Annotated in this window: 62 protein-coding genes and 5 pseudogenes (1 of these 67 cut by a window edge); 26 read left to right on the plus strand and 41 right to left on the minus strand. The window is 48.4% G+C overall.

Annotated features, from left to right (window positions below; genetic code table 11):
• Positions 1-324: 324 nt before the first annotated feature.
• The 21 genes and pseudogenes from ACO0U8_RS22900 to ACO0U8_RS23000 form a co-directional block, all read right to left on the minus strand.
• Complete coding sequence (locus ACO0U8_RS22900; protein ID WP_421671669.1) at positions 325-1203, minus strand: hypothetical protein; 879 nt, start codon at positions 1201-1203, stop codon at positions 325-327.
• A gap of 947 nt (positions 1204-2150) precedes the next feature.
• Positions 2151-3215 (minus strand): Replication protein, encoded by a 1065-nt coding sequence (locus ACO0U8_RS22905; RefSeq protein ID WP_421671670.1) that lies wholly within the window; start codon positions 3213-3215, stop codon positions 2151-2153.
• Between the two features lie 272 nt (positions 3216-3487).
• Positions 3488-3754, minus strand: a complete 267-nt coding sequence (repA, locus tag ACO0U8_RS22910) for a replication regulatory protein RepA (protein WP_421671671.1) — start codon at positions 3752-3754, stop codon at positions 3488-3490.
• Positions 3755-3913: 159 nt separating this feature from the next.
• Complete coding sequence (locus tag ACO0U8_RS22915; protein ID WP_421671672.1) at positions 3914-4450, minus strand: phospholipase D family protein; 537 nt, start codon at positions 4448-4450, stop codon at positions 3914-3916.
• On the minus strand, positions 4450-4719 hold the full coding sequence (locus tag ACO0U8_RS22920) for a hypothetical protein (RefSeq protein WP_421671673.1): 270 nt from the start codon (positions 4717-4719) through the stop codon (positions 4450-4452). The genes ACO0U8_RS22915 and ACO0U8_RS22920 overlap by 1 nt, the downstream gene beginning before the upstream one ends.
• Positions 4720-4779: 60 nt before the next feature.
• Positions 4780-5574 (minus strand): DsbA family protein, encoded by a 795-nt coding sequence (locus ACO0U8_RS22925; RefSeq protein WP_421671674.1) that lies wholly within the window; start codon positions 5572-5574, stop codon positions 4780-4782.
• 81 nt (positions 5575-5655) lie between these two features.
• A complete protein-coding gene (locus ACO0U8_RS22930) occupies positions 5656-7650 on the minus strand; it encodes a conjugative transfer relaxase/helicase TraI domain-containing protein (RefSeq protein WP_421671675.1) in 1995 nt (664 codons plus the stop codon).
• Between the two features lie 267 nt (positions 7651-7917).
• Entirely contained in the window at positions 7918-8283 is a 366-nt protein-coding gene (locus ACO0U8_RS22935) for a hypothetical protein (RefSeq protein ID WP_413536336.1), read from the minus strand.
• The gene (locus tag ACO0U8_RS22940; RefSeq protein WP_421671676.1) at positions 8280-8654 is read right to left on the minus strand and encodes a hypothetical protein; all 375 of its coding nucleotides are present in this window, start codon (positions 8652-8654) and stop codon (positions 8280-8282) included. The genes ACO0U8_RS22935 and ACO0U8_RS22940 overlap by 4 nt, the downstream gene beginning before the upstream one ends.
• A gap of 51 nt (positions 8655-8705) precedes the next feature.
• Complete coding sequence (locus ACO0U8_RS22945) at positions 8706-8996, minus strand: hypothetical protein (protein ID WP_421671677.1); 291 nt, start codon at positions 8994-8996, stop codon at positions 8706-8708.
• Between the two features lie 42 nt (positions 8997-9038).
• Positions 9039-9395: a hypothetical protein gene (locus tag ACO0U8_RS22950; RefSeq protein WP_217202805.1), complete on the minus strand. Its 357-nt coding sequence runs from the start codon at positions 9393-9395 to the stop codon at positions 9039-9041.
• Between the two features lie 47 nt (positions 9396-9442).
• A complete protein-coding gene (locus ACO0U8_RS22955) occupies positions 9443-9817 on the minus strand; it encodes a hypothetical protein (RefSeq protein ID WP_421671678.1) in 375 nt (124 codons plus the stop codon).
• Between the two features lie 664 nt (positions 9818-10481).
• Entirely contained in the window at positions 10482-10883 is a 402-nt protein-coding gene (locus ACO0U8_RS22960; RefSeq protein ID WP_421671679.1) for a type II TA system antitoxin MqsA family protein, read from the minus strand.
• A gap of 1 nt (position 10884) precedes the next feature.
• Positions 10885-11181 carry a type II toxin-antitoxin system MqsR family toxin gene (locus ACO0U8_RS22965; RefSeq protein ID WP_112197315.1) on the minus strand — a complete coding sequence of 99 codons (297 nt, stop codon included), beginning with the start codon at positions 11179-11181 and terminating at the stop codon, positions 10885-10887.
• 97 nt (positions 11182-11278) lie between these two features.
• Entirely contained in the window at positions 11279-11725 is a 447-nt protein-coding gene (locus ACO0U8_RS22970) for a hypothetical protein (protein ID WP_421671724.1), read from the minus strand.
• Between the two features lie 5 nt (positions 11726-11730).
• Positions 11731-12036 (minus strand): hypothetical protein, encoded by a 306-nt coding sequence (locus ACO0U8_RS22975; protein WP_421671680.1) that lies wholly within the window; start codon positions 12034-12036, stop codon positions 11731-11733.
• Between the two features lie 2 nt (positions 12037-12038).
• A pseudogene (locus ACO0U8_RS22980) lies at positions 12039-12273 on the minus strand (DUF905 family protein).
• 830 nt (positions 12274-13103) lie between these two features.
• The gene (locus tag ACO0U8_RS22985) at positions 13104-13304 is read right to left on the minus strand and encodes a hypothetical protein (RefSeq protein WP_421671681.1); all 201 of its coding nucleotides are present in this window, start codon (positions 13302-13304) and stop codon (positions 13104-13106) included.
• A gap of 41 nt (positions 13305-13345) precedes the next feature.
• Positions 13346-13846, minus strand: a complete 501-nt coding sequence (locus tag ACO0U8_RS22990) for an antirestriction protein ArdA (protein WP_421671682.1) — start codon at positions 13844-13846, stop codon at positions 13346-13348.
• Positions 13847-14253: 407 nt separating this feature from the next.
• Entirely contained in the window at positions 14254-14724 is a 471-nt protein-coding gene (locus ACO0U8_RS22995; RefSeq protein WP_421671683.1) for a hypothetical protein, read from the minus strand.
• Between the two features lie 231 nt (positions 14725-14955).
• Complete coding sequence (locus ACO0U8_RS23000) at positions 14956-15792, minus strand: MipA/OmpV family protein (protein ID WP_421671684.1); 837 nt, start codon at positions 15790-15792, stop codon at positions 14956-14958.
• Between the two features lie 207 nt (positions 15793-15999).
• Between ACO0U8_RS23000 and ACO0U8_RS23005 the strand changes: the two genes are divergently transcribed.
• Genes ACO0U8_RS23005 through ACO0U8_RS23015 form a run of 3 tightly spaced genes read left to right on the plus strand, consistent with a single transcriptional unit; the run spans position 16000 to position 18553 of the window.
• A complete protein-coding gene (locus tag ACO0U8_RS23005; protein WP_421671685.1) occupies positions 16000-16677 on the plus strand; it encodes a response regulator in 678 nt (225 codons plus the stop codon).
• On the plus strand, positions 16677-18065 hold the full coding sequence (locus tag ACO0U8_RS23010) for a sensor histidine kinase (RefSeq protein ID WP_421671686.1): 1389 nt from the start codon (positions 16677-16679) through the stop codon (positions 18063-18065). Before ACO0U8_RS23005 ends, ACO0U8_RS23010 begins: the two co-directional genes overlap by 1 nt.
• A 50-nt stretch (positions 18066-18115) precedes the next feature.
• Positions 18116-18553 (plus strand): hypothetical protein, encoded by a 438-nt coding sequence (locus tag ACO0U8_RS23015; RefSeq protein ID WP_421671725.1) that lies wholly within the window; start codon positions 18116-18118, stop codon positions 18551-18553.
• 254 nt (positions 18554-18807) lie between these two features.
• On the opposite strand, the gene ACO0U8_RS23020 is transcribed toward ACO0U8_RS23015, so the two are convergent.
• Positions 18808-19725, minus strand: a complete 918-nt coding sequence (locus ACO0U8_RS23020) for an AraC family transcriptional regulator (RefSeq protein ID WP_421671687.1) — start codon at positions 19723-19725, stop codon at positions 18808-18810.
• Between the two features lie 98 nt (positions 19726-19823).
• Here ACO0U8_RS23020 and ACO0U8_RS23025 point away from each other — a divergent pair, with 98 nt between their 5' ends.
• Together ACO0U8_RS23025 and ACO0U8_RS23030 are read left to right on the plus strand one after the other, a co-directional pair.
• On the plus strand, positions 19824-20891 hold the full coding sequence (locus ACO0U8_RS23025) for an aldo/keto reductase (RefSeq protein WP_421671726.1): 1068 nt from the start codon (positions 19824-19826) through the stop codon (positions 20889-20891).
• A gap of 61 nt (positions 20892-20952) precedes the next feature.
• Positions 20953-21075 (plus strand): hypothetical protein, encoded by a 123-nt coding sequence (locus tag ACO0U8_RS23030; protein WP_421671688.1) that lies wholly within the window; start codon positions 20953-20955, stop codon positions 21073-21075.
• A gap of 31 nt (positions 21076-21106) precedes the next feature.
• Here the strand turns inward: ACO0U8_RS23030 and ACO0U8_RS23035 are convergent, their stop codons facing one another.
• Together ACO0U8_RS23035 and ACO0U8_RS23040 are read right to left on the minus strand one after the other, a co-directional pair.
• Positions 21107-21544, minus strand: a complete 438-nt coding sequence (locus tag ACO0U8_RS23035; RefSeq protein ID WP_015697722.1) for a VOC family protein — start codon at positions 21542-21544, stop codon at positions 21107-21109.
• A gap of 196 nt (positions 21545-21740) precedes the next feature.
• Positions 21741-22160, minus strand: coding sequence for a bleomycin resistance protein (locus tag ACO0U8_RS23040; protein ID WP_421671689.1), 420 nt, complete (start codon positions 22158-22160; stop codon positions 21741-21743).
• A 125-nt stretch (positions 22161-22285) separates the two neighbouring features.
• Here ACO0U8_RS23040 and ACO0U8_RS23045 point away from each other — a divergent pair.
• Positions 22286-22408 (plus strand): annotated as a pseudogene (locus tag ACO0U8_RS23045) (recombinase family protein); the annotation flags it as partial.
• Between the two features lie 337 nt (positions 22409-22745).
• On the opposite strand, the gene ACO0U8_RS23050 reads toward ACO0U8_RS23045, so the two are convergent.
• Both ACO0U8_RS23050 and ACO0U8_RS23055 read right to left on the minus strand, forming a co-directional pair.
• Complete coding sequence (locus tag ACO0U8_RS23050; protein WP_421589683.1) at positions 22746-24161, minus strand: surface lipoprotein assembly modifier; 1416 nt, start codon at positions 24159-24161, stop codon at positions 22746-22748.
• A 53-nt stretch (positions 24162-24214) separates the two neighbouring features.
• Positions 24215-24970 (minus strand): Slam-dependent surface lipoprotein, encoded by a 756-nt coding sequence (locus tag ACO0U8_RS23055; RefSeq protein WP_421671690.1) that lies wholly within the window; start codon positions 24968-24970, stop codon positions 24215-24217.
• 293 nt (positions 24971-25263) lie between these two features.
• Here ACO0U8_RS23055 and ACO0U8_RS23060 point away from each other — a divergent pair, with 293 nt between their 5' ends.
• Complete coding sequence (locus ACO0U8_RS23060; protein WP_421589681.1) at positions 25264-25611, plus strand: hypothetical protein; 348 nt, start codon at positions 25264-25266, stop codon at positions 25609-25611.
• A 508-nt stretch (positions 25612-26119) separates the two neighbouring features.
• Here the strand turns inward: ACO0U8_RS23060 and ACO0U8_RS23065 are convergent.
• Positions 26120-27055, minus strand: a complete 936-nt coding sequence (locus ACO0U8_RS23065; RefSeq protein ID WP_200644117.1) for an aromatic alcohol reductase — start codon at positions 27053-27055, stop codon at positions 26120-26122.
• A gap of 85 nt (positions 27056-27140) precedes the next feature.
• Here ACO0U8_RS23065 and ACO0U8_RS23070 point away from each other — a divergent pair, with 85 nt between their 5' ends.
• Positions 27141-27542 (plus strand): winged helix-turn-helix transcriptional regulator, encoded by a 402-nt coding sequence (locus ACO0U8_RS23070; protein WP_200644116.1) that lies wholly within the window; start codon positions 27141-27143, stop codon positions 27540-27542.
• Positions 27543-27839: 297 nt separating this feature from the next.
• Positions 27840-28490, plus strand: coding sequence for a DUF2268 domain-containing putative Zn-dependent protease (locus ACO0U8_RS23075; protein WP_200644115.1), 651 nt, complete (start codon positions 27840-27842; stop codon positions 28488-28490).
• A 341-nt stretch (positions 28491-28831) separates the two neighbouring features.
• On the opposite strand, the gene ACO0U8_RS23080 is transcribed toward ACO0U8_RS23075, so the two are convergent.
• The 6 genes from ACO0U8_RS23080 to ACO0U8_RS23105 all read right to left on the minus strand — a co-directional run bounded on the left by ACO0U8_RS23080 (position 28832) and on the right by ACO0U8_RS23105 (position 31872).
• Positions 28832-29053, minus strand: a complete 222-nt coding sequence (locus tag ACO0U8_RS23080) for a hypothetical protein (RefSeq protein WP_413536325.1) — start codon at positions 29051-29053, stop codon at positions 28832-28834.
• A gap of 28 nt (positions 29054-29081) precedes the next feature.
• Positions 29082-29726, minus strand: coding sequence for a DNA methyltransferase (locus ACO0U8_RS23085; RefSeq protein WP_413536324.1), 645 nt, complete (start codon positions 29724-29726; stop codon positions 29082-29084).
• Between the two features lie 363 nt (positions 29727-30089).
• Positions 30090-30488 (minus strand): hypothetical protein, encoded by a 399-nt coding sequence (locus ACO0U8_RS23090; RefSeq protein WP_421671691.1) that lies wholly within the window; start codon positions 30486-30488, stop codon positions 30090-30092.
• 297 nt (positions 30489-30785) lie between these two features.
• Positions 30786-31019, minus strand: coding sequence for a hypothetical protein (locus ACO0U8_RS23095; protein ID WP_241917304.1), 234 nt, complete (start codon positions 31017-31019; stop codon positions 30786-30788).
• A gap of 37 nt (positions 31020-31056) precedes the next feature.
• A complete protein-coding gene (locus tag ACO0U8_RS23100; RefSeq protein ID WP_413536323.1) occupies positions 31057-31452 on the minus strand; it encodes a plasmid partitioning/stability family protein in 396 nt (131 codons plus the stop codon).
• 93 nt (positions 31453-31545) lie between these two features.
• On the minus strand, positions 31546-31872 hold the full coding sequence (locus tag ACO0U8_RS23105) for a hypothetical protein (protein WP_421671727.1): 327 nt from the start codon (positions 31870-31872) through the stop codon (positions 31546-31548).
• Between the two features lie 35 nt (positions 31873-31907).
• Between ACO0U8_RS23105 and ACO0U8_RS23110 the strand changes: the two genes are divergently transcribed.
• From ACO0U8_RS23110 to ACO0U8_RS23120, 3 genes and pseudogenes are all read left to right on the plus strand, one after another.
• On the plus strand, positions 31908-32240 hold the full coding sequence (locus tag ACO0U8_RS23110) for a transposase (RefSeq protein WP_413536322.1): 333 nt from the start codon (positions 31908-31910) through the stop codon (positions 32238-32240).
• Between the two features lie 109 nt (positions 32241-32349).
• Positions 32350-32484: an IS3 family transposase gene (locus ACO0U8_RS23115; RefSeq protein ID WP_421671728.1), complete on the plus strand. Its 135-nt coding sequence runs from the start codon at positions 32350-32352 to the stop codon at positions 32482-32484.
• A pseudogene (locus ACO0U8_RS23120) lies at positions 32484-33008 on the plus strand (IS3 family transposase). Before ACO0U8_RS23115 ends, ACO0U8_RS23120 begins: the two are co-directional and overlap by 1 nt.
• Positions 33009-33812: 804 nt before the next feature.
• Here the strand turns inward: ACO0U8_RS23120 and ACO0U8_RS23125 are convergent.
• Positions 33813-34091 (minus strand): ribbon-helix-helix domain-containing protein, encoded by a 279-nt coding sequence (locus tag ACO0U8_RS23125; protein ID WP_120509974.1) that lies wholly within the window; start codon positions 34089-34091, stop codon positions 33813-33815.
• Positions 34091-34726 carry an AAA family ATPase gene (locus ACO0U8_RS23130; RefSeq protein WP_421671692.1) on the minus strand — a complete coding sequence of 212 codons (636 nt, stop codon included), beginning with the start codon at positions 34724-34726 and terminating at the stop codon, positions 34091-34093. Before ACO0U8_RS23130 ends, ACO0U8_RS23125 begins: the two co-directional genes overlap by 1 nt.
• Positions 34727-35353: 627 nt before the next feature.
• Here ACO0U8_RS23130 and ACO0U8_RS23135 point away from each other — a divergent pair.
• Positions 35354-35704, plus strand: coding sequence for an SH3 domain-containing protein (locus ACO0U8_RS23135; protein WP_413536320.1), 351 nt, complete (start codon positions 35354-35356; stop codon positions 35702-35704).
• Between the two features lie 18 nt (positions 35705-35722).
• Positions 35723-36822 (plus strand): annotated as a pseudogene (locus tag ACO0U8_RS23140) (ISL3 family transposase).
• A 44-nt stretch (positions 36823-36866) separates the two neighbouring features.
• On the opposite strand, the gene ACO0U8_RS23145 reads toward ACO0U8_RS23140, so the two are convergent.
• Positions 36867-37178 (minus strand): hypothetical protein, encoded by a 312-nt coding sequence (locus ACO0U8_RS23145; protein ID WP_413536319.1) that lies wholly within the window; start codon positions 37176-37178, stop codon positions 36867-36869.
• Positions 37179-37305: 127 nt separating this feature from the next.
• On the opposite strand from ACO0U8_RS23145, the gene ACO0U8_RS23150 reads away from it, so the two are divergent.
• On the plus strand, positions 37306-37710 hold the full coding sequence (locus tag ACO0U8_RS23150; RefSeq protein WP_421671693.1) for a S24 family peptidase: 405 nt from the start codon (positions 37306-37308) through the stop codon (positions 37708-37710).
• A 672-nt stretch (positions 37711-38382) separates the two neighbouring features.
• Here ACO0U8_RS23150 and ACO0U8_RS23155 read toward each other — a convergent pair.
• Positions 38383-39432, minus strand: a complete 1050-nt coding sequence (locus tag ACO0U8_RS23155) for a RepB family plasmid replication initiator protein (RefSeq protein WP_413536317.1) — start codon at positions 39430-39432, stop codon at positions 38383-38385.
• A gap of 791 nt (positions 39433-40223) precedes the next feature.
• Between ACO0U8_RS23155 and ACO0U8_RS23160 the strand changes: the two are divergent.
• Both ACO0U8_RS23160 and ACO0U8_RS23165 read left to right on the plus strand, forming a co-directional pair.
• A pseudogene (locus ACO0U8_RS23160) lies at positions 40224-40712 on the plus strand (transposase); the annotation flags it as partial.
• Between the two features lie 759 nt (positions 40713-41471).
• Complete coding sequence (locus ACO0U8_RS23165; RefSeq protein ID WP_238485013.1) at positions 41472-41963, plus strand: CPBP family intramembrane glutamic endopeptidase; 492 nt, start codon at positions 41472-41474, stop codon at positions 41961-41963.
• A gap of 95 nt (positions 41964-42058) precedes the next feature.
• On the opposite strand, the gene ACO0U8_RS23170 is transcribed toward ACO0U8_RS23165, so the two are convergent.
• A complete protein-coding gene (locus ACO0U8_RS23170; protein ID WP_217202614.1) occupies positions 42059-42397 on the minus strand; it encodes a hypothetical protein in 339 nt (112 codons plus the stop codon).
• Positions 42394-42531: a hypothetical protein gene (locus ACO0U8_RS23175; RefSeq protein ID WP_217202615.1), complete on the minus strand. Its 138-nt coding sequence runs from the start codon at positions 42529-42531 to the stop codon at positions 42394-42396. The genes ACO0U8_RS23170 and ACO0U8_RS23175 overlap by 4 nt, the downstream gene beginning before the upstream one ends.
• Before the next feature lie 595 nt (positions 42532-43126).
• Here ACO0U8_RS23175 and ACO0U8_RS23180 point away from each other — a divergent pair.
• The 6 genes from ACO0U8_RS23180 to ACO0U8_RS23205 all read left to right on the plus strand — a co-directional run bounded on the left by ACO0U8_RS23180 (position 43127) and on the right by ACO0U8_RS23205 (position 50468).
• The gene (locus ACO0U8_RS23180) at positions 43127-44401 is read left to right on the plus strand and encodes an HlyD family secretion protein (protein ID WP_421671694.1); all 1275 of its coding nucleotides are present in this window, start codon (positions 43127-43129) and stop codon (positions 44399-44401) included.
• Complete coding sequence (locus ACO0U8_RS23185; protein ID WP_217202617.1) at positions 44394-46514, plus strand: peptidase domain-containing ABC transporter; 2121 nt, start codon at positions 44394-44396, stop codon at positions 46512-46514. The genes ACO0U8_RS23180 and ACO0U8_RS23185 overlap by 8 nt, the downstream gene beginning before the upstream one ends.
• A 288-nt stretch (positions 46515-46802) precedes the next feature.
• Positions 46803-47117: a hypothetical protein gene (locus tag ACO0U8_RS23190; RefSeq protein ID WP_238485007.1), complete on the plus strand. Its 315-nt coding sequence runs from the start codon at positions 46803-46805 to the stop codon at positions 47115-47117.
• Between the two features lie 609 nt (positions 47118-47726).
• Positions 47727-48053, plus strand: a complete 327-nt coding sequence (locus tag ACO0U8_RS23195; RefSeq protein WP_421671729.1) for a CPBP family intramembrane glutamic endopeptidase — start codon at positions 47727-47729, stop codon at positions 48051-48053.
• 1020 nt (positions 48054-49073) lie between these two features.
• Positions 49074-49700, plus strand: coding sequence for a recombinase family protein (locus ACO0U8_RS23200; RefSeq protein ID WP_421671695.1), 627 nt, complete (start codon positions 49074-49076; stop codon positions 49698-49700).
• Entirely contained in the window at positions 49701-50468 is a 768-nt protein-coding gene (locus tag ACO0U8_RS23205; RefSeq protein WP_421671696.1) for a TraX family protein, read from the plus strand.
• Between the two features lie 323 nt (positions 50469-50791).
• On the opposite strand, the gene ACO0U8_RS23210 is transcribed toward ACO0U8_RS23205, so the two are convergent.
• Complete coding sequence (locus tag ACO0U8_RS23210; RefSeq protein WP_421671697.1) at positions 50792-51004, minus strand: hypothetical protein; 213 nt, start codon at positions 51002-51004, stop codon at positions 50792-50794.
• 1071 nt (positions 51005-52075) lie between these two features.
• Positions 52076-52858 carry a tyrosine-type recombinase/integrase gene (locus tag ACO0U8_RS23215; RefSeq protein WP_421671698.1) on the minus strand — a complete coding sequence of 261 codons (783 nt, stop codon included), beginning with the start codon at positions 52856-52858 and terminating at the stop codon, positions 52076-52078.
• Between the two features lie 1288 nt (positions 52859-54146).
• Between ACO0U8_RS23215 and wecA the strand changes: the two genes are divergently transcribed.
• The 3 genes in view from wecA to ACO0U8_RS23230 are tightly spaced (at most 38 nt apart) and all read left to right on the plus strand, a layout consistent with a single transcriptional unit that may run on beyond the window.
• Positions 54147-55214 carry a UDP-N-acetylglucosamine--undecaprenyl-phosphate N-acetylglucosaminephosphotransferase gene (gene wecA / locus ACO0U8_RS23220; protein WP_421671699.1) on the plus strand — a complete coding sequence of 356 codons (1068 nt, stop codon included), beginning with the start codon at positions 54147-54149 and terminating at the stop codon, positions 55212-55214.
• A 38-nt stretch (positions 55215-55252) separates the two neighbouring features.
• Positions 55253-56401: a polysaccharide export protein gene (locus tag ACO0U8_RS23225; RefSeq protein WP_421671700.1), complete on the plus strand. Its 1149-nt coding sequence runs from the start codon at positions 55253-55255 to the stop codon at positions 56399-56401.
• Positions 56401-56404, plus strand: the start of a protein-coding gene (locus tag ACO0U8_RS23230) for a protein tyrosine phosphatase (RefSeq protein ID WP_421671730.1). The gene runs 431 nt beyond the window's last position; only the first 4 of its 435 coding nucleotides appear in the window; its start codon is at positions 56401-56403; its stop codon lies beyond the right edge, outside the window. Before ACO0U8_RS23225 ends, ACO0U8_RS23230 begins: the two co-directional genes overlap by 1 nt.

Consider the following 56404-nt stretch of genomic DNA (forward strand, 5'->3'; position numbering starts at 1 on the left):
GAACCTGTGAAATTACCTTCCCCAGCGTGTTCTGTAATAAGCCCCTTTCAGCCTCATATCGGGTATGCCATTGCTCTTCATACTCCACAACAATGATCCTACGCATTTTTTACTCCGGTTAACTTCTATGAGGTTTTACTAAACCATCATTTATGTTGATAGCATGATTTGATGTCCGCTTCTGGCACAAAGCGGACCATCATACCTGCTTAAGTCTCTGGCTTAGCGTAGGATATTTTCCGTTTTCCAAGCTGCCCCCTAACACGGCAAGCAACTCAGTCGCTCAAGTCCACTGCAATAAGCTAGTTCTCATGGCATCGTTAATCAAGAATGCATTGTATTGTAGAAACTCTCGGCCTGCCGCCAAACCCGATGCAATTCTTCAGCGTGAGACGTGACCCAGGGTATAAAAATACTTCCATATGTGTTGTAAAATTCTTCGTTAATCTTAACAGCCACGAAATTGGGATCATCGAGATAAAGGCTTAAGGTCTGTAACTTATGAGTAAAACATACCTGAGGACTCAACCCTTTTCTGTAATAACAAAATATATCTCCTTCATTGTATTTCAAATCACTAAGTGAGTTAATCTTTTTAAGTAAGTCGTGAGATATTGAATATGAACCATAACGCGCCATTTCTGCTCTTCCGTGCTTTTCGAAATCATATGCATAATAATTTCCATCTTCTTCCATGAACTCAACCACCTTCATACGATAGTGCGGTAGAACTCCAGTATGCACATACCAGGTATCATGCATAAGATCAGGATGGGTACTCCAATATTCACGTTCTTGGGGGGTTAAAGTCTTATTACCTGCAAGAGCAGTTATCCCCAATCGCAAGGCATAATATTTTGGTTGCTTCAGAATGGTTAATAAATCTGTGTATTTATGAAATCCTGGCTGAGATTGAATCCATTTTGCATCAATAGTGATTCTTATAGCTCTTTTATTCTGTACGGGGGGTAAAATCTGGTCATTTGTGAAACCATTCATCTGCCGCCAGAATAATTCTTCATATTTGTTTAAAATTTCAGTACCGTTTGTAAGGCCATGCCCTAAAGGCGAGGGGGATGTTGTATACCAACTGTGCTTTCGTAAGATAGTATTATCAGAGAGTTGAAGATAACCTTCATTTATTCCATTTGACACATTGATCGCATGTAAACCAGGAACACTAGTGTAATGATACAATTCCATTTCAGGCCTCACTATTATTTTGTCGGTTATTGTATTGCTAATAAATCATTATCGACCATCTCAGGTTGGGCTTTATCTTTTTTATGCGCAAAGCGCATGAAGGCGACAGCTATTGTTACTTGGGGCTCTCTAGCTAGGGGTCGCCAGTGACGCGGCGCAGCCGCCCAGGTTTGATAGGTTCCACCGATGCCTACCCCTCGCCCTGCTAGACCATATCCATTATCAGCCATACAGAAATCAAAGTACGCTGTCGGAGTGGTCCTGGCGAAGCCAGGGCGTATCTCCGCGTTAGCGCCTTTGGCGCTTACGAGCGTGTACTTCAAAGTTAAAGTCACACCTCTCAAAGCGACACAGTTTTAATAGTTACAACATTCACTTCTAAAGCCACTCTGTTCCGGGCCTTTGGCCCGGGGCGGGGGCTTTTCAGGTGGGTGGAGGGGGTGCGAGCTGGCTCGGTGCTGGGGGTTAATGTGGTCAAGGTTTAATGAATGTTGTAACTAATGAAACAGGTGTTATGCCCCGGCTTGTCCGGGGAGTTACTTCTTCTTTGCCTTTGCCGATGATGCTATTGATCAGGCGTGGTTGCCCTGAGCATAGCGAAGGGACCTACTCCAGATGCCATGCCGTAGGCTGGCTCAGGAGTACTCTTTCTTTAGAAAGCTTGTTTTGTTCAGAAGTAACGTTCGAAATTAATGATATCTAAGGGGGGCTTTCGAAGTTAATTAAAAGCCCGATGCGACAAGATAATCCCTTCGAATTTAAACGATTATTTATTAATCATACGTTGGCTAGCGACGCGCGGAGATAACGCTTCGACCGTAGCCGGCGCGCATTTGGACTGGTAACAGACGTGGGGAAGCCTGCCAGGCATCCGGGACAGGAAAAAATGCCAGCATCAGGCCCGCGAGAATCGCAGGAAGGGGGAAGGTTTATTTAGATAGGTGTGGTTAAGACAAAGGAACGCCGGCGCGTTCAAGTAACATCTGATAGAAATTCTCGGCATTGGTGGCCAGCAACGTCGGAAACTCGACTTTGAGAGCGCTTTCCAGTGACATTTGCGCGACCATCGTCAGTTGGCCGGCGGCAGTATAGCGACGCCAGGCATTCTGGTAACGGCTTGTCTCTTTGGCCGGACGCAGCTGTCGCACTTTACGCGCCTGTTCGTCAAGAACGGCGCCAATATCCGCCTCAGTGCGCGCTTTTTCATCGCGCAGCTCCGGGCTGACAACCCAGCGTTTTATCTGTCTCAGCCGGTTTTTGAGTGAATGGTAGCGGTCAAGACTGATGCCCAGCCGTGCCATTTTCAGCAGGTGACGCTGGTATTTCTGCTGCATCGACTCCGCCAGTCCGCTGACTACCGCCCACCGGCGATATTTATGCAACCACTCCCGGATGCTTTCTACGGCGATGCCGCGTGAAGTAAAGCATTTGTCGGTGAGAAAAATACGCATGGGCTTGTTCTGGCCAGAATCGACGTCGCGGTCACGGTGTATCATCACGTAGTCCAGCTGTTCCATCACCCGCAGGGCATGGAGCAGAACGTCATAGGCTTTGCGACCGTTCTCATAAACGTGCAGCGCATTCATGCGGCGGGCAATCTCTTCCACTGGCAGCATCATTTCGAAAAGGTAATCGCTGTCCGGGCTGTAGTCACAATTTGCGGCCAGAACCAGGGACAGAGAAGTCAGCGCCTCACGGCTCTCAGAGCGTGGGGTAATACGCATGGGTTTAGGGGTAAAGGAAGGGTCAGACGCCCGGGAGTAAGGCGTGTAACCAGTACGGCGAAGCGCGATCAAATCGGCATTTCGACGCCAGTCATGCTGACGGAAGCAGGCCACCACTTTTGCAGCCATCCCGCGCGGTGTCTTGCCCGTGTAGACCGGCTGGTTGTTGCGGTGCGTCTTCGACTGGCCTTTGCGCAGGCGGTTAGCCTCACCCCGTCGCGAAGGACGATAGACACTGGCAGAAACACTGTTTGCTACTGGTGAGAATGGAAACAGTTGTTCAGACACGGCTCCCAACGCTTATGTTGCGCCGGAGGAGTTGACCTTTAAAAGACATAAATCTATACTCCCTGCATAGAGCAACAACTCTATACAGTTTTAGTGAGCCCCGGTTATCTTTCCTCGCCCGCCAAAGTGAAGAAGATATTCGGGGTTTTTGCTTTTCTGGGCCTGTAAAACCTTCTACACAGTACCCATTCCCTGCCACCTTACGGCGTGGCTCACCAAAATTCTCTAACTGATCAGCAATCTAACACCGGATCCCAAAACACTCAAGAAAGTTATTCCGTAACGTTTTCAGCTAACCGGCTGCTCGCGGCTTTGATTAATACTTCGAGCATCTCTGTTTGCGTAAGACCTTCTGCTTCGCATAAGCGTTGAAAGTCTTCTTTCAGCGCGCTCAGCACGTACACACGGATCTCTTTATGGGTGTCTTTTCTACGAGCAACCAGAGCCTGCTGTCTTTCTGACGGCGACAATGGATTGCCTTTCCTGTAAGGGCGTTTATTTTTCGATGAGGAAGAAGCTACATTTGTGGATTGTGACATTTTTGGCCTCCCCAAGGATCTGAATATATTGTTTGGGAAAGCCTACTATAGATTCATTAAATCAGCAGCATAAAAAGCATTCTCACTCCCGTTGGCGCGGGATAAGACGAAAATGCGAAAGAGGTAACATTCGCCATTCAGAGCGCCGGAGGCTCTCTGTCAGTACGATGACACCCAGTCTTTCCCTAACGCCCAGCGTGACTGCCAGTGAGTCAGATAGGTTTGTGCCAGGTCAGGTACATCGTGCAATACCAGAGCGTTCTCCGAATTCGAGCGAGCGGCAGACAGGGTATAGTTATATGATCCGGTTTCGACCGTCTGGCCATCAACGATAATCACCTTGTCATGCATGATTTTAAACTGGCTGACGGTACGCACCGGGATCCCCGCATTCACCAATAAATTCATCGCGGCCACACTGGCTTTCCCGCGATTGCCGCCCTCATCCAGTACCACCTGGACATCGACGCCCCGTTTCTTTGCTTCGACAATGGCCCCGGCAATGTCGGGCGAGGTAAACGAGTACCCCATCAGGCGAATGCTTTGCCGGGCATCATTCACCGTTTGCAGTACCAGCTGCTGCGCGCTGCCTTCCGGTGAGAATCCCACCTGTACCGACGGGGCCGCGCTGGCGGTGCAAACGCCCACATTCAATAATATGGCCAGTAAGGCCACCCGCAATCTGTTGTTCTTCATCAGTCTGTTTCCTCCTGGTAGGGCAATGCATAAATCCCTGATGACACACTGGCGGTCAGCAGGCAAAAGGAACCTTCGCCACAGGACGCGTCCCAGGTCAGGTTTTCCGGCACGCACTTAGTCAGACAGGTAATGGCCACCTTCAGTGCCTCGTGGTGCAATCCCGGATGGGTTCTGAAACACACCTGCTGATGCTCGATATCATCATCGCTGAACATAAAGCCATGCAGGTCAAAAAAGTGGATCGACAGTGCTTTTTCACCCTTCATCGTTTTTCTCCCGACACCGCGCAAAACCACCTCAAACCCGGTGGCCTGCACGACCTCGCCTTATTTCATCGCATTATCGATGGCCTGCTGCATCACCTGAGCGGACACGACGCCCGGAATGACCGTCGTGTTGTCAGCGGTCGCGTTCTCTGCCGGCATCACGATGATCCCCGGCGTCCCGGTTAATCCCAATAGCTCGGCCAGCGCACTGTTATCCGCGATCAGGGCATCTGCCGTTGCGCGGTTCGCGACGTCTTCTTCTCCTGCGCCCGCTGCCGTGGCCACTTTTTCGATATCGTCTGACGTCAGTTTCCCTTCGTTATGGCCGGTGCCGTAAATCCCGTTGTGGTAGGCCATATAGGCATCAGCCCCCTTCTGTTTCCAGATGGCCAGACCCCGGCGTGACGCCTGCGTAGACTCGGGGTAATGCCCAGCAAAAATCGTCCAGTCACGAAAAGCAAAGCGCACGCCTGGATTACTGGCCATGACCTGCTCCATTACCGGGGCCATCATGCTGCAGGCGATACATTCGTAATCAAAAAACTCCGTCACAATCACTTTCGAATTTTGAGGGCCTTTCACTGGTACGCCGTCGAGCTGCATCAGCAGCCGGTGTCCCTTCAGCACCGACTGTGCCATCAGCTGTGCCTTGATGGCTGCCTGCTGCGCCTGCAGCTTTTTGCTCACCTCGATGAGCACTTGCGGATGGGCCACCAGGTAATCGGCGGCAATCTCGCCGATGCGTGACTGCTGCGCCGGTGTGAATTCTTCAGGCTCTGCGGCGCCGGCGTGGAGTGAACCGAAAGTAAAACTCAGGGCGAGCGAAAGCGCAGCCGCGTTAAAACGGTTTGTCATGATGATGTCTCTCAAAGAAGGATCCCGGTGTCACCGGTGAATAAAAGGTTGTGCCGCTGCCAGGGTATGTTGCGGTGTTGATTAACGTTCTTTCTGAATATGTCGGACGGCTTCGTGGGTAATTTCTTCCCGCTCCGGTTCCCGGCCCCGGCTTTCGGGCGGTAACGTCAGTTGCCCCTGTTTTTCCAGTTCACGCGCCGCGCTGGCCAGCGCCCGCTCTGACAGGTCATTTTGTGGGTTTTTAGCGGTGCCGTGCGCTTTATCCTGCTCGGCCTGCACGTAGCGGAGTGCTTCTGCAGACACCAGTCTTCCCTGTGCGTTTTCAGCCGGCAATACTGCATTGGCAAACTGACCCGCCCCGGCAAGGGTGGCCAGCACGGCCCGAATGGCACCGTTGTTGTCCTGCCGGGCTTCGTTTTGGGCAAGCAGGCCGGATGCCTGACGGATAAGCGCGGCGTAGTCCGGCAGTTTCTCACCCGGTAGCACCGGTATTTCCTGCTGCATGTTCTGAACGACACGCTCTACCAATTGTGCTGACAAAGCTGGCACATCCTGCCCTTTAGTCTCGGGAAGCTGAATTTCAGACGGGGGATGCCGCGTCTCTTCAATAGCCCGGAGTGCCTGGCGAAGCAGGGCAGACTCATCCGCCGGCCGTTCTTCTGCCGGCAGATACCGCAGGATCTCCTGCAACTCAGACTGGACCAGCCTGAGCAACGTGGCATCCGGCCTGACTGTCCGGTCAGTCACCCCGCCCGCCACTTTCAGCAGCTGCGCGGACGGCATCTGCCGACCGGTGAGCAGCAATACGCCTGCCGCCGGGTTGCCTCGCACCGCCGCCAGCGCCTGCGTCATATCGCTGACTACAATCGTGTCACCGTTACGGCTTTTTTGTACCACCGCCGCCTGGGCGCCCTCGGTCGTCAGCTGGCGTACCGGCCCGGTCTGTATCTGGCCGGTGTCTGACTGAAGGGGAAACATCGTCAGACCCGCCGTTTTGCCGTTGCCGTCATAAACCGGTAACGCCAGATGCGGCATCGGATATTTCCTGGTCGGCGGAATAATCCGCGCCGTCACGGGGTTCTCTTTTAGGCCCTGTTCCCGCAGGTAGGTTCGCCCGATGGCCGTTTTGCCCACCGGCTGCCCCATCGCCCAGATACTCCGGGCCTGTGACCGCTCGGACTCGGGTGTCAGGGCGTCATGTGCAGTCGTCGGGCCGTTATCCTTTTGCCGCAGCGTATCCATCCAGTCACGCAGGCCGTCCGTGTAAATCTGCACATGGTCGCGGGCGCGGGAGGCGTTGATGTAAAAGGCCCGCATGCCGCTCATTCTCTTACGCGCACCGTCCGTCCCCTCCAGCGCAATCACATAGTCCGTACTGGCCCCCTGTGCGCCGTAGCCCGTCACCGCCCAGGCATAATCAATGTGCTGGTCTGCCAGCGTCCTGCCCGGCGTAATGACCTTTTCACCCCCGGCATTTTTGAGCACCACCTCGCCGTTGTCCCGCAGCGTTTCAATCCGGTACTGTTCATGAGCATCATGCCCCGCCTGCTTCTGCGTTTTGCTCATGCGCACGCTGTCACCTTCCCGCAGCTCAATCTCACGCCGTTCAAACACCTCAATCTCGGTCACATTCAGCTCCGCCGGGGAGTAATAGTGCATACGGTCATTCTCATCGCGCAAAAACACCCGATCCGTGCCCTTGTCCACACCCGTCACGCTCAGATAACGCTCGTTGGCCAGCACCACCTGCCCCGCCTTCCAGTCATTGATGCGGTTAAAATCGTGGCGCCCCCCGGTAATGCGATCCAGTATCGGGACGGTTATCGCCTTATCCCCCAACACTTTCTCATCCACCATTGCCTGATGAATGCCGGTGTTGATCGCCTGCCGGTCTTCATGCAGCTGTACCACAATCATGGTGCGCTCACGGGCGTCCGGCGTCCGGCTCATGTAGTCCCGGATAATGGCGGACACCGGCGAATCCGTTTCAATAACCGAGCCTGCAGGGGTTCCGCGAAGCTTACCGGCTTGCCGGTTAGCGAAGTCGGGCAGACGATTGACCAGCCTGCTGGTCATGAGCCGAAGGGGGCCATGTTCTGGCCGTGGTGATTTGTTGTGAAAAAGAAAGCCCGGCCATCGATGACCAGGAAGAGAAAGAAGAGTAAAAGCCCGGAGAGAAAGAGAAGGACTGGAAAGCAGAAGACACTCCCCCGGAACAGAACGGAGAGAAAGGGCGGCGCAGCCGCCCCGTCACTCTGCATTGGGCGGGCGACGCCCGCCGGGGCATTTGACAGGGCGGAACAAAAATCCAGGGGCAGAGCGTGATCCGCCCCGCCCCTCTCATCAGCACACCCTGATTTCGGGGTTATAAATGACTTTGTAATCGGTGTGTCTGTCGCCTTTATGGAAGACGTCCAGCCGGACAACATTGTTCGCCGCGTGGTTCATGACCATCACCTGTTCAACGGCAACATGCAGCACCTGCCCCTCAGTCAGCGGAAACCAAAGATTGGCATCAGCACCCGACAGCGTCGGATGTGAGACAAAATGAAAGCCGGTGCCGGTGTCAAGCTCGGCTACGATCAGCATAACGTGGGGACGCACGGACGTCCTACACTCGATATCGCAGAAGCTGTCAGTCATGGTGTGCCCCTTCATGGCTTGATGCGTATCGCCATACTCGCGCGCACAAACAGTATGTTTACTCATGATGTTTTACCCGTTTCACACACCGCCGCCATCAGGGAAAATTCACCGCCATCAATGCTCACCGCCAGATCGGCGACACGGGTAGTCAGCAGTTCCAGCATCTCAGGTTCAACGTTCAGAACTTCCAACATTGCCCCCTCAATGCCTGTCGCTTCATCCATTGCGACAAACAGCTCCCCGATATCATCCCAATGCTCGAGATCAAACCCTTCGGCATAGGCAATAGTGAGTTTTGCCCCCACGTAAGACGGTTTTTCAGCGGTCAGAAAAATGCCTTCCTCGCCGACCAACAACAACGCGCCGCCGTTCGTTTTCAGATCCATCATGACCGGCTTCAGCGTTTCCGCTCTGAACATCAGTTGCTTACTCATCCTATCCCCCAAAAAACCATTGAATTGCCGCCCCGCAGGGCGGCAAGGTCATCAGGCATAAGCCCGTTTCAGTTCCAGTGTGCGCAGCACTTGCCCGAGTTCACTGGCTCGCATTGCGGGCACCCTGACGGACTGGCGTTTGCGCTGACATTTTGCGATGTGACGCCCCAGGGCCTTAAACGGCACGGTGATGTCCTGACTTTTCAGCGGTTCGCGCACAAGGCGCGGGTGTTTTTTTGCCGTCTCAGACTTTACAAACGGCACTGACGATGCAATTATCTGTGCTTCAGTGTTCATGGCATGAACTCCAATCGAGTATTGATAGCCGGTCTGGCTTTCCAAGGGACAAACCGGCATGACAAGGCAGACGAAAGTCTGCTTTTTTCATTTCTGCACTACGGTTTCTTTGCTTAACACCTCCTTAATACGTCCCACAATGTCGGCATGGCTCAGGGTGCATTCATCGCATAGCTGGAAATAGCGGCCTTCAACTTTCGCGTAAATGTCCGTCACGCTGCCGCACATCATTTCGGCAAACTTGAATGATTCGCTGTCCCGCCCGCCCTGCCAGTCCATCGGCGGTAACGTCCCCAGCACGTCCATATATCTGTGCAGGTCGATTTCCACCGGCGGGGTCACATAGGATTTTGCGCGCGCCTCCCAGTAGGCGGCCTCCGCGCCTGCGTTCCATTCGAACCGGTTTTTACTCGCTTCGCCGGTGGTAATATCAGGTGTGTACATGGTGTCTCTCCTCGGTGTTGACGGCGGGACAATCCCGCCGCCGTCTGTTATTCCTGCTCTGCCGCAATCTCTGCCATCACTTCACGGTAAGCCGTCTGTATACGCTCCACTTCTGCCCACGTAAACGTGATGCCTCTGAGCCCTATCGCGCCGATAAAGACATCACGATCTCTCAACGGCAATTGAGAGAGATGTTCCAATAAACTGCGGATTAGGAGGGATTCGAAAATTTCCCAATGCAGCCCACAACCTGCCTGTGCTTTCCTTTCGAGCGAAGAAATCACCACGTCGGCGCGGATCACATCGAAGGGATGCGCTGACGAAATATCAGTGAAAAAGCCGTCCATGCGCAGCGTCGTGGTTTTCGCCCCCCATCTTTCGGAAGATTCAGGAGCGGCGGTCTTGACGTTTTGTGTGTGCATTCTTCAGGTCCCCTTCAGGTTAAATGTCATCTCTCGGTGAGTTCTTTCGCGGCAAAGGGCGAAGTAGCGACGACGCATGGGGGAACGCAAGGGCGCCGCAGGCGTGCATTTCACCCTTGCGTTAACCTGGGCGGCGGTGCTACACCCAGCCCTCCGCGTAAGGGCTTGCCGCGAGAGGGATAACCGCACCCGGCAGAATGCACACACCCGACGGCGAGGAACGAGGCGGCGACCTTAGCGGCCGGTTTACCGGCCAGTGTCCGTGCGGCGGCGCAGCCGCCTGCGGGGGTTGACCCTTGCCGTTGCCATCGGACCGTATCCGACAGGCCGGAAACCCGCAGGGGTTCCGCGAAGCTTACCGGCTTGCCGGTTAGCGAAGTCGGGCAGACGATTGACCAGCCTGCTGGTCATGAGCCGAAGGGGGCCATGTTCTGTCCGTGGTGGTTTGTGGGAATGAGAAATCACCGGCCATCAATGACCAGGAGGAGGAAGACGAGTAAAAGCCCGGAGAGGAAGAGACGGAAAGGAATGAGAGAGACAAGCCCCCGACACATACCGGAGAAGAGGGGCGGCGCAGCCGCCCCCTGTCTCAGGGACTGGCGGGCATAGCCCGTTGGGTGTGTTTTAAGCGCGGCAAAAGTCAGGGAGCAAACCCCCTGCCCACTTATGCCTGTTTGCGCACTTCATCCAGTAACTCGGGATGGTGATCGAGTACGCGCAGGAGTTTGATGATCGAAGGGTGTGGCTGTGCCTTACCCTTTTCATAACGCGAAAAGGCATTCACGCCCCCGCCAAAAATCTCGCTGGCCTCTTTCTGCGTGAGTTCAAGTTTTTTACGCACCTGAATGATGTACTCAGGTTCGATGGTTTCCGCGATGACTTTGGCCTTAAATGACTTCACCTTTGCCATGTAGGCCATCGACTGCTCACGATCCATCACGACTTCACCACACGCCGGACAGTAGTCACCTTCTGCCTCGATAACTGTTTTACGGCCACGGAATGAGTAAGGGACTTTTTTGATACCAAACTCAAGTTCTGCACCGCCACAAACGGAACATTTCATATTACTTCTCCTTGAATGAGACGATCAAAACACCGTTACTGACCGTTAGTTTTAGATATACGTCACCACACGACAACTTCGGGCGGTATACGTCCTGCCAGACAGTATGATCATTATAGGTGGTCATACTTTTAAAAAAATCAGCTGCCGTTAATCCCAGGATCGCGCTGCACATATCATCAAATGTCAGCCCTAAATCATCCGCGCCGTTGAGCGCCGTATTGGTGGCTTTCACCTTCCCTGCTGCAACAAGTCCCTGAACGATATGAAGGCGCGTATGTGGAGTTTTCTTTTCCATGTTCACTCGGATTATTGGTTTTTGAGACGTAATTATAACCTCAAAGGTTAATTTAGACCACAAATATAACCTTTAAGGTTAGTTTTAGATGACGCTATTACCAGCGTTGTTCGACATGGTTCGCCTTCATGGAATTTATACGCCGCACGGCTAACAAAGCCATCATCTCGCATTCTGCAAGTGATTCGGCATCATGCAGTGGCTGCACGCCCGCAAAATCTGACGACTCGGCAACGCGGGAATACAGCGAAAATGCATGCACACGGTCAGGTTCTGATACGCTGTCTTCAAACGTGAATGTTTCTACATACTCGCCGTCATCGTAGATGGGGACGATTTGCAGCTCGATGGCGTGAATATGGTCATTCCCTAACGCCCCGCCTGTCTGGCAGTTCCAGCCAACAGCAGGATCGGCGGCCAAATCATCGATAACCTCCTGTAAAAATGGCAATTCCTCAACGGTTTTAAGCAGGTTTTGCAGGTACTGTTCCGCATGGTTGCTGTAATACGCCACGTCCACGACGCCAATAGGTTCAACATTCATCGCGTTCACTGTCCGGCCTCCGGTAACAACATGCGGTCGAGGACATAGGTAAAATGGTCAAAATAATCACAGGCCATCACCGGTCGTCCGTTAACAAACCAGACCAGAATCCACGAAAGAGATTCTTCGCACCTGTACATCTCGGCCTGTGCGCCCGCCGGTGAAAGTCTCGGCTCGAATTTTTGTAAGAATGCCCCGTAGCAGAGGATGTAATTAGCCAGATCGCCAAGCTGCGCGGGAGTAAAGGTTGCGGCCCCCGCAGCGGGGGCCTTAGCGCTGATATTTTTGTCAGAATTTACCGGTGTATTCATGATTAATTCCCCGCCGTCTGGTTTTTCACGCCGTAGTTTTTGATATAACGGTTAAGCCAAAATCCTGCACCGGCCTCGAAATTCCACCCACGCCACACCATCCTTACGCACGACGAGACGAAATGCCTTCCCGTTATCGTCTTCAATCGCCACGTTGCTGTACTGAGACGCGACGGCGGTTGCCTGTTCGCGGGTAAACTCACCCTCCTCCGGTAATACACATTCCTGATCGCACATAAGCCTTTCCTTTTCGTTTGGGTTACACACATCACCCGTTGAGTTTCTCTTGTCGCAGTTTTGACGTTTGCGGGAACCTGCCGTTTGGGCCCTTCTGGTATGCCATCACCCGTTTGAGACCCCTCGCCGCAAGGGCGTAAACGACACTGGCTGACGAAGATGACCAGGGCGAGCGGATAATTTTTGGAGGACTAACGTAGTGGCCGAGAAGAATTCTCAGTGAGTGTATTTACCCTGGACAGCGAGGAGGACTGTGTCGGTATCAGCCCAGGCGAAGGGACTTAAACGGAAAGAGGGTGCCGGAGTCCCAATGAGCGGGGATCCGCCGCAACGCCGGAGCGCGACAGCGAAACGGGGGTGCGCCGAAAAGTGCCGGCGGAACTCTCGCCGGTACGGTTAGCGCGCTGGCGTGAGCCAGCTGCAGGTGTTGACGTGCTCCATCAGATACTAGCCGTCAGGCCCGAAACCGCCCAGCGGGTTCGGCGGAGACGGGCCGGTGCGCAGCAGCTGCCGGGCGGAGTGTGGCTCGACGATTGACCAGCCCGCTGGTCATGAGCCGAAGGTGGCCGGGGTAGGATTTTGAATCATGTCTTTCATCCGCATCGAGGAAATCGGAAAACGAAAAACAAGCACCGAAACCGCATGCAAGATATTGGCGTTCACTGAATGATTTGACCAGCCGACGGCAGGACTTTGTTTTTCTGCCAATCGATTATAGCGATAGCGGAGACGCGCGGCGCCGAAGGCGCAGAGCGGTCTGCTATCGCCAGGCGAAGCCTGAAAGGGGTTTTCGCGCGATAACAGGCGGCTCCCCGCCCGTTTCTTACCTCTTACTTATCGAGTTTTTTGATCCCAGCCTGCTGAATAAAGGCACCGCCGAGATAGACCGCGTTCTGACATTTCAGATAAAAACAAATATCGTCCAGAATCTGTGTCGTATTGAGCGAAGACAATCCGGCTTCGCTGCGGCTCGCGTTAATCAACAATTTATAGTGCTGCAGCGTTTCACGTGTTTCAGATGTCAGTTTCATTTTTTATCCTTACGGCAGGGTTCCCCCTGCCGGTGAGTGTGTCATTCAGAAAATACGTAGCCGTTCACTAAAACCAGCCCGTTCATGAACATGTCGCGCCCAAAAGCTTCATAATCGAAATAGCTCAGCAGTGAATCCGGCATATCATTGAGTAAACCCGTTTCATCGGCATAATTGCGCGCGTAGTCTTCCTCACTTTCAGCCTCACCCTGATACGCTTCCTGAAACGCGTCATAATCACAGGCGTTAAAATATTCCGCCCATTCCACAAATGCCTCCCCCTGCCCCTCCTCCTTCGCCTGCCGGTAGGCATCTATAAACGCCCAGTTCACATGACTTTCGGACGCCAGTCCGGACGGGATCCCTTCCCAGTCCTGAAACATCAGCTCCGGGTCTTCTTCATCGGCGTGCAGCTCGCTGCATGCCGCCAAAAAGTCTTGCTCGTCATAAAACTCGGTCAGATCGAACCATTTGCCGGCGATGCTGCCGCAGTTGTATTTGTGGTACGTACCGACGTACACGGCTGGGGTGGTGGTGCTCATGTGCCTTTCTCCGCTGGTTGTGGGATCACAGTTCGGGCTTACGCCGTGCCGACACGACAGACGGGCGGAAAGCGGAGGATGCAGGGGCGCTACCGGAGGCCGCAGCGCAAACGAAGGAAGGAGGCTGGCTGGACGGCGGGCGAGTGAATATTGAACGAGCACGCGACGGGAAGACCGCCGAGTGTATGAGTGCGAACGGGTGAGGAAGCGGCGAAGCGAACCCTTGCAGCCGCAGCGGCCCGTCTACAGTGAAGGCACGGCGTTAGCCGTCGCAGCACGGGGCTGCCAGATACCGTTTTTTAGTGGGTTACAGACCTACAAGGGCTGTAACCCTGAAAAAGCGGAGTTACACGACATCCTTATCTGTAACGCCAAAACTCCCCCGCCGTCGCCGGTGGGGAAGCGCTTTATTCTTTGGCCAGCTCGGCGGCGTAACGGAGAGAATCCCAGTTGTAGCCAATATTGGCATCGTGATGTTCGGTGGCAATCTCCATTGCCCGGCGAATTTCCTCGGGCGTTAGCGTTTCATCCACCTCAAGAAAGTCTTCATCAAGCCAGAATGTCCCGCAACAGAGCGTATCCGCGGGGTACGCCGACAGCCTGGACATAAAGGCTTCGACCATTACCTCCCGATGACTGTAGTTGTTCACCGCCGGCGTGAAAATTTCGCCCACCACGTCATTCCAGCTCCAATCCTGCTGATCTGGACAGGGACAGGTGACATCCTGGACGCTGATGCCCGGCACCTTTTGCAATGCCGTCGCGATCTCATCCAGGGTAATGCGATCACCGCTATCATCTTCACTGCCCAGATAGTAGCCATCCATGTACAACGCCATCTCGCCGTTATCGAGAACCACTTTTGTGAGTTTGTGCATCAGAATGTCTCCGCTTCAACGGCACCATTGCCGTGCCGCCATTAAAGACCGGCGGAAAGCGGAAGATGCAGAAGCGGAACGCAAGACGTTAATGGGCTGAATGCACCGTTAACGTTGAGAATGGGCGAGTATCCGACAACGCGCCCCCTTACGTCCTTTGTGAGTACCGACCCCTCATCTGTATCGGGGCGGATCGAGTGTGTATTTATTGACAGTGCCATCGGACAACTTTCAGAAGCTATATGTCAATTTCAAGCTTCCATTGGGCGATGCTTTCCTTTGCACAATCGGGCTGTGACGTGCATCACCAGCCAACTGTGTAAAGCCTGTTGCAGCCACGACACTCCAGTCTTGGTTGAACTTGTGCGTCCAGTCCATATTCATTGAATAGGCATAAATCCCGGAACCCGCATCATATTGAGTAAACCCCGATGCGGCTGACTGTGATGAACTAACCCCGTAGTAAGTTTGCATGTAATTGCCTGTTCCCCAACTGCTGGTTAGCGCCATCGTCACGGTATTTTCCGATGAGCTATAAAGCGGGCTGATAATGCCGAAATGCAGAGCCGCGCCATTGTCCCGCTGAGAAAACGGCACCTCAGCCTGCAATTGCAAATGAAGCCAGTCGGTTAACTTATACCCCAGTCCCAATGTCCCCATAGCCGAGCCTTTGACATCTCCCATGCCCCGCAAGTCGTCACTGCCATCGCTCAGTGAGTCGCTGTCCACGTCATGATCCTTACGGCCTGCGCGATAGCTCAGCGCTGTACTGTAATCCAGCTTGCCGGTGCTGTTGCCGTAACCGACACCCCGCGTGGTACTCACGAAGAACCCATTATGCATCGAGTAATCAAGCACCAGGGCTGTCGTGACGCGGTTTTCATCCGAACCAGAATAAAGTGGCGTAACATCCACGCCTCCTCCCAACGTTAAGGCGTTACTCTGTTGTGGTTCTGCCGCAAGTGTTGGGGTGGCCAGTAACGCCAGCAGCGCGCCCGGCAGCATTTTTTTCAGGGTGCGTCCTGAGAGTGAATAGGGGAACTTATGACGCAGTTCAAAGTTGCTCATTAAAGAAGTCCTTATGGATTCAAATGATTACGATACAAGCGGGTTTTAAAACGCCAGAACGCTCAGTTTGAATACGCCCCCTAAAGTTCTCATGAGCTAAAAATGAAGAAATACTTAAGCACGTACCGGTGACACAAACCTGATAAATTTCCTGATACCGTTTTTTTCTTCAGACGTTCTTCATTCAATGTTGATAACGTAACTATTGTGAAAATTCTCCTGATCGAAGACGACCTGGATCTCGGCAACGGCGTACGTATTGCCCTTGCAGATCAAGGATTAGATGTCATATGGGTTCGCCGCAAAGTGGATGCGCTGCATCAACTCGATGACTGCGTGCCGGAACTTGTGTTGCTCGACCTCGGACTGCCCGATGGCGATGGCATGAGCCTGATGGCGTACTTACGCCAGCAGATCAAGGGGATCCCCGTCATCATTCTGACCGCGCGAGGTACTCTGCAGGATCGCCTGTGCGGGCTGGATGCCGGTGCGGACGACTATCTCGTCAAACCTTTTATTCTTGCCGAGTTATTGGCTAGGGTGAGAGCCCTTGCGCGACGCAGTTACGGTTTTGAGAATGAGGTGATAGAAATTCGTGGGTTATCTCTCCACGTGCCGACTCGTCGCGTGACAATGAGCGCGCGGAATGTTGAGTTGACGGCAAGTGAATACGCTCTGCTTGAAACTTTAATGATGCGCACTGATCGCGTGCTTACACGGAGGTTTCTGGAAGAAAGGATATTCGGCGCAAAAGAAAATATGAGCAATGCACTCGATGTGCATATGGGTAATTTACGTCGCAAAATTGGCGACGGTTATGTACGAACTGTGAGGGGCGTAGGGTATGTCATTGATACCGTACCGATTCAGAAAAGGGCTGGTTGATGCGAAATTTTTGGCGCCACCTGAGAACTCCAACGCTCGTACGGCGAATTATGATCGCCCAGATGCTACTGCTTACACTGCTTTGGTGTCTTTTTCTGACCTACATTTTGTGGGAGAACTTGCGTAGCCCCCCGATGCTAACGGGCAGCAATACCTACGAAACCATTCTTACATTGGTTGATCGTATGGATGATCGCCCGCTGGATCGCAACGCTGTGCTGGAAAAGTTCAGCACAGCGTTGCGGGAAGGTTATGGCGGAGGTGAAGATCCGAAACTGTCAATCAGCCTAATCGTTCGGAAGAATAAAGAGATAATTTATTCATCTGATGGCGCTCCGGCAGGGGTGACAAACACCCTGTATGGGAAAATTCAGAGCATTCAGAGTGAAGGTCGCATCTGGACTAGCCGTACTCTCAAGTCCGGGAGGTCCGATGCGGAGGTAACACTTGTCACGCCTGCCGGAGGCTGGAACTTTTTTATATACCTTAACTCGCGTGGATACTACATATTGCCGCTGCTGGTGTGCATTCCTTTTCTTTTGTTTCCCGCGTGGCTGTCAATCCGTATTGCAATGCGACCCTGGAACAAGGTGATAAATGAAATTTCCTTACGAACTTCAGAAGATCTCTCTCCCTTAAAAGAAGTGCCAAAGCACATGGAGCTTCGCCAAATGGTGGACGCTACTAATCTATTTCTTGCCAGGGTGCAAGAGAGTTCTGATAGGGAACGGGTTTTCATTGCAGATGCCGCTCACGAACTGCGTACCCCCCTGGCTGCGATGCGAATCAATGTGGAGGCGTTGCAGTCCTATGTAAGCAGTAATAATCAACAGGAGTTGCTGGCAGGGATTATTCGCAGCAATAGCCGTGCAGCGCGTCTTGTCAATCAGTTGCTACTGATGATGCACAGCGAAGTGCGTATTGACACTGTTATGGAGCCTGTGCCGCTGACAACGCTCATACAAGAGCGAATGGCTGCACTGGCACCGCTGGCGGCTGAGCGCAGGATTGAGCTCGAATTCTACTCTGATGATGAAGTCTGGATCACAGGCGTCAGGGAACGCCTGATGTCGCTGATTGATAATTTAATTGAAAATGCCGTGAAGTACAGCCCTGAGGGCGGACGGGTTGAGGTAGATGTACGATCACTTGATAAATCTGCTCAGCTACGTGTTTCAGATGCAGGGCCCGGCATTCCATTTGAATTGAGGGAGCGCGTGTTCGATAGGTTTTTTCGCGATCCCAATCAGATACAAAGCGGGAGTGGGTTGGGACTTGCCATAGTCAAAGCGGTTGCGCAGCAACACAACAGCAGCATATGCCTGAGTACGTCTGCAGAAGGTGGGCTCATGGTTACTGTTGACTTTCCAAACCACAAGTCCGCCTGAAAGGAAACATGATTTTGATACCAGCCCAGCAGAGGGCCTCTGTCAGAACAATGGAGTTGAAATTGAAATATTTGACGCTGTCTACACTATTATTTTCTATCTCAATCAGCGGGTGCGCCATAACCGTCAGCGAATTAAAAAGCAGTCAATCATCCTATGACGGCAGCGTCACGAGCAAGACGGAGCCCTCCGATACCTATCGAACCTTAAGACACATGGCAAGGCAGTGCCTGGAATATGAGGCATATTCAGGAAATCCGGTCATCGTATTAAGCGAGTTTGACGGTGAGCGCAATGAAGGTGAGATCAATCAAAAGCTCCTTGCGCAGGGACTGTTGATTAACAACACGCTAATTGAAATAGAAAGACATGATGGGGACAAAGCACAGGTCAGCCTATACACAACCAAGAACATCTTGAGTGTGGGCATCAGGTCGCCAAATATAAGTGATATCAAGCGCTGGGCTGACGGCGATAGAGCTTGCTAGAACTACACTCTCGTCAATACCGTGAAGCATCTCAGGCCATATGACTTAATCCCCCGTTGATTTACACACCGCGATTTAAGTAATGCCGTCATCAGTAATGAGAACAACTGCGAACGTCTGCTGTTCGCTCTTTGCGGACGCTGGCCAGCGCCTGTCTGCTTTGTGCCAGAAGCGGACGTTGTATCTTTGCACGCTGCGATAACTTTTTGATAATTTTGCCAACGCATTAAAAAGACAATTATCAGAGTGGCCTCTTAAGTGTTCTTATGCAGATTGCGGTAGCCTCCTGGCGTTCTTCCGGTATGACGTTTGAATGCCAGCGAAAAAGAGGGAACAGATTTATATCCGGTTAATCTTGCTATCTCACTAATACTTAAGTGATGTTTCCTGAGTTCAGCGCATGCCAGCTCCATTCGCCATGACGTCAGATAATTCCCGGGCGTTGAACCGGTAAGCTGGTGAAACCGACTAGCGAACGCACTGCGGGACATGGCTGATTTAGCAGACAGACTTGCCAGCGTCCAGTCTGCAGATGGAGAAGAATGTATCAGTGACAGTGCGGTTCCTATTTTCCTGTCACCGAGCGCTTTCAGCCAGGATGTCCCTTTCTGATTACCCTCTAAGTATTCCCTCAGCATCTGCACCAGAACAAGTATTGCCATGCTACTGGCCACAATGTCGTGTCCGGGACGAAGCGCTGATGTTTCATGCGAAAGCAAAGTGATAAGGGCGGTGAGTGCAGGAGAAGAACTTTCCTCTCGTCGTGAAACCAGAACCGGAGGCAGATGTTTTAAAAGCAGCGGGCTGGAAGCCTCCTCAAATACGAATCTCCCCCCAATCCCCTCACTGATAAGTTCTCCCTGGCCGTAGCGGACCACGCCATCCGCTTCACGGTGAGAAGAGAATATCTGCCGTCCGTCACTCACCATCAATGCCGGACTTGAGCCACAGCAGTAAGCGTCACCCGAGGTCAGAAGATAGAAGTCCCCTTTTTCAAGCAGCAGAGGCTGCATTCCGCCCATCCAGAGCCAGAAGTTCCCCTCAAGCACAGTGCCGAACTTAATGTGTTTATAAGAGGGAAACCGCATTGCCCAGGGGCCACGTGCTTCCATACGGGCCGTAAGAATGGCCTCTACCTTCAGGAGTGAAAGAATATCAGACAGCGGATCCATAACATCCTGGACGAATGAATAATAAAAAAGGGATTTCTATAATAAAAGAAAGCTTTTATCTGCGTCATTATCATTTGGAGCTTAACGGAGAAAACCAAATGAAATACGCAGAACTGGGTAAAACAGGGGTTTATGTTTCACGCATTTGTCTCGGGACGATGACATTTGGCGGGGCGGATAATGCCACCGGTAATGCCATCGGCCGTCTGACGGGCAAAGAGGCGGATATTATCGTTGGTGAGGCGCTGGACGCCGGCATCAATTTTATTGATACCGCCGATGTCTATGGTTCGGGGGGCTCTGAAAGCGTGCTGGGCGAAGTGCTGGCGCAGCGCCGCGGTCAGGTTTTCCTTGCAACAAAAGCGCACAGCAGAATGAATGCGGGCCCAAACGATGCAGGCCAGTCGCGCTATCACTTGATGCAGGCGCTTGAAGCCAGCCTGCGGCGGCTTAAAACCGATCACATTGACTTATATCAGGTTCACAACTTTGATGCTGCAACGCCGCCTGAAGAGGTTTTACGGACACTGGATGATATGGTGCGACAGGGTAAGGTCAGGTATATCGGCTGTTCGAATTATGCGGGCTGGCAGCTTGCCAAAGCCCTGGGTGTCTCGGCTGAACATAAGCTTGAGAAATTTGTCAGCGTACAGTCTTTTTATTCGCTGGCCTGCCGCGACATTGAGCATGAACTCCTGCCGGCAATCAAGGACAGCCACAGCGGACTTCTGTGCTGGAGTCCACTGGCAGGCGGGCTGCTTTCAGGCAAGTTTGATCGCAGCGGCAATCATGACGCTTCGGGCAGGCGCGCGAAGATCGAATTTCCACCCGTCGACAAGAACCAGGCATGGGATATCGTGGATGTGCTCAGAGCAGTTTCTGAAAAACACAACACCACACCAGCCTGCATTGCGCTCGCCTGGCTGCTTTCGTCACCGCAGGTGACCAGCGTTATAGCGGGCGTGCGTAATGTGGAGCAACTCAGGGGCAACCTCTGCGCACTGTCTGTTGAGCTCAGTGAAGAAGAAAAAGGGATGCTCGATGAGGTCAGTCATCCAGGGATCCGTTATCCGGGCTGGATACAGTCATATAATGCCGCGATTCGTTTCCCTGCGGGCTTTACCGATACCGGACCCAGTTGGGTGCTGGGCGAGTCACCCGTCTGAAATCAAATATATATGGGATGTCCGGTTCGTATTTAGGCCGAAAAGGGCTGGTACAAAATAAATGCCAGTAGAAGCTGAATATCTCAGTGTCAAAGATCCGCTGCTCGCTCGAAGCAGCCTGATGGGCTTCACCTACAGCAGTTTGGTGCCAAAAGCGGACTTTGCAAACATCTCTGTGTTTTAATTAGAGGATAACAGGTCATGATATGTGGGCCTCATTGACTGCGTTCCATCAATTCAAGCGTCTGACCATCAGGGCTTTGTAAATATATTACTCTGGTTCCCTGCATGGGGCCTGACAATACTGTCTGAGGTTTACCCGGCGTCTTCCAGCCGTAGTCCGATACTTTGCCCAAGAGCGTATCAAGATCTTCTACATTAAAAGCAAGGTGAGCGTAGCCTGGGATATAGGGCGCTGAAGGTTCTTCTGGCTGCTCAATGTTATTGTATTGTAGTAATTCAATTCGAATATCAGCCAGTTCAAGCAAAGCCATTCGTACATCAGCTCCCCTTGCACCTGTTACCTCATCGATTATAGGTCCGGACATTTTTCCTTCACGTAATAATTTACCTCCAAGAATCTGAGTCCAAAAAAATAATGAGTCTTCAATGTTTTTAACTGAAAAACCAACGTGATTAACACTTAAGATCATGCAATTACCTGCTGAGTTTTGAAAGTTCATCATCTAACTATATAGAAAGCCTGCTTTATTTCTACACGATAAATGCGCGACCGTTTTACAAGCCTGCATCTTTTATCGATAAATTGCGAATGTCCGCTTTTCGCTCTCAGCAGACCTTCAGCTTTACGTGTTTGTATGCTGTGTGCCAACAGCAGACATTGGCACTTCATTCAATGTACTGGCTGAAGCGTAAGAGGTAGCCATCTGGATCCTGTACGAGAAACTCCCTTTGGCAGGCCGTCGTTTCTCCGGTGTTGTAGTGATTGCCGCGTAGCTCCCTGTACAACTTGAAGCCATTAGCTTGGACACGAGCTAGCACCGACTCGATATCTTCTACTTCTATCTGAAAATTAATGCCGCGACCCAGCGGTCTGACGAGTTCAGCCGTATTCCATCCTTCCGGATTATATTTCTCCAGCATCAGTTGCGCTTCGCCGAGACTGACGTAGGCAAAATCGGGCTCATTACGCCTTATCATGATGTTGAAACCAAGCACGTCAACATAGAAGTGCAGGGAGACAGAAAAATCCATTACTGTCAGTTCGGGAACCATGCGATTCCAGTAGGGTGCTTTCAGCTCAGTCATTGCTCAACTCCATTTTTAACTGACGTAGCATATATCAGATGGCTTGAAGAAGATTGAAGTCCATGAAATGAACGACTCAATTGTCAGACGAATTGTGTTGATGTCAGCTGTTCGCTCAAAGCTACCTAGCTCTCGGAGTGGTTGATCTTACAAGTGCTACGGGGAGAATGATCATGCAGATTATTTCTGCTGTGGCTGAACTTGATCAGGATCTGTTGCTCGAGCAAGACTTTCCGACAAACTATTGAAGCAATTTTTTCAATTTAACAAAGATGTTAATACTTTCGATTTATACATCTCCCTACAGAATTCAAACCTTACTAAGATAAATGCAACTAGCTATGTTTATCTTTGATGTATACCAAAAAACTTTTATTAATAAATGAATTCTTAAGGAATTACAAAAAAATGCCTGAGAAGCTATGCTGGATGGCTTAAATGATGATTTAAAAATCTTCTTTAATTTTATTTTTTGAAGTTTTGTAGTAGAATGTGGCCGCACCTATTATGAAAATGCAATGCATTTATCAACTTAGAGTCCGGCCCCATTACTGTATTAATTCCAGACTCAACAATTTTATGTCACTAAAAAATTTTATCAACCGACAAAGTAATGTTACGCTGATCGTATGCGTAGAAATCGATGTTACTGTTCACCCGTTTATAAGTGAAATTAAGCTTCGGCATCATGCCAAAAACCGACAAATCACGTTGCCATAGAGAAAGATTATAAAACTGCTCGTTGTCCTTGCGACGGGTGCCGAATATCTCACTGTTAGCCTGATACTCACGTTTTGCAAATGCGGTGGATGCCGCAAAAGACAGTTTCCAGGATAAATCCATCTGTACTCCTCCACGCACGGCACTTCTGTGGTTTGTTTCACTTTTAGAGGTTGTTTGCTGATCCTGAAAATCGACCCCCACGTAGGCCGACAGGACGTTGCTGAAAGCGTGAGACAACGTCGTAGACGAATAACTCGTACGACCTCGCAAAAAATGGTACTTATCTGCGTCGTAATTTAATTTCTGATATTCAAACGCCTGGCTTATCTGCCAGGCCGGTGAAATAAGGTAACTATATTCGGTTCTTAAACCCGGACCAGAAGAAAAGGTTTCCGTGCTATACCATCTTTTTTCATAAAAAGGCAGTAAAGAAAATTGGTGGCGATAATTTCTCCATTGATATCCAGCATATATACGGCTGGTAACATCATCAAAATTATGATTACTCCAATAACTTTTTCCATTGACAGCACCCATAAATCGCAGGCTATGCTGGTTATATATTGGTACGTCTTTTTGTAATACTCCGTTAAACCAGAGACCTTCACCGCGCTGGGGAAAGCTGTCTTTATTACGTAAAAATAAGCGGTCACCGACGCGGATAGTTTTACCTGAAGAAGCATTGTTGACGTTGCTTTCATTGAGATAGCTGAAACTCAAGCTCCCTGTGACGTCATGACCCTGCTGAACACGTTCAATATAATAGGCAATAATTTCGCGAATATTTTCAGGCGGACTACCTTGAAGAACACGGCGGAAGTGATATTCCGAAATATCATATTGATGATTTTCATACATAGTCACCGCCATGTCGAGTCGTACGGCGTCAAGCTCTGGATGTTCGCTCAAAATGGCGCGATAATGCGTGATTGCTAGTTCATAATTACCCTTGCTGCGTGCCAGTCCGGCCTTTGCAAAGCGTATCAGCGTGTTATCTGCATTAGTCGTAGTTTCATACACTGGCAGAATGGCTTCCACTATTAGCCAGTCACCATCACGAACCGCCTGATTGAGAAAAACCTTTCCCAGCTCAGGTTGTTTAGCCAGTTGAGCATTGTTCACCGCTATGACCTTTCCAGCGGAATGATTGGAGTTTTTCTGCTGGGTCAGACGGTCAAAATGTGGTGCTGCGGGGATGACATCAATTTCGGGAGGAATGGCGAGGGCAGCACTGAACGGAAATAACAGGCTGACTGCCCCCATACGCAGGACATTCATAAGGATCCATATCATAATAAGCCCCCGGACAGCCGGGCTGACCGGGAGTGAATTTACTGACGCGTTGCGCCAAATGCTACATTCTTAGTGGTATCAGTAAAGCTGGCAAGACCGCCCAACTCCTCTGCAGCTGGACCGTTGAAATGTCCAGTGAAATTACCTTCCTGCCCACCTGACTGTGCGTTACCAGTAAACCCACCGTTGGCGATCGTACCCTGCATAGTAACGGCACTGCCGAAGGACTCACCCGCGGCGATGTCGCCACTGATAGTTTTTGCACCAAAATCTACGTTAAATGTTGCGTCGCTGAGCGTGCTTTCGCGAATACCGCTTCCCGCATAAGTTGCTGAACCCTGAGTAGGCACATTCGCTGCCAGCGTCCCTGCACCGGTGTAGAACACGTCGTGTTTGCCGGTTTTGAAGTCAGTCCAAGTACCAAAATCGGTATAGCTCATACTGCCGCAACACCAGGAGGTCGCTGAATGGGGGGTACCATCTCCATTAACTAATGATTCTGTATGCACATTCCTGACGATAATGCCTGGAGTGCGCAAGGTGTATTCTCGCCCCTGGGGCGTAGTGTAGCTGTAACTGTTTATTACACCATCCGTCGCCATCATCTCAGGTGCGTTCGCCGGTGGAGGTGTGGGATCGGTATTATTCTCAGTCGAACCATTATCGGTTTGCACCGGAGGGGGCGTTGTCGCAGGGGGCTGGCCGCCACCGCCACCGCCACCGCCACCGCCACCGCCACCGCAGGCTGTTAAGATACAAACCGAGAGAAACAGGACTGGTTTTAAGGCGTTCATAAGAGGAGCATCCTTTCGTTAGGAAATATATTGCATTAATTAACAATATAAATTTACACGAAATATACCTTAAAAATGACCTGTCATACTTGAGGATTTCCCAAGACTCTATTTTTAGGAATTATCTTAATGCACTTCAATGTGTAACATCATTTTGGGACATCCACATTCAGCGAAAATGCCTTTTCCTTTTTAAACTTATAAGATACTTCTCGTTTCAATCAACTACCTGTTTTTGTAGCTTTACTAATCGATATCAAAAACTCTTAACAACTATGGAAAGGAAGCTAATCATGGCTAAGGTTTTTTTTGATTGGATACGTATCACCATCATCTCTGTATTACCTCTCAGTTTCACCCTGATGGCTAACCAGCAAGGCAGGCAGCAACTGCAAGATCAATTCGCAGAAAAAAATCGCCAACAACACGAACAATTGCTGCAATCTGAACGCCAGTGGCGTGAGGATAGTGAGAAATCAGCCCGCGAATACCGCGAACAGATCCAGAGACAGCTCAAACAACAGGATGAAACTACAAAAAGAATTCAGGATGAAGCCATTGCAGCGAGTGAAAAGCACGACACAGAGGCACACAACGCAGCGTCTCACAAAGCCGTTCAACCCGATCCTGAACGTAACTAAAGTTACTGTAGAAAAAACTCCAATTTGATGATTTTTCCACGTTTACATTCATTTATTAGCGTGTAAATCGGCGTCCGATATTGCGAAGGTAAGCAGATGTTAAACAGTGGATCGTCCTTAAATACTGAATGGATAACAGCAAGTTACTGTAATTTCTTAAATTGACGAAGCGACAAGTATTAGCTCTATTTCTCGGGGAGTTAATACCCCCTACAAACCATACTCCGGGTAGGCAGAACAGCAATAATCATGATTTCTTAGCTGCTGAAAAGTCCGCTAAGTGCCAAAAGCAGACATTGAAACGTTGAACCAAGGCAAAGGCACGCCCTAAGTATGTTAGGGCTAACACTTTAAGTTCTGGCCTTTTTTGGATATGTGGGCTAATCGCCTTGTCAGCAAAACTGCCAGATGTTTTTTGCGCTGAAAACAAAGAGCAATATATTAACAACGTCGGCATCTGATTTTGGTATGCACCGCTTAAGGTTGTGCTTTTAACAGTACCGAAGTGCTACATGCCATGCTGTTTTGCAAGCCATTGACTGGCCGTTGTAGTTGCAATTCCCTGACGTTGATTGTAAGTATTGCTCTTATTCCAGGCCACTCCGTCAGGCCGCGCGAAAGCAAGTCGGTAATTTGCCCCGACATCTTGAGGATTGTGCTGGACATCATCCTGAAGCTTTTTCCCGTCCAGTAATGTTCTGTTTACTTCAGTGCCCCAGTAGGCACGCATTAAATCAGCAAGTTCACTATAAGTCAGGGTATCACCTGCAATATAGACAATCTCGTTTCGTAAAGTGGGCTGATGGAAGAAAATGTCTGCAGTCAACTGGCCGATATCTTCAGGTGTGGTCAGCGTTACCGCATGTTGCCAGTCTCCCAGAGCACAGACAGTTTTACTTTGTGCGTCAATCACACCAAAGCCGGGCTCGAACAGATAGCTGGTAAAAATACCTGTAGATACAATGACCCACCCTGTCGCGTTCTGCTGGCGTAGAAGGTGGCGAACTTCAAGCTGTTCATCCCAGACTTGTTGCCCGCTGCCTTTACCGACAACGTCATAATCAACGCCAAACTGCCATGGGAAGTAGCGGGCTACAGCCGCTTTCAATACCGCCTGCGTAATCTTTATCTGCGTTCCCGGCCCGCCGACAAAACCACTGCAGTTGATGACGGCGTCGAAAGAACCAAATAGCTCACTCAGCTCATCAATACTGTTTTCCTGCAGATCGCCCTCGACCACAGCGATTCCAAGCTTCATCAGTTCATCCAGCCGTGCCCTGCGTGAACCAGAAACGGCATGAGCGGCTTCACTTCTGAGTAACACGCTAATTTTTACATGGGTATGTTCATGCGCTTTATTACTCATCGCTCTCAATACCTGAATACCAAGCTCTCCTGCTCCGAGTACAAGAACAGTATGTATCGGTTTTTTTTCGGAATTCATTCTTGCTTCCTGTTGTATTAAAACGTCATCCTGACACCTGACATGGCCTGGTTCAATTAGGCACACACATGATACTGGAGGTGATATGAAGTCTGAACGGGAAGCGCTGTTGCAATTTTCAAAGGAATTCTGTGAGGAATTAAGCAACGATGATGAGGGCCTAAAACGTGAGATCCTGGCGCATGCAGGTAATCGCTGGTCGCTGGGCGTGCTGCATATTCTCGGTACCAACGGACCTCTTCGCTATGGAGAGGTACGCCGCTACCTTACGGATGTCACTCAAAGAATGCTGACGCGAACACTGCGCCATCTGGAGCGGGACGGGCTTATATCGCGCTATGATTACGAGGAAAAATTGCCCCGGGTGGTTTATGCGATTACAGATATGGGAAAAGAAATGCTTCTGCGGATGTTACCTTTATGGTCCTGGATTATCACATCCGCCGGCTATTTCCGGGTAGCAAGAGCACAGTACGACGGTGATTGAATGTTTGGTTTTACAGTGGGCGAGCGCTGGGCTTTTACATGAAATATCTTAGACTAGCAGCTCAGATGCTTCGTTGGTGAATGCGCTGACCGGTTTGCCAACCCATCCCACTAACCCGCTCCCCATATGTGCTCCATTCATAATCAGGAATAACCGGCTTCTGACCCTGACCCCGTATATGATCCATTTATAGCCGACATGGGCCATTATAAGGGTCAGGACGTGCTTACTGCTGGACCTATCTAACGGGGTGAAGCAATACTAAGAACAGTCAGGATTTTAAGGGGCAATCACATCATGTCTTACATGAAACTTCATATCTTAAATGCGCAGGATAAACTGACAGCTCGCAGTGAATGGCTTAATACCTGTCTGACAGAAACATATGCAAAAGCAAGCATGCTGATGAATCTTCCCTCTCTGGATATTATCGTTAAAGCTGGGACGCAGGTTATTCCTGAGAAAGGGCATCTCGGATATAGCCCTGAACCAGGTATAGTGTATATAACGGTTGATCCTAAAAACCTTTCATTTTGTTCTAATCATAATAATTCCCTAGAGCGCATGTTTGCTCATGAACTTCATCATGCAGCAAGATGGGCCGGGCCGGGGTACGGCTTTACTCTGGGGGAAGCTATTGTATCTGAGGGGCTGGCGGGACATTTTACCCTTGAGCTATTCGGTGGAGAGCCTGAACCATGGGAGTCCCTTAATGAAGTAGAAGTCCAATCGCATATCCTACGGACGCGAAAAGATTGGGATCGCACCGATTACGACCACAATGCATGGTTTTATGGAACCAGTAACTTGCCAAGATGGCTTGGATATACCGTAGGATTTAATCTGGTTACTAGATTCCTTTTAGCTAATCCGCATTTACGCGCTTCAACGCTTACGAACGTGAATGCAAAAGCATTCAAGTCATTATTTCGGACTGAAGAGCCGTGATATGGGTAGCTATCACTGGGGTGTTTTTGTAATGAAGAACAAAAAAATACGGATGTCCGCTTCTCGCTCATAGCGGACTGTCATAGTTTGTATCCATCACTAATTTCGGTCTCGTCGCCACGCACAAGACAGTTGCTTGCAGCTGGAGCGGCCGGTCTACCGTGAAGGCACGGCTTTGGTGCTTTCACATTTTAGCTACCTGACCTTGCCCGTCTCCTTTGCAGCCCCGGCTTGGCCGGGAAATGCCGCGTGGCATTTCCGGGAAACGTTCGGGGGTTTAACGCCCCGGACGTCTCCACGCCTGGAAACAACAAGGCTCTTGCAGCCTTGTTATCCCAGTTCTAATCCCGAAATGCGTGGTCCAGTTCGTTTACCTGCTGGTATATATCGAGGAATCTTGTGTTCATTTGGCTGATAATCTGTCCGGCCAGACGTTGTGATAATTCCTCACTGTTCCAAAACCAGGTTGATTCCAGCGCACGCAGCCGCTCACGAAGCTCAAACATGGTGTTCGCCAACTGCGCAACGTCGGCCCGCAGCGCTTCATTACCCTGATAGTTCATCTTGTATTTCCTTTTGTCGTATTTAATGTCACGCCGCGCGCGCATTGCGCAGCTCTGTCAGGCGGCGTAATCCGGTCGCGTGGTATTGTTCCATCAGCTCAATGCCAATCCAGCGACGCCCTGCCTGCTCCGCCGCAACGCAGGTGGATCCGCTGCCGGCGAAAGGGTCCAAAACAATTGAACCAGGCTGTGTAAACGACTCGATCAACGGCCGCAGCACGGACACCGGTTTTTCCGTTGGGTGGTGGCGGTTGCCGGTGTACTGCCAGGGCATGACGTCCGGTAACGGCTTTTCAGGCAACGGCGGATGCCCTTTCGCCAAAATGTAAGCACTTTCGTGGCGGTAGCCTACGAACGCCGATTTTGATGCGTAGGTTTTGGTAAACACGACGTGGCCAACCACGCGGAACCCCGCCGCTTTCCATGCCTGCATAAACAAGTCCACCCGATTCCAGGCGTAGAAACTGACTGCCAGGCTGTTGGGTTTGAGCACCCGGAACATCTCTTTGCTGACCGGCAGCAGCCAGTCCCCCTGCTTGTCATTGGCAATAGTTCGCCCCGTCCGGTCGGTAAAGCCGACGAGATACGGCGGGTCCGTCAAAATAAAATCCACCGCATTCGACGGAAAACCAGACATAACCTGCTCACAATCACCCTGGATAAATCGGGACATAGCGTGACTCCACATAGAATGCCGGGACCGGCCGGCGCCGTGCCCCCACGACAGACGGGCGCAAAGCGGAGCAGGCAGGTGCGTCCCCGGAAGCCGCAGCGCAGGCTGAATGCACCGTGACGGGTGCGAACGGGTGAGGAGACGACGGAGTGAACACTTGCAGGCGCAGCGGCCCGGCTACAGTGCGGGCACGGGGTCGGCGCTAACGTTAAGGACGTGGAGGGATAGCACGGAAGTGAGCAAATCAGGGCGGCACCGTCAGGTGCTATGGATGTGGAGCAACGCGACATCCTTGGGTGAAAGCCGCCAGGCACAGGACCGGCGCAGAAAGGTACACCGACTTATCCCCCGCGAATACCGAAGTTACTCAGTGAATCTGTGGATAACCGAATGCGGTTTGAAATGAGGCGGTAGCCTGCGACGACCGGGGCGGTACCCGAAATGAATGGCAGCAGGACAGACACCGGCCAGGCTGGCCCGTGGGATCAGACGATGAATGAGGATAACATTCTGTTCGTCGCGGGCGGTTAAGAGGTGCCCACGATTCTCTTCAAGCAGGTCAATCGCATGCTGCATCACGCCGGCCGTATAGTTGTCTTCAATGATTTTCGCAAAAGTCAGATGGTCGGCCAGGCATTCCACCAGGGTATCGTGACAGATTTCGTTACCTGTCAGAAAAATACGGGTCGCCGCGTCAGCGACGGCATCTTTGACGTCCGAGAAGAAAATCAGCTCTTTAGGAAAGCGGGGATTAATGACCATTTCATGCCTTCAGCGGGGTTAAACGCCCCCTTATCATGCGTCCGGGTCCTGATGCCGTCCAGCAAGTTCGGGCCGTAGTCTTGAGAATGTCGAAAAGCGGAAAAAAAGTCCACCTTGTAAAAACCCGCAACGCTCGCCGCAGACTCGGCTGAGGCGTACCGCAGCACTGCGAGGAACGAACAGCCGCGACGAGGAAGCGTCATATCGTCTGCAGCTGATGTGAAAACCGCACACTCCCGGCCTGATGTAGCCATAAAAAAAACCGGCACCCAGGCCGGCGGAAAACGATGATCGGTTTTACTTACGGTTTTTCTTCCAGGTTTCAGAGGCCAGAAACGCCGCGCGTACCACCACAATGGCCCAGCACAGCTGCAGGAGTATCTTCACGGGCACACTGAATCCGTCAAATATCAGCAGCGGCACGATAAACAGGCAACTGATGAGAAAACACCACTCCGCCGCGCTTTTGCGCGCCCTGCCCGTCAGCGTCTCCAGTCCGATGATCCCTTTGCATAACAGCATTAATGACATGGTTCTCTCCACAAATCATCCGGCACGCCGGAGGGCTTCAGTCTTTTTTCAGCATGCGTTTGAAATTAGTTCGGGCCTGCCCTTCCCCTTCCGTACTGCCGGTAGGTTCCGGGAGCACAAAGGGGGCACATACCTGGCCAGCGCAGGCGGCAATGACGTCCTGAATGCTGGCCGTCGTGGGCTGCCATCCCGTCGTTTGCTGAATAATACCCACCAGCTGGTCGGCGGTCAGCTGGCCATCGAACAGCATGGACAACAGATAAGGCAGACGCTTATCCAGCTGGTATAACGCGCTTCCGCCCACGATCGCCGCCCGGAAGAATTCACCTCGTGTTCGCAGAGGTACTGACTCGATAATATCCATCGCCCTGGCATCCTGACTATCATCTTCTGGATGCAAATAGACAGTCAGTCTCTTACGTTTGTCGGTCACGGATAGCGCTCCTTGGAATTAAAGTAAAACAAGTTCGCGAACCAACGCCGTTTGGGGGGCATTGACCACCACAATACGGTCGAGGGCCAGTTTTCAGGCACGGCGTACGGCAGCCTCAATCAGCGACGCCCCGCCACCTACCAACCAAACCCGATTCACCTGGCGGTACGCCGACAGCTCATTGACCACCCGTCCCCCGAGACGCTCGATGGACGAACTTATCATGTCCAGCACATAGTCCACTTTTGACTCATCGTTGACAACCGTGGCGGCAAACTCGCGGTCATGTCGTCGCTGTATCAGTTGATCAGCCACAAAGGCGCTGGTGTCGCTGTTGGCCATACGCAGTGCAGTGAGTGTGGCCTGTGTCACCATCGATACGCCGATCGTTGAATTGTCCTGAATGGCACTGACTGTAATGGTCTAATCATTTCGGACACTTTGTTAGAGATATAATGAGCAACGCTAACGAGGTGAGAATGCGAAGAAAAACGTTTACCCATGAGTTCAAGCAGGAATGTGTCAATTTGGTTCTGCAGCATAAGTACCCGGTGACCCAGGCTGCTGAAACGATGAATATAGGCCTTTCAACATTACAACGCTGGTTACGCCAATATCGCGGAGAAGTGAGGGTAGATACTCCCATCGCCACCGCGATCACGTCTGAACAACGACGAATACAGGAACTTGAAAAGCAGGTACGTCAGTTGCAAAGCGACAATGACCTGTTAAAAAAGGCTTCAGCCTTCTTCGCCATGGAAATGAACAACGACAAAAAGTCGCGGTGAAACTGAAGAAGGCCGGGCAAACATCCAGCAAGTATGTCGATCCCTGTCGCTCACGCGCAGCGTATTTTACGCTCGGAGCCGGCGGCCAGCCCTCAGAGCAAATGTTCTGATCCTTCATGCTGCGGCTAAGCATGTTCATGCTGAAATGGATGCGACGTATGGCAGTCGGCGCATGTGTATTGAGCTGCATGAACAGGGTTTTAACGTTGGCCGATACCGTGTCCGTCAGATAATGAAGCCCTGATGCTGGTTGCGAAGCGTCCCGGACGTCATCGCTATCCACGTGGTGGTAAACCGGCTGTAGTGGCGGCTAATCTGTTGAATCGACAGTTTAATCCAGAGACATTAAATACCTGGTGGTCAGGTGATATCACCTATCTTCGTACCGCTCAGGGCTGGTTATATCTGGCTATTGTCATGGAATTATGTTCAAGAAAAATAGTGAGTTGGGCCTTCTCGGACAAACCGGATAGCGCCCTGACTATCCGGGCATTATGACTGGCGGTTAATAAACGACGGCCAACAGGCCCAGTCGTATTCCATAGCGATCAAGGTGCTCAGTATACCAGCGCCCAGTTCCAGTCCTGCCAACAGGAACTTGGTGTGACGGGCAGTATGAGCCGCAAGGGTAACTGTCTGGATAATGCCGTTACGGAGAGGTTCTTCCGCAGCCTGAAAGCAGAGAGAGTTAACTACCGTCGCTATGAAACCCGAAGTCAGGGCATTGCGGACGTTATCGATTATAACGACAGTTTTTATAATCTGTAGCGTCGGCATTACCGGCTGGGCAATATATCGCCGAATGAATATGAACGCCGATTACAACAATGTGCCTATATCCGTGTCCGGTTTTAGTTGACCATTACAATCCCGCCCAACTTATCCTCTAATTTAATTGTCTATCCTACAGCCACCTTATCTTTTCAATGCAGGATTTACACCTGAATTCTACGGGTTAGGAGTTAGGAGTTAGGAGTTAGGAGTTAGGAGTTAGGAGTTAGGAGTTAGGAGTTAGGAGTTAGGAGTTAGGAAGTATGATGTAATAATTCACATTGCATAGATACGAATAGTGCATAGCGTAAAAACAATAAAAGTTTATTCAAGTAATAACTAATACTTCACACTTATGCGTTGTGACATACGCTCTGAGTAAATCATACAAAGACTGGCATGCCTTCAACGTTTTTGAGAGATGCAGTAATCGATAGAATTTGTCATTTATGATGTATGAAGTATGAAATATCACTTATTCAGTCACATAGTTTGTTATGCCTGAGCTTAAAACCCACAAAAATCACATTTCACATTTCATACTTAGTATTTCACAAATAACCCAAGCCATAGTAGGGCAGTGTTAAGTGTGACTTACTACTTAATACTTATCATCTAATAATGATTAAACCCACTGAGTAATTAACCGGAGACCCTGGATTGAGAGTGTTCTTGGAACGTTGAGCTCAATGGGAGACGTTGGAAAGGAGAGAAGGCAGTAAGGAACACGGTGGCTAAGGAAATGTATGAGATTATTCAAAACAGCATTGGTAGCCGCTTGTTTACCAATGCTGCTTGGTATCAAACTTTTTTAAGGTAAGTATCCAGGGCATCACGAATGATTGCACTTACGCTTTTCGGGCTAATACCATTACGCTTATTATGCAGGGCAAGATCTTCAATCTCTCGCAGCGTGTTCTGAGGTAAAGAGATAGTTGTCCTTGTCAGAATTTCCTGAGCAGGTTCAGCAACAACTTTTTCGTCACCATAAGGGCGGTCGGCCAGTCTGTTAGCCAGAGCGTCAGCTTCAGCTTCTGTTACGACTCGGCGATTTGAAAATGGGGGTTTTTTTAAGGCCATTAAAATACCTCATTCAGCAATGCCAGAACTTCTGCCTTGGCTTTTTCGTTAGATGTCTCGAGTACAGATTTACCTTCTGACATAACATCACGGTAAACCTTCCGGTAACATGCTGTGGAGGTCAAAGGAATGAGCCCTCCAAACTCACGCACATACTCCAGAAACTCATGTCGTTCGTTACCCTGCAACAGCGGGTTAGTCGTTGCCATACTTTGATAGCAGTAGGCCTTAAGCTCAGGATTCAAATCGCGCATACTTTCCAGCTGCTGCTGCAGTTCAACCATAGTATCCAGATCTAACTGTGAACACTGGTGGGGCGCGATAATCTGATGGGCAACGGTACCCCCCGTGATCAACTCCCGGCTGTTGCGTCCCGCGACGTCCACGATGACATGAGCAAACTTTTCATCCAGGCTTCTCAGCGTTTGGGAAATGTTGTCTCGTTTTTCAATCAGGGTAATGGATGGAGTGATACCTGAGGCTTCGCGCTCTGCATACCATCTGGAAGCGGAACGCTGAACATCAGCATCGACGAGACAAACGTCCTCTCCACGTAGAGCCAGACCAACCGCCAGATTGATGGCCGTTGTTGTTTTGGCAGCACCGCCTTTATTGCATCCAATAATCGTGATCATTTGTCACCTGTGATATCGAAAGTAGCATTTCCTAAATGATAACTCATAAAATATATATGTGAAGTATTATCGAGTAATTATTATGTATGAAGTAATACTTACCCTTATAATATACTATTTCTATCAATAATAGTTACAGCGTAACTTCACGATCTGGTAAATTTTATACCTTAATAAACATGCAGTTAACTAAAATTAAATTGTTATTTCTAGCATTGACCACATACTGTGGGCTTAAAGTAAATTAAGTCGAACCGCGGGATTCTAACCAGAACATTGCCGGCAGAGAATGCTTCCCAGCATCAAGTTCTACATTTCATCAACAAGAACCCTCCGTATGCATGCGTAAGAAATACCGCTTCTATTTAATCCCCCATGACTCCATCAGTAAGAAAACGCTCCGTCATATTCCAGACATATTTAAAGTAAGGCATAGGAAACGTTGGGAACTGGAGGAGTAGGGGGGGGAATTTTTGTTTCCTTGCTGATCAGGAGCCTAAGACTTTTCTAAGCATAAGCCCTTCACAAGCTAAAGAACCCATGATTATACTGTATGCGTAAGGGTCTTCCCCTGTTGTGGTGGTGTTGTAGGATTTTGGTTGTTCACCAAACAATGGGAGATGCCACTTGAAAAATGCTGCTGTTGTCATCAGAAATTACACTTCTGCTTTTCCTGACCCCATTTCGATAACGAAGAATGATACTGCCGTTATCAGCCATTGTGACCTTGAGTATCCTGGATGGGTATGGATAACACTCCCCTCAGGAAAAGCCGGATGGGCTCCCCAACAAATATTTTCCCCCCTCAGCTCCAATGAAGTTATGTGTCTTGGAAATTACACCGCGCATGAATTATCAGTCAGCTGCAACGAGAAAATTACTGTCATCAAGTCTCTGAACAGCTGGTACTGGGCGCTCAAACACACAGGAGAGTCTGGTTGGGTGCCAGAAGAATGTGTAAATCTTCTAAGTAGCTAATCAACTTGGAGCGCTTTCATGGACGAAAAATCCCTCTATGCCCATATCCTTAACCTGTCCGCACCGTGGCAGATACAATCCCTTTTTCTTGATGAACAATCTGGTTCAGTGACGGTCATTGTCGGCATTGCTGGGCACACACAATTGACCTGTCCAACCTGCGGTAAATCCTGCTCCATACATGATCACCGACGTCGTAAATGGCGTCATCTCGATACCTGTCAGTTCACCACCCTGGTTGAGGCGGATGTACCCCGCGTTGACTGCTCTGATCACGGTTGCCAAACTCTGCCGGTTCCCTAGGCAGGACCAGGTAGTCGCTACACTTTGCTGTTCGAAGCCTTTGTTCTCGCATGGCTGAAAGTTAGCACCGTGGATGAAGTCGGCTTCAAGAAAGGACACCAGTACGTCACTGTTATCTCTGACCGGCAGGGGCGGGCCTTGAACCTGACAGATGATCGCGGTGTAGAGAGCCTTGCCAGTTATCTTCGCAGCCTTAGATATCACCAGCTTGATGAGATAAAAACGCTGTCGATGGACATGAACATGGCCTACATCAGTGCAGCCTGCATCCATCTCCCCAATGCCGTGGATAAAATCGCCTTCGATCACTTTCATGTGGCAAAAATGCTGTGCGCCGTCATTGATAAAACCCGCTAGGCTGAGACGAAATAAATCACATCGTCAGACCGAAAAGGTGCCCACCCTCTCGCTATCTGTGGTTTTACAGCAAACAAAATCGCCACGGGCGTAGGGCTGAGAGGTTAGAAGTTGCCCGGCTGGTGTTACCCCAAGCGAGCCAGTGTTGGGTAATGAAGGAGCTTGCACGCGATCTGTGGCATCGCCGCTATGACGACCATAGTCGTAAACTGTGGCAAGAATGGATGACTATGGCCAAAGATACCGGGATTCCGCTCATGGCCAGCGTTGCCCGCATGGTGGCAAAGCGCCTTTACGGCATCCTGAATGCAATGAAAAACCGGGTATCGAACGGCAATGCGGAGTCTCTGAACAGTAAAATACGGCTACTCAGGGTCAAATCAAGAGGCTTCAGGAATAAAGAACGGTTCAAACTGGGCGTGCTGTACCACTATGGAAAGTTAAATATGAGGTATTGAACGATCGGAATAAGCAACCAAAACTAGGCTGCTTATTAATTTACTCAAAGTGGATGAATAACTTCTACTTCATGCTGGAAAACATATGGATCAGACAATAAGCGAAATTTATCATCGTCGAGATAGGTGACAGCCACATGGTAGTCGTTACCCGCGAAAGCTTTAACCGCCTCAATATCTTCCCAATATGTTGCAAGGAAAAAATGTTCCCAGCTTCCTTGAGTAACTCTTTTTACAAAAGCACCTTTGTTACCCTCGATCCCCTGAGAATGTCTCACACCAGTTAAATCAAGATGTGCATCGAAACCCTCAGCGTGTTCAAGCGGTACACATCCATGCCATGTCCTTACGATCATTGTTCTTCTCCAGCGAAAGTTGGACTAATAACTTAACTGAAAAAGACAGGGTCGATCAAAACATATCCGTGAACCCACCATGAGCGGGGAAAACCCATGCATAAACAGTATTTAGTGAGTATCAATCATGAATGTCTTTTACCCAGCACCTGAGCCTTTGAAGCTGCTGACCCCTTTCTTTCAAGATAAAGTTCAGGCTGGATTTCCCTCGCCGGCTCAGGATTATATTGAGAAGGGCATTGACTTAAACGAGCTTTGTATAAATCATCCAGCTGCCACTTACTTTGTGATGGCCACAGGGATGAGTATGGTTGATGCGGGCATTTACGAAGGTTCGATGCTTGTTGTGGACACGATCGAGAAAAATTTTATCATCTCATTGATTGAGTATGAGCACGCGCTTCCCGGGAGCGACGTTATAACGGCCAATCGGAATGTCATCGATGCCGCCTGCGAATTCTCTGTCAGGGGAAAGCACATCGATATAGTGAGAACGCGGTTCATACTGGGTAAATCGTCCAAACATACATAAAGAGCCCTCAGTTAGAATGATAAGTATAGACGGTACACATGCTGAGAGGATTTCAAATAGCGGCACGACTAAGCGCCCAAAATAGTGGATAAACCGTTTTGAGGATAAGTGTCAGCGCACAGTGCCTAAGGGATCTTATAAGGAGTGTTTCACGAGTATCAAAGCAGAAGTGACAGTGTCTCAAATCCCTCTACAACAATCTTTTACCTAAATAAATTAGATATTCGATACATCCACTATAGAGAGCATTCTCTTTGAGTCGGCACATATATCCACTATGGTAAGTAGAAACCACTACAGCGAGTGATATCCACTAGAGTGTGTAGAAAACCACTGTAATCAGTAACAGCCACTATGATGAGTAATAACCACTATAGAGAGCAAATAGCGAGAGAACGTAATAAGTTAGCAACCACTGACTCAGAGGCTATATAGGGTTGCGGGTTAGTGACTACTAGGGGGGTAAGGTCGAAACAAGTAAATAACCACTACAGGGAGTAGATATTACTGATAATAGTGGTTAGCTGAATTTTATAATGCCCGGCTTGCTGTTTGCAGTGGATGGTCTGCTCACTACAGTGGTTGGCTTGCATACCACAGTGGTTAAAGGAAAAAACCCTGCTAAAAACTTCCAGCAGACTTGAGGCCACAGGGAATATGAGGGGGTTGAAACTATTTCTTGGACTGGCGAAGTTGTTCAAGTAACTCAAGCTCTTCTTTGGTCAGCATGACCATCTCACGCGGCTCTGTCGAATCGCTATCCTTCTCAGCGGGGACATCAATGATATGTTCCTCGTCCAGGACATCGTACACATCGTCACTAATACCAGTAGGGATCTGAGCCGGCCTCAATTTTGGCCGCCTGTAGTGGATACAGAAGTATACAGCTTTACCACGTTTAACCTCCGTATAATCGAGATAGCCGATAGCCTTAAGTTGTTCCATCGCCTTACGAACAGTTGCGTTCTGTGTGATGGCTCGGGATGTCAGATTAAGACGAGCGCGCAGGCGAGACATGGAAATCGGAGCGGGATCTGTCGGAAGACTTTCGATGAAAGTATAGAGGGCCTGAGCAGACTCTTTGCGAGAGAGTTCATTGATCGCACGAAGCTGGAGAAGAACTTTTTTATCAAACTGATACAGTTCAAAAATCTTCGGATCTGCCTGCAGTTCTACGGCATCCTTCTTCGGGCTGTATTTTGCTGACTGAACGAGGTGGGTAACGTAATAGTCCCCCTCTTTATTCGAAAAAGACAAGGTGTTAGTTGCGATACGCTCAAGAGAGGCTTCCAGACGCGCCCTGAGCTTCGCTGAGGAGCGTGCTGAGGGAATGCCACATAATTTAGCGAACTCAACAAAAGGCAGGTATACAGAGTCTCCCAGGACCTTATGCTTGGCAAAAGCATGGATGATCCCAACCCAGGTCTTGAAATCGTTGTCCATATCAAGCCGTGCACCGGTGATCTTAATGTTCTCATATCCTTCAGACTTCACGATCGAAAGCTGCTTCAGCTCAGAAGTGACATCCATTGAGTTCATCTGACCCTTACGGCCGCGGGCAGTAGACTTCAAAGTGGGTACAAATAAGCCCAACCGCATCAATGCTACTGGCTGAACAGTGTTATTGCTGTTAGGAACCAGAGTAACAAGTTCACCCGTTCGCTTATCGGTTTCAGAGAAAGCCTTTGCTATCTCTATGTTTTTAGGCTCATTTTCAGACATTATCAGCTCTCACAAGGAATGTGGATAAGAGACTCGTAATACACAATACAGTGGATACTAACACTCACTATAGCGGTTTTACCACAGGTCATAGTGGTTAGTTTGCTTTTCACAGTGGTTGTTTTACTGACTACAGCGGTTAACTATCTTCATTTTACCCAGATACCGCAAGGCCTGCAGAGGATCGGGGATCTCTTTGGGTCTTATAGGTTCTATAAGGATCTTATTATTGGATCGAAGCATAGGATAACTTTAAAAACAGAGCTTTAAGTTTATCGATAAAGATCCACGCAGTGATAACAACCGAGAACCCACTCTGTGATTAAACTGTGAGCATTATTTTGACCACATCAATCACCTTGAGGATTATTTCTAGGTTTCAGCGACTTATCAAAGTCATTTCTAAGAACACTGTCCACAGCTCGATTGCAGATTTACTCACTGTAGTGGTTTTAACTTCCTCACCAGCGAAGTTAATTTACCTTTCATAGTGGTTATTATGCTCAGTATAGCGGTTAATTTACTTCTCATAGTGGTTAGCAATGCCTATTAAGCCCTTGTAGAACGTGGCTTACAGAGGAGTGGGGATCTCTTTTGATCTATTAGATGATCTATATAGGATCTTATTATTGGATCTAACCTGTGGAAAAGTGGATAACATATGAATAAAGAAAAGCGCTCCAGGCTGAATCAATTAGTTAAGTACTAAAGTGATCTCCTCCCTGAAAACAGTGCCAGCCTAAACTAAAGTATCCGGTCTTTCTTTCATCTCACTGAGAGGCATATCAACCATGAAAAAGACCCGTTATACCGAAGAGCAGATAGCATTCGCCCTTAAACAGGCCGAAACAGGCACTCGGGTGGAAGAAGTGTGCAGAAAGATGGGTATTTCTTAAGCCACTTTTTATAACTGGAAGAAAAAATTTGGCGGTATGGGCGTAACAGAACTGCGCCGTTTACGGCAGCTTGAGGACGAAAAACAACGGCTTAAGCGTCTGGTGGCGGACCTCAGTCTGGATAAGGAAATGCTCCAGGATGTCATTCGAAAAAAGTTCTGAGGCCCATTCAGAAGCGTGAAGCGGTGACTTACCTGCTGGACGCCTATCGTATCGGGCTGCGTCGTGGTTGCCGTTTAATGATGCAGAGTCGCACGGTATACCTCTATCGCAGTTGTCGTGATGACAGGGCCCTGACTCACCGGATATAGAGAAATTGCGGAGACACGGATCCGCTATGGTTGCCCGCGCATTCATATTCTTTTGCGCAGGGAAGGCTGTTTAGGAAAGAATTGCAACCCATACAATATGGCTATGGGGATCTGTTAACTTCATGATTGAGAGGGAGATATTATAATATTTTAACCAACGCCTTACTGGATTTTGAAGCCTTATGAGGTTATAATTTCTCATAATGTGAGGCTTTTTTGAAACTTAAAATGGTATGAGCTACTATCTGATGCTAGTTAGGAATTTTAAAATGGCTCGGTATTTAGCGTAACCATTACAAGCGCCTTCGTACTAAAATGACCATAAAACATGCTTGTTATATTAATTTTAAAATTGAAAAGGTGAGGATCATGAAAAAGTTTATGTTTGTGTTAGCAGGTTTGATATTGTCTTTGTTAGTCATACACTACTCCCCACTTAATCCTTTAGGAAGCCAGTATACGGCTCATCCTCTCTTAAGTCTTGTCGGCAGCTTGCTTCTGGTATGTTTTATGCTCAAAGCTGGATCGTGGATCGCAGAAAAAACCAATTCACATCATAAAGATAGCGTTTGACTCCGTATTTCCCTATAAAAGCCATTTTAAAATGGCTTTTATAGATTAATTAACGATGATTTAAATCATTCAACCTGTCTGAATCAGTAATGCTGACAATGCAGTTTTTTAGGGCTGAAAAATGATAGGCGACGCCTCAGAAATACCAAAAATTAAAAAAAAACCATTGGTTATAATATTTTTTTACCTATTGTTTACCATCTCTCCTTATATTCTAACGAGTTATTTTCAAGTTGGGTTTGACGACGCAATAATATTTATGCTGATTTGTCAACTATCTCTTTCCACGTACATTTATAAAAATTTTTCAAAAAAAATAAACGGCATTAACTTTAGTTTTTCGGCCTCCCAAAGCAATGTCATTACACTTTTAATTTTACTGTTATTTTGCTTTGTAGCCTCAGAGTTAATTCATATCCACAGCGAGCGGTCTGGGTATGATAGCACCCCTGTTACTATCCCCCTCTTCATCGTGCTAGTCTTTATTGCCCCATTATATGAGGAGGTTTTTTTTAGAGGATTTATATTGGGTGTTATTAATTTGAAATCCAATAACAACAGGCTGGTGAGTTGTTTAGTAACTACGTTTGTTTTCTGTGCATTTCATTTCAACTCTTACGAAATCTATCAACAGTTGAATATTTTTATTTCTGGATTGTTGCTTTATTACATAAGTATACGCACTGGCGGGCTTCTTTATCCTGTCATTTTACACTCATACATGAACTTTTTGAGTTTAACGTTGCAGTAAGCCTTTTCACAGTTTTTGAGCAAAATGCTCTTAATTACCCTAAAGTGATAATCACTTTAGGGTAAATTAGCTTAATAAAGACTATTCACCAGTCTTTACCAATGGCATTGACCATTAACACTGTTAGCATTGGAGTCGCCGCCAAAAGCGCCGCCGCGACCGCCATTATCGGACAGGCATTTACTTGCATTTTTAGCCACACCCACCGCCATTTTCCCTGCGTTAGGAAAACCTTTTGCCAGAGCACCAAAAACCCCATTTGCGCACTCAACCGTTCCAGGACCACCGTAAATATGAGCAGGCGCATTTTGAGCCATATGGCTCCAAGAAGATTGATTGCGTTGGTTGTTTCGACTACTGCCGCCTTCGTAATTAGAGTTAGCATTTCCGCCTGCGACTAAAGCTAATTCAGATTGAGAAAGTTCTTTTATCATTTTTTACCCTCGTTATGATTAGATTGTTTTCTACTATAGATTTGGTCTCCACCAAAAAAATCTTTAGCAGTGATGCGGACACTTGCAACAGGAGAAAGTCTATAACCCTTTTTTAGCTTTTTACGAATACACATATCCATTCCATATAAAGAATGAAATACAAAGCAAAAACACGTCTGTACTGTGATAGCTTTCTCTTTTCGTAAACCTCGTCATCAAAATGTCCAAAGTAGTTATACGCCAAAAGTAAGCTTTTTGTCAGTTTATAAATATTTAGTTACATTTCGTTTCGGTTTTTTAAAATTTTGTCAAAAGCCATTTTCTTTTGTATTTGTCGATTTGCGCGTAAACAATATGACAAGGTTTAATTTTTTTATAAGCTTCTGAAATGTATTAGAATATTAATTCACTGAGTTTATCCTAACCCGACGTATGTTCGGTGGCAAAGGACATCAAACATAACAGTGATACCATTCTGGACTGGATATAGCCCGATTCTACGTGATGACCCAAGATTGGATCTCATTTGCGACCAAGTTCGCAGAGGTTGAAAGAGATAAAATGTCTGGCCAGAATGGCAAGCATTGAGGATTTACATGCTCCTGCATAAGTAAATTTCAGTATGAGACGTTAAATGGGCTTTTAAAATAACATTTGTTGTAGCAACGTAAAGTTATGTAATAATGAAGGTGATGCATCACTTACCCACTCGATAAGGACGTACAGACCGTGTTTCGCCAGGAAGCGATCGATAATCAGAAAATGAAATGGCGTGGTAGAGCGCTTCTCCTGCCCGGAATTCCCCTTTGGGTTACCGCCTCCTTATGCCTCATCTTTATTACAGCCTTCCTGACCTTTATTATCACTGTAAACTACACCCGCAGAGTCAATGTCACCGGAGAGATTAGTACATATCCGCGCGTGGCTAACGTTTATTCTGGGGTTCAGGGGGTGATCGTCAAAGAATTTGTGACTGAGGGACAGGTTATCAAAAGAGGCACGCCTATATATCAGATTGATGTGAGCAAAAGCACACGCAGCGGCGTTGTCAGCGATAATCAACGCCGGGATATCGAGGACCAGCTGGAGCGCATTGCACAAATTATCAGCCGGCTGGAAAGCAGTAAAAAAGACACGGTCGGGATGTTGGAGAAACAGAAATCACAATATACCGCTGCTCTCCAGCGTTCCACAGACATACTCAGGCGCGCTGAGGAAGGGCTTCGTATTATGAAAGATAATATGGAAAATTACCGGAGTTATCAGACGAAGGGGCTTATTAATAAGGATCAGCTAACTAATCAAGTGGCACTTTATTATCAACAGCAGAATAATCTGTTGGGTCTTTCAGCCCAAAACGAGCAAAACGCCCTACAGATCACCGCGCTGGAAAGTCAAATCCACACACAAGCCTCAGAGTTTGATAACCAAATTTATCAGATGGAACTGCAGCGCTACGAACTGCAAAAAGAGCTGGTGAATATTGATGCCGGAGGCAACATCATTGTCCGTGCTCTGGTTGACGGCCGTGTCGACTCCCTTAGCGTCACCGTAGGACAAATGGTCAACGTCGGCGACAGCTTGCTGCAGGTGATACCGCCCAGCATTGATCACTACTCTCTGGTAGTTTGGGTACCCAATGATGCTATTCCCTATATTTCCCCAGGGGACCGGGTCAACATTCGCTATGAAGCCTTCCCTTCGCAGAAATTTGGGCAGTTTTCCGGCACGGTGTCAGTGATTTCCAAGGCACCGGCGTCCCCTCAGGAAATGCTGACCTATCAGGGGGCGCCTAAAGCCGCACTGACTTCTACAATCCCTTACTACAAAGTTATCGTCAGACCCGAGAAGCAGGCCATTAGGTATAATGGTAAACGCCTTAGCCTGGAAAACGGCATGAAAGCCGAGAGCACGCTATTTTTGGAAAAAAGGAAAATATATCAGTGGATGTTATCACCGTTCTACGACATGAAAAACAGCGCGTCGGGACCGGTCAATGAGTAGGCTCTCGGTCAAAAAACTACTCGGAAAACTCGACATCCGGCTTCGGCAACGCGTCCCGCTGGTTCATCAAACGGAGTCTTCTGAGTGTGGCCTCGCTTGCCTGGCGATGATCTGTGGCCACTATGGTAAAAACATCGACCTGATTGCTCTGCGTCGGCAGTTTAACCTCTCCGCGCGGGGCACCACATTATCAGGATTAACCGGCATAGCAGAACAGCTTGGCTTATCCTCACGTCCTCTGTCACTGGATATCGACGATCTTAGCGCACTAAAAATGCCGTGCATACTGCACTGGGAGTTTAACCATTTTGTTGTTCTGGTAAACGTCAGGCGTAATTACGTGGTGATACATGACCCGGCAAGAGGCCGCAGAGCGATTACGATGGCCGAGTTGTCGCACAGTTTCACAGGCGTGGCAATGGAGGCCTGGCCAGGAGCCGCTTTCAAAGCAGACACCGTGCAAAACCGGCTTAGTCTTAGCACGCTTATGGGCAGCGTACATGGGCTAAAAGCCACGCTAGGTAAGATTTTTTGTCTGTCACTGGTGATAGAAACCATCAACCTTGTGATGCCGGTGGGTACACAACTGGTGATGGATCATGCGATCCCTGCTGGCGATCGCGGACTGCTGACCTTGATCTGCGCGGGGCTGCTGTTTTTTATTCTACTGCGGTCAGCAGTCAGCATGGTGCGGGCCTGGTCTTCCTTGGTCATGGCTACCCTCATTAACGTACAGTGGCAATCCGGGCTGTTCAACCATCTGTTAAGACTTCCCCTGGGCTACTTTGAACGTCGTAAACTGGGGGATATTCAATCTCGATTTGGCTCATTGGATGCATTACGCAGCACCTTCACGGCCAGTATTGTCGGCGCCATTATGGACATTATCATGGTGGTCGGCGTACTTGTGATGATGATTTTATACGGGGGAGGATTAACCTGGATAGTTATAGCCTTCACTGCCCTGTATGTGCTACTTCGCCTGCTGACCTACGGTTATTACAGACAACTGTCAGAGGAGTCTTTAGTCAGAAGTGCCCGAGCCGGCTCATATTTCATGGAAACCCTTTACGGCATCGCGACTGTCAAAATGCAGGGGATAGCAGAAAGACGGAGCGCCCACTGGCTCAATCTGGAAATCGATACCATCAATACCGGAATCCGAGTGACTAAGATGGACATGCTGTTTGGCGGCATTAACACCTTTGTCTCTGCCTGTGATCAGGTGGTTATCTTATGGTTGGGAACCAGCCTCGTGATCGATAACCAAATGACTATTGGTATGTTCGTCGCGTTTGGCGTTTTTCGCGGACAGTTCTCCGACAGAATTGGGTCGTTGACCAATTTCTTACTGCAATTGCGCATGATGAGCCTGCACAACGAGCGGATTGCCGATATTGCCCTGCATCCGCAGGAAAACCGTAAGCCTGACCTCCCTTATGAGGCTCGCCTGCAGCCGATGTCGCTTGCAACGCGAGAGCTTAGTTATCGTTATGACAGCCAGTCTCCGCCCATTTTCAACGGGCTGGACATCACTATCGCTCCTGGTGAAAGTGTGGCTATTGTTGGGCCGTCCGGTTCGGGCAAAACCACCCTGATGAAGGTTCTTTGTGGGCTGTTTTATCCTGATAATGGCAGGGTCGAGGTGAACGGAATCGATATTCAGCAGTTGGGTATCAACAATTACCACAAAATGATCGCGTGCGTGATGCAGGATGACAAGCTGTTCTCCGGCTCCATCCGAGAGAATATCTGCGGCTTTGCTGATGAAGTGGATGAAGCCTGGATGCAGGATTGCGCCCGAGCCAGCTACCTGCATGAGGTCATCAAGCAAATGCCCATGGGGTACGAAACCCTGATCGGTGAATTAGGAGAAGGGTTATCAGGGGGGCAAAAACAACGACTGTTTCTAGCCCGGGCGATTTACAAGAAACCTGCAGTCTTGTTCTTAGATGAGGCTACCAGCGCCCTGGACAAGGAAAGTGAGGCGATGGTGAATCTCGCGATCAAAGCACTAGACATCACAAGGATTATCATTGCTCACCGAGAAACGACGATAGCGTCGGCAGACAGGGTAATATATCTGGATAATAATGATCTGTATGATGAATAACGCTTCTGGAAAAGTATTTATAGTTTCCGGTATAACTTGCTGAAGTATAAATTAGTTGCTACCCATTCCTAGACGTTTTAGGTGATATTGAAGGAAACCCCAAGAAAAAGATGAGTTGCTTAAATAATATTTTTAAAGTTATGATAAAAAGCATCCATAACTATCATTCAAAATAATAGGTATGCTTATAACAATATAAAATTTAATTTTAATTAAAAAGTGATTCTGATCACAAAAATAAATTTACATTTCTTTAATAATGGGGTCTCACAAAACAAAGGAGTTGTTATGAAGCTGATTGATCCTAGCATGTTAGACCAAGTATCAGGCAGTGGAAGTGGAAATGATACATCTAGTCGCACCAATAACCGTGGCGGCTCAAGCCGTGGTGGTGCGCCAAATACCTGTGCAAATCAAGTTGGAATGAATATCATTATTGGAGCAGTTGTTGGCATATCGGGTGGGCCACCAGGGGTTATTGTAGGTGCTACAAGTGCCGGTTTAATGACAGGTGTATCTTGCGCTGGTGGTAATGGCAGTCAAGGTGGTGCCTTCGGTGGAGACAGTAATAGCAATAGTGTAAACGGGCAATGCCACTGGTAAAAAAATTGCCCCTATAATTAAGGGGCATGTTAATGGATGGTAAATAGTGATAAGTAAAAAAGAAAATGCATTCCTAAGTATATTGGGTTTTGTAATCTCGATTTTTATTGTTAATAACTCTTCTTTATTAGTTTATTCTTATGGAACTCACGTCATAGATGCGATTATAAGCTTGTTAACATTTTGGGGATTACGAAACCTATTGCTTATATGTCTTAAACTTTACAAGAATTATTAAAGAGTTTGTGAATTTTATTTTTGACAAGATAAGTAATCACCCAATTTTTAAGAGAAAAAATGATTGGCAATAAGAAACAGAAAAAAATGGCACTACATTGCTTTTCATTGTTTGCATTGATGCTTATCATAACAGGCATTCCTCTATTTTATCCTAATAGAAATCTATTGATTAGTCATGGGTTATTCTATCCATTCCTTTTTATATTAGAGTTTATGATAATTGTGCCACTTTATTTTTACCGATTTAAAAAGTTACCAGGATTTGGCCTTGGAAATTTTAGTTTTTCACAATTAATAGTGTACTCCATAGCGATACTGTGCATTCAGTTAGGTTATCCTTTTCTACTAGGTCAAGATAAATTAATCGGAATGAGTAATCAACCTCAACTTTTCCCTAGATATGTTTACTGGTTAACACAATTAACTTTGATTTTCATGGTGCCATTGTATGAGGAAATATCTTTTAGGGGTGGCTTATTTAGCGCATTACAAATATGGATTAAAAATCCATATTTTGCATCATGTGTTACATCAATAACATTTTCACTACTCCATACACAATATACTGATATAAACTCAATTGTTATTCTTTTTTTCATATCATTAATATTGGTTTCCGCAAGAAGGAAAACTAATGGTTTGTTATTACCTATAACATTACATATGTTAATGAATAGTGCTGCAGTTTTAGTTTAGTTTCCGTGGCAAAGCAAAAGTTGGGGGTTTAAAGCCCAACCGCACGAGATCGTACGCTGAGCGTATTTTTTTGAGCAATTCAGATGAGTAAAGAGAAGGAGCATTTTGTTTTCTCTTTCGTTGATCCCTGTAGCCAAGCGTTTTTCGTCACTTCCAGAGTTAATAAACCCGGTAATAAAACTACATAAATATTACCGACCATGCTAGGGATTTATAGAATTATAATCATATAGTAACGATCTTAGCGTACGTTTCCGCTCCATTAGCATTCAAACCCGACGTTAGCTCCGGCAGAACGGTTAATTTATCTGGGGTGAGAGTTTCAGCACTCATGATGCCCTTGGTGTTACTTTGACAGCTCTGTGCCAAGAAGCTGACTTTTTAGTGACATGCTTCAAGAATATTTTAGCAACGACGATACGTGAAACTACTGGTAGTAACCTTAATTTAAGGATAAGAGATAACTACTTCGAAAATATGGAACATTTGCATAACCTTGTTAAGGTTATGCAAATTGACATGGTTGATTAGGAATCAATGGCAAGTTGTGTTTTGCTTCAGCATCCTGTTTCCTTTTTTTGGCCTCAAATCAAGCCCCACGGATACAATCTCTGCTAAGCCTGCAAAAATTTTTAGTGCCACGTGTTAGTCAATTTCCGTTATTTCCTTATGTATTTTTTCTGTCTTTTTAAGTCAGCAATAACATATCTGAGTCGATCTGGTAGAGATATAGAAATATCTTTCAGTCGGGGGGGGAGTGGGAAGGATGTTACTTTTTAGATGTTCATCCGGCACGAGTAAATGCCTTCTGTTCGCTCCTATTAGACATTAAGCCTCCTTACATTTGATTACGCTACGTGAATTCCGCTGAGTGTCCGCTACGGTTACCATAAAACGTAAAAAATCGGCTCGGCATACCCAAATAACACGATGCTAATCATCGCTAAATTTGATAAAAGACACTACCTAAATGACACACCTCATTGTGATATAACCTTAATGACACATTAAGGGGCATTTATGTATATTTTCGGGTACCTCCGAGCTTCAACTAAAAGTCAGGATGCTAAACTGGCACAAAAGCGGATGAAATCATTCGCGGAAGAGAACGGATACCGTGTTGAAGCCTGGTACATAGAAAATGAGTCAGGCGCGTCACTCCAGCGTCCAGAGTTAATAAGATTGTTAGAAGAGGCAGATAAGGGGGATGTCATCCTTATCGAGCAGGTTGACAGGCTTTCACGCTTATCCGAGGAAGACTGGGGAACGCTGAAAGCCATCATCAATGAAAAGCTGCTGGCAGTAGTGAGTCTTGATTTACCGACTAGCCATATGGCTTTGAGCGGGAAGGGAGGCAGCGACTTCACTGGGGCAATGCTCAGGGCCATCAATAGCATGATGTTGGACATGCTGGCCGCAATTGCAAGAAAGGACTACGAAGATCGGCGCCGGCGACAAAAGGAAGGTATTGAAAAAGCAAAAGCTGAGTGCAAGTTTCATGGGCGAAAGGCCAACCAGCCTCTGCATATGCTGATTCTAACATTACGAGAAAGTGGAAAAAGACTGGCAGATGTTTCCAGAATGAGTGGTGCCTCATTAAGTACTGTAAACCGAGTCTGTAAGAAAAAACGTGAAGAAGGTAAATAGATGCTGATCGGGCAGGTGAGGGCGATTCCGGGTTATTTTGACAGAATGTCACCCTTCAATATGGATGTGCTGAAATGTGTGGCTCTGGTAGCCATGTTGATAGACCATGCAAATGATATTCTGTTGTCACCTTCAAGCCCTATGTTTTACGCAGTCGGTCGTATGGCCATGCCGCTGTTTGCACTTGTTTTTGCTTTTAATATGGCAAAACAACCAACGCGAGCTCAGGAACTGGCGAACCGGCAATGGAAGTGGGCTGCTATTACCCAACCTTTTTTTGCCTTTGCCTTTTATGATCATCAGCCCTGGTTTGCTTTGAACATTTTGTTTGTCTTTGCCGTATGCAGCCAACTGGTCGCTTGGGTCTATCCCAGGACACATTATTGCTGGATGAAAGGTATTCTTCTTATCACAATCTTCGCATGGCCACTCTCACTCGCCAGTTATGGCTTAGCAGGCATTGCCTTTGTGTTGATCTCAGTTCTGATGTTAGCCAGCGTCACGCCAGGAAAGGCTTTACTACTTGTTTGGCTTATATCACTGATCAGTTTAAATGCTGCATCTTTAATGGATGCATCACTGCTAAAAGTGGTAGTTTTCGCAATTATTCCCACACTGTGTTTACCACTATTTATGCTGACTTTAGTGGATAACACTAAAAAGAAAGAAAAACGCTTTTTACCGAGACAAACTTTCTACTGGATATACTGCGGACATCTTCTGATATTCGGCATAGTTGCAGTTTTAATCAGAGCTGGGATTATTTGACAAAAATCCAAACGGAGACTGATGTTATCCACCGCCGCATTGCCGGGCACGCCCACTAAACTTAGTGAATTAGTTCCCGGCATCCAGACCCATGTACTGCTTTAGGATTTAGAGCACTCCCAACTGCCGCGAGTCGTTGTCGAGGTCTAAGTGCACGGGCAGTTGGACCGGGCATTTGTTTAGGCCGGCGACAGTGTTTCATAGCGGAGGTCTGGGTCAGTTTTAGCAGTTTGGGTAATATGCCGGAGCTAGCGGTCATGACCATCTGGCGAGGGAACGCATCGTGATAGTGAAAGCAGATAGAGGCTATCAATTAGGCGAGCTCAAATGGGGTGATGTCTTAATTCCCAAGCCTCAACTAAAGAAACCATCATCTCCATATCCTCAAATTCTGGTGAGTCTTTATCAGGTTGGTTATCAAAAAGAACACCTAACCTATCAATGATTGCTCTGTATTCTTGTTCATTGGCAATTTCCTTGATAACCATTTTTAATCCTTCAATCACAGTTAAAATCTCCAATCCTCTATTAGACAATCAGTGCCCCTCGACAAAATCTAACTAACAAAAAATTCGTATTAATTCAAGCGGAATAAATACCAAAATGGTGATCGGTCGTTTTGGGGAGTTTTCGGCTATACGGGAAAGAGCCCAACGTGCGGGGAGGGGATAGGGCGGTCGGGAACGCCCCCGTTTCCGCCGCCTTACCGCATCAGACGGTATGCAAACCACTGATACAACGAGGATTATACCAGAGGTGGTCAAGCCTGGGCGAGTTTAGGATCAACCTTTACAAGCTCGTCTTGCAGTGGGGTAAGCTGTGGATTATAAAAGGGAAAATGCCACCTCGGTGTGGAAGAGGGGAAAGTTGGGCAGTCTGGGCGTAAAGCCTAATTCGTGAAAAGTGAGAGCGTCGGGAATGCCAGGGGGAAAAAGCGTTCCCCGCGGCCGCGGCTGGGGTATCTTAAAAATTGCACGTACTAAGCCGCCGTCCCGGATGAGATAATGGTTTTCATGAAGCCAAAGTCACGCTAAGAATCAACCATGTCGCCAGACTATGCCCTTTCCGCCGTCATCCAATCGCTTTCGACCTGAGAGGCAGGAATTTGCTAGGCACAACGCAGGGGTAACCGGCCACGGGAAATATTGATTCTGCTATTCTATGTATAAACCTCAAGTGAGACGACCGACATGAAATTGCTGAGTAATCAATCAGAATACCGGGAATGGATGGTAAGAGACTACCTTCAACTTAATGGAAAATTTTCTTCCGTATTCAGTCACGATGAGCTTGAAATCTTGCTGATTAACCAGATGCCCAGGGAGTTTCCCTGTCTTATAAATCTCGTTAAGGGACCAAATATTTATGAACCAGAATCCATAACCTTCATCTACCGTTCTGAGGTAGAAGAATGGGCAAAGCTCTTTGGCATAAATTAGAAAAAACCCGTATCCCAACATGATACGAAGCGGGTGGCTGCAGTATTGCGTCAATTCAGCTGTGAGCACGCTAAGCCCGATGCAGGATGTAGCGCGGCTGCACGTCAGAAGGGAACGCGGGCAGACAAAGCCCGAGGTGAATTACCCTAAAAATGCAGCATTTCTGCGTCAGAACTCCGTTAGCGTCCGGCCTGTTTCCTTCAGCAACGTCACGGCCTGAGACTCCGGCATGCTGAAGGTGATCTGCTGACTGGTCGCAATGTCTAACGCAAACACCCGCGTATACACTTCCGTACTTTCCGCTTTCTCATGGCCGAGCAGTGCCTGCAGCACTTTCAGCGGCGTATGCTGATAGCAGTGGTGCATGGCGTAGCTGTGCCGAAACACGTGTGGCGTGACCGGCACTGAAAATGTGACGCCGTCACGCCTTGCCTCATCCACCGCCCGGGTTAACCAGTTTCTAACCGTTCTGTCGGTCGCCGCCCAGATGGGAAGCGGACGCCGTTCGCCGGTCTGCGCGTCGGTCTCAATCCTTTCGCGCGTGCTGGCGAACAGCCGGCGCAGCTCGTCCACAAACCCCGGATCGGATAAAGGCACCACGCGGTTTGCCGATTTCCCCTTGGCCGGACGCCCGGTACCGGCGCGGCGCTGCTTGGCGGTGCGGATCACCACGTGCGGGTAATCGCCATTAAGCCGGAAGTCGCGCCTTTTCAACGCGAGCACTTCATTGATCCGCCCGCCGGTGTTCCACATCGTGGAGACCAGGGCGTGCTGCGACCAGTCGGGTAAATAGTGGAGCAGGGCGCTGACCTCCGGTAATAAGAGGTATCTTGGCAGGTCGGCGTAGGCCATTGCCATTTGCCGAAGGGCCAGCGCGCGCCGGTGATCTTCCGGACGCACCATTAACATGGGGCGACGCTCCGGTCCCGGCAGCGTGGTCAACTCAGTCATCGGTCATCTTCCCCTTCAAACAGAACCGCAAATGTCATCACGTTTGGCCAAAAACGTCCGAGATCGCGCTACGTAAAAAATAGCGTACTCACCCCCTGATCGCTTTTCAGAATTCACACAGCGCAATCTGCGCAAAATTATCCGCCGGCGGCGGCTAAGGTGACCATTTTCGCCCAGCGGCGGGGCGGATACCACGGCAAAAACTCGTGGGCGTGATCGGTCACCGTTTCCGACTTATGGAATTATGACATAAAACGGAATCAAATAATTTGACGTGTTGTGCAGGCTGGATCCAAAAAGGATCCTTTCGGCACTGCATTTAGTGGGTTGATACGAAGATGAATACCCTATAGTGGGGTTTAGGCCAAAACACCGCCCGACCGTCGCGGTTGCCGGTAATAGCGGAAAACGGAATACGATCGGTTTGGAGTGACAAGAGGAGTGTTTACACAGAGAGTAGGGCTAGCAATTTCAGTGGAATTTTGTTCGTCGCTACATTAGACAGATTTTCCTGTCATTAAACATAATGTGTCAAATCGGCGTTATGAACATTTTGAATAAAACCAAAAGGGTGAACGCTAGGGTAGCTTTCAGCTATAGCGGAATAAATCATAGCTTGCTTTCGATATTGTATGATAAATAAAAGTTGTCTGCTTCAGCATGAACTTTTCATCAAATTTGCGTCAGAGACGTCAATGAACGCCCATTAATCAGTTTTTACGTACCCAGGAAGACTTTGGTGTAACCTCCATCTGAATGTTCAATCTTGCCTTTTTATACTGCGCAGGGTGGAAAAAATCCCACTATGTGACTTTTATCTCTATCTAACCTAATGAATAACAATGTTTTTTTGTTAAAATTAGAATTTTTAGTTATTTTAGTAGATTTTTCTACTGAAAAATATCAAATATTAGCGACTATGTTCTGGATTAATTATTTTTTTTTCATGATGTTAACTGAAAAATTCGAATATAGTTTGCCGTTCTTTTTTTTCTTTATCAATTATCGGATGCTTGTAATAATAATCTCACAAAAATAGTAATTTATGTTGTTTCAATAATAATCGTGCTTCTTGAAGGAAAGACAGTCTTATTATTTTTGAAATATGGAAACACCAGGGAGTTCTCTAGAATTATATTAGGTTGGAGAAAGTTTGTTTAGAATTACCCCAAAAATTACCAAATTTTACTCTTGCTGCCTATATTTTGGTGGTTTTACCTTGCGTGCTTATATGTGAATTTAATTCATAGGCGGTAGCCTGTCTGAAACATTATGTGGGAATATCGCGGTGCTTGTAAATATAATTTTCATGTTCATAATTTGCCTTTTACTAATTATTATTACGCGACGTCTGAGTTTCATATTTGATTTAGTCGATAAACCTAATCAAAGAAAATTACATACCCATCACGTTCCGCTAGTTGGCGGGATCGCCATCTACTTCTCGGTTTTGCTCCTGAATTTTCTTACAGAAGGGCAATTTTCCCATATGAATGCTTACTTGGTGAGCAGCGGGTTGTTAATCGCCGTGGGAATATTGGACGACCGCTTTGACTTACCAGTATTGCCGAGGATCGGTGTTCAAGCTGTTGCCGCGCTCATCATTATGGTGGATGGCGTTTATCTGCGTTCGTTGGGATTACTGTGGTTTGGCGATGAGCTAACGTTGGGTTTTTCGGGATATATCGTCACGTTGATTGCCGTCGGGGCCTCCATCAATATCTTCAACATGGTCGATGGGATTGATGGCCTTCTTGCCGGGTTGTGTTCGTTGTCTCTTGGCGGACTCGCGGTGTGTTTTTATCTGGCTTCGCAGCCCGAAATGATGGCGTTTTGCTTGTGCCTTATCGCCGCACTTGTTCCGTTTATGTTGCTTAATCTTGGCTTTCCCTTCGGCGTGCGCCAGAAAATCTTCATGGGAGATGCCGGCAGTACTTTCCTCGGGTTTACTGTGATCTGGTTAGTGATGTTGTCTTGTCAGGGGGAACGAACAGCTCTTGCCCCGGCAAACGCTTTGTGGCTGCTGGCACTGCCATTAATAGATATGGTGGCTGTCGCCGCAGGCCGTATTCAAAATCGGCAGAGTCCCCTGCGCCCTGACAGAACCCATTTCCATCACTTACTGATGGCGTATGGCTTTTCTGCGCATCAAACGCTGTTCCTCATGCTTGCGCTGGCTTTTCTCTATTGTGCCGTGGGGGTTGGGATGGAATTACTGCGTGTTAACCCGATGCTTTCACTTTTAATTTTTGTGGGTATTTTTGCCCTGCATTGCTATGTGAGAAAACGGTTGAAGCGTTCCGCGCATAAATATGGGATCCCCGGATACGCCCAGCATGGTCAACAGCTCGAATAAATAATGTCCACCCGCCAATATTAAAATGACGAATAACTATGACACTCTCTCGCTATTTCTTCAGTCTTGCTCTCCTTCCTGGGGTGCTCATGCTTTCTGCCTGTCAGATTGTGCCGGGAAGCCATTTATCGACTTCAGGTAAAAATATGATGTCTTCATCTCCTTCGGAGTCTGACATCAATAAGCTGGTGGATGTTTACGCCATCACACCGGAGCTTATAGAAAAGTTGCGAATTATCCCACCTGCATCTCGCTCCAATCCGCAGCTTGATCGTTCACTCAGCCACTATCAATATACGATTGGGGTTGGGGACATTCTTAATATCACAGTATGGGACCATCCAGAACTCACTACGCCAGCAGGTCAATATCGCAGCGCGGGTGAAAGCGGCAACAGTGTTCATGCCGATGGCACGATTTTTTACCCCTATATTGGTCGAATCAGTGTGCTAAACAAAACGGTGACCCAAGTCCGTGATCTGGTTGCCCTGCGGCTGGCCAAATATATTGAGTCTCCCCAGGTGGATGTCAGCGTTGCGGCTTTTCGGTCCAAGAAGGTTTATATCACCGGTGAGGTGACCCGCAGTGGAGAGCAGCCGATAACTAACGTCCCGCTTACCATCATAGGCGCACTGAACCAGGCGGGTGGGATCAGTGAAAATGCTGATTGGAATAATGCAATTCTTACCAGACAAGGCAAAGAACGACGAATATCAATTGCTGGACTGCTGCAAAACGGTGACCTGACTCAAAACTCGTTGCTGGAGCCCGGTGATATTCTTTACATTCCGCGCAATGACAACCTTAAGGTGTTCGTCATGGGCGAGGTGAGAAAGCAGACTACGCTGAAAATGGACCGCACGGGAATGACGCTGACCGAAGCGCTTGGTAATGCAGAGGGAATCGATCAGGTGACCAGCGACGCGAGCGGCATCTTTGTCATTCGTTCTCAGACACGCACCGGTGAGAACAGCGGTAAGCTGGCGAATGTGTATCAGCTCAATGCTCGCGATGCTACTGCGCTTATTTTAGGGACCGAGTTTACGCTTCAACCCTACGACATCGTGTATGTCACGACTGCGCCAATAGCTGCGTGGAACCGTGTTATCACTCAGCTTGTCCCGACAATTTCCAGTGTTCACAGTATGACTGAAACAACCCGCTGGTCACAAAATTGGAACAACTAATTT

Source organism: Rahnella sp. EDr1-12 (genome assembly GCF_049206505.1).
Taxonomy (GTDB): domain Bacteria; phylum Pseudomonadota; class Gammaproteobacteria; order Enterobacterales; family Enterobacteriaceae; genus Rahnella; species Rahnella rivi.

Bases quoted from the DNA above. Each gene is read 5' to 3' on its own strand.
- ACO0U8_RS22950 (WP_217202805.1), bottom strand. From the start codon at position 9,395: ATGTACACACCTGATATTACCACCGGCGAAGCGAGTAAAAACCGGTTC.
- ACO0U8_RS23170 (WP_217202614.1), bottom strand. From the start codon at position 42,397: ATGATAAAAGAACTTTCTCAATCTGAATTAGCTTTAGTCGCAGGCGGA.
- ACO0U8_RS22970 (WP_421671724.1), bottom strand. From the start codon at position 11,725: ATGAATGTTGAACCTATTGGCGTCGTGGACGTGGCGTATTACAGCAAC.
- ACO0U8_RS22920 (WP_421671673.1), bottom strand. From the start codon at position 4,719: ATGAAGGGTGAAAAAGCACTGTCGATCCACTTTTTTGACCTGCATGGC.
- ACO0U8_RS23090 (WP_421671691.1), bottom strand. From the start codon at position 30,488: ATGGTCATTAATCCCCGCTTTCCTAAAGAGCTGATTTTCTTCTCGGAC.
- ACO0U8_RS22975 (WP_421671680.1), bottom strand. From the start codon at position 12,036: ATGAATACACCGGTAAATTCTGACAAAAATATCAGCGCTAAGGCCCCC.
- ACO0U8_RS23025 (WP_421671726.1), top strand. From the start codon at position 19,824: ATGAAATACGCAGAACTGGGTAAAACAGGGGTTTATGTTTCACGCATT.
- ACO0U8_RS22925 (WP_421671674.1), bottom strand. From the start codon at position 5,574: ATGACAAACCGTTTTAACGCGGCTGCGCTTTCGCTCGCCCTGAGTTTT.
- ACO0U8_RS23065 (WP_200644117.1), bottom strand. From the start codon at position 27,055: ATGAATTCCGAAAAAAAACCGATACATACTGTTCTTGTACTCGGAGCA.
- ACO0U8_RS23070 (WP_200644116.1), top strand. From the start codon at position 27,141: ATGAAGTCTGAACGGGAAGCGCTGTTGCAATTTTCAAAGGAATTCTGT.
- ACO0U8_RS23095 (WP_241917304.1), bottom strand. From the start codon at position 31,019: ATGTCATTAATGCTGTTATGCAAAGGGATCATCGGACTGGAGACGCTG.
- ACO0U8_RS23205 (WP_421671696.1), top strand. From the start codon at position 49,701: ATGCTGATCGGGCAGGTGAGGGCGATTCCGGGTTATTTTGACAGAATG.
- ACO0U8_RS22915 (WP_421671672.1), bottom strand. From the start codon at position 4,450: ATGAAGAACAACAGATTGCGGGTGGCCTTACTGGCCATATTATTGAAT.
- ACO0U8_RS22985 (WP_421671681.1), bottom strand. From the start codon at position 13,304: ATGAAACTGACATCTGAAACACGTGAAACGCTGCAGCACTATAAATTG.
- ACO0U8_RS23055 (WP_421671690.1), bottom strand. From the start codon at position 24,970: ATGAACGCCTTAAAACCAGTCCTGTTTCTCTCGGTTTGTATCTTAACA.
- ACO0U8_RS23145 (WP_413536319.1), bottom strand. From the start codon at position 37,178: ATGATCGTAAGGACATGGCATGGATGTGTACCGCTTGAACACGCTGAG.
- ACO0U8_RS23165 (WP_238485013.1), top strand. From the start codon at position 41,472: ATGCTGATTTGTCAACTATCTCTTTCCACGTACATTTATAAAAATTTT.
- ACO0U8_RS22900 (WP_421671669.1), bottom strand. From the start codon at position 1,203: ATGGAATTGTATCATTACACTAGTGTTCCTGGTTTACATGCGATCAAT.
- ACO0U8_RS23125 (WP_120509974.1), bottom strand. From the start codon at position 34,091: ATGGCCTTAAAAAAACCCCCATTTTCAAATCGCCGAGTCGTAACAGAA.
- ACO0U8_RS23010 (WP_421671686.1), top strand. From the start codon at position 16,677: ATGCGAAATTTTTGGCGCCACCTGAGAACTCCAACGCTCGTACGGCGA.
- ACO0U8_RS23195 (WP_421671729.1), top strand. From the start codon at position 47,727: ATGAGTAATCAACCTCAACTTTTCCCTAGATATGTTTACTGGTTAACA.
- ACO0U8_RS23050 (WP_421589683.1), bottom strand. From the start codon at position 24,161: ATGAATGTCCTGCGTATGGGGGCAGTCAGCCTGTTATTTCCGTTCAGT.
- ACO0U8_RS23015 (WP_421671725.1), top strand. From the start codon at position 18,116: ATGGAGTTGAAATTGAAATATTTGACGCTGTCTACACTATTATTTTCT.
- ACO0U8_RS22960 (WP_421671679.1), bottom strand. From the start codon at position 10,883: ATGAAATGTTCCGTTTGTGGCGGTGCAGAACTTGAGTTTGGTATCAAA.
- ACO0U8_RS23185 (WP_217202617.1), top strand. From the start codon at position 44,394: ATGAGTAGGCTCTCGGTCAAAAAACTACTCGGAAAACTCGACATCCGG.
- ACO0U8_RS23030 (WP_421671688.1), top strand. From the start codon at position 20,953: ATGCCAGTAGAAGCTGAATATCTCAGTGTCAAAGATCCGCTGCTCGCT.
- ACO0U8_RS22930 (WP_421671675.1), bottom strand. From the start codon at position 7,650: ATGACCAGCAGGCTGGTCAATCGTCTGCCCGACTTCGCTAACCGGCAA.
- ACO0U8_RS22935 (WP_413536336.1), bottom strand. From the start codon at position 8,283: ATGAGTAAACATACTGTTTGTGCGCGCGAGTATGGCGATACGCATCAA.
- ACO0U8_RS23215 (WP_421671698.1), bottom strand. From the start codon at position 52,858: ATGACTGAGTTGACCACGCTGCCGGGACCGGAGCGTCGCCCCATGTTA.
- ACO0U8_RS23020 (WP_421671687.1), bottom strand. From the start codon at position 19,725: ATGGATCCGCTGTCTGATATTCTTTCACTCCTGAAGGTAGAGGCCATT.
- ACO0U8_RS23035 (WP_015697722.1), bottom strand. From the start codon at position 21,544: ATGATCTTAAGTGTTAATCACGTTGGTTTTTCAGTTAAAAACATTGAA.
- ACO0U8_RS23040 (WP_421671689.1), bottom strand. From the start codon at position 22,160: ATGACTGAGCTGAAAGCACCCTACTGGAATCGCATGGTTCCCGAACTG.
- ACO0U8_RS22995 (WP_421671683.1), bottom strand. From the start codon at position 14,724: ATGCACAAACTCACAAAAGTGGTTCTCGATAACGGCGAGATGGCGTTG.
- ACO0U8_RS22955 (WP_421671678.1), bottom strand. From the start codon at position 9,817: ATGCACACACAAAACGTCAAGACCGCCGCTCCTGAATCTTCCGAAAGA.
- ACO0U8_RS23150 (WP_421671693.1), top strand. From the start codon at position 37,306: ATGAATGTCTTTTACCCAGCACCTGAGCCTTTGAAGCTGCTGACCCCT.
- ACO0U8_RS23175 (WP_217202615.1), bottom strand. From the start codon at position 42,531: ATGTGTATTCGTAAAAAGCTAAAAAAGGGTTATAGACTTTCTCCTGTT.
- ACO0U8_RS23225 (WP_421671700.1), top strand. From the start codon at position 55,253: ATGACACTCTCTCGCTATTTCTTCAGTCTTGCTCTCCTTCCTGGGGTG.
- ACO0U8_RS23190 (WP_238485007.1), top strand. From the start codon at position 46,803: ATGAAGCTGATTGATCCTAGCATGTTAGACCAAGTATCAGGCAGTGGA.
- ACO0U8_RS23130 (WP_421671692.1), bottom strand. From the start codon at position 34,726: ATGATCACGATTATTGGATGCAATAAAGGCGGTGCTGCCAAAACAACA.
- ACO0U8_RS22990 (WP_421671682.1), bottom strand. From the start codon at position 13,846: ATGAGCACCACCACCCCAGCCGTGTACGTCGGTACGTACCACAAATAC.
- ACO0U8_RS22940 (WP_421671676.1), bottom strand. From the start codon at position 8,654: ATGAGTAAGCAACTGATGTTCAGAGCGGAAACGCTGAAGCCGGTCATG.
- ACO0U8_RS23200 (WP_421671695.1), top strand. From the start codon at position 49,074: ATGTATATTTTCGGGTACCTCCGAGCTTCAACTAAAAGTCAGGATGCT.
- ACO0U8_RS23000 (WP_421671684.1), bottom strand. From the start codon at position 15,792: ATGAGCAACTTTGAACTGCGTCATAAGTTCCCCTATTCACTCTCAGGA.
- ACO0U8_RS23110 (WP_413536322.1), top strand. From the start codon at position 31,908: ATGAGCAACGCTAACGAGGTGAGAATGCGAAGAAAAACGTTTACCCAT.
- ACO0U8_RS23080 (WP_413536325.1), bottom strand. From the start codon at position 29,053: ATGAACTATCAGGGTAATGAAGCGCTGCGGGCCGACGTTGCGCAGTTG.
- repA (WP_421671671.1), bottom strand. From the start codon at position 3,754: ATGTCACAATCCACAAATGTAGCTTCTTCCTCATCGAAAAATAAACGC.
- ACO0U8_RS23085 (WP_413536324.1), bottom strand. From the start codon at position 29,726: ATGTCCCGATTTATCCAGGGTGATTGTGAGCAGGTTATGTCTGGTTTT.
- ACO0U8_RS23075 (WP_200644115.1), top strand. From the start codon at position 27,840: ATGTCTTACATGAAACTTCATATCTTAAATGCGCAGGATAAACTGACA.
- ACO0U8_RS23155 (WP_413536317.1), bottom strand. From the start codon at position 39,432: ATGTCTGAAAATGAGCCTAAAAACATAGAGATAGCAAAGGCTTTCTCT.
- ACO0U8_RS22965 (WP_112197315.1), bottom strand. From the start codon at position 11,181: ATGGAAAAGAAAACTCCACATACGCGCCTTCATATCGTTCAGGGACTT.
- ACO0U8_RS23060 (WP_421589681.1), top strand. From the start codon at position 25,264: ATGGCTAAGGTTTTTTTTGATTGGATACGTATCACCATCATCTCTGTA.